The 54,089-nt window shown below is 64.6% G+C and carries 46 protein-coding genes, 1 tRNA gene and 1 pseudogene; 24 read left to right on the top strand and 24 right to left on the bottom strand.

Annotated features, from left to right (window positions below; genetic code table 11):
- Positions 1 to 221 precede the first annotated feature (221 nt).
- The 4 genes from HNR60_RS20445 to HNR60_RS20460 are packed head-to-tail and all read left to right on the top strand — an operon-like array spanning position 222 to position 3,518.
- Positions 222 to 1,094, top strand: a complete 873-nt coding sequence (locus HNR60_RS20445; protein WP_184261525.1) for a branched-chain amino acid ABC transporter permease — start codon at positions 222 to 224, stop codon at positions 1,092 to 1,094.
- A 3-nt stretch (positions 1,095 to 1,097) separates the two neighbouring features.
- Positions 1,098 to 2,039 (top strand): branched-chain amino acid ABC transporter permease, encoded by a 942-nt coding sequence (locus HNR60_RS20450; RefSeq protein ID WP_184261527.1) that lies wholly within the window; start codon positions 1,098 to 1,100, stop codon positions 2,037 to 2,039.
- Complete coding sequence (locus tag HNR60_RS20455; protein ID WP_184261529.1) at positions 2,036 to 2,818, top strand: ABC transporter ATP-binding protein; 783 nt, start codon at positions 2,036 to 2,038, stop codon at positions 2,816 to 2,818. The genes HNR60_RS20450 and HNR60_RS20455 overlap by 4 nt, the downstream gene beginning before the upstream one ends.
- A complete protein-coding gene (locus HNR60_RS20460) occupies positions 2,811 to 3,518 on the top strand; it encodes an ATP-binding cassette domain-containing protein (RefSeq protein ID WP_184261531.1) in 708 nt (235 codons plus the stop codon). The genes HNR60_RS20455 and HNR60_RS20460 overlap by 8 nt, the downstream gene beginning before the upstream one ends.
- A 202-nt stretch (positions 3,519 to 3,720) precedes the next feature.
- Here HNR60_RS20460 and HNR60_RS20465 read toward each other — a convergent pair whose 3' ends face one another.
- The 3 genes from HNR60_RS20465 to HNR60_RS20475 are packed head-to-tail and all read right to left on the bottom strand — an operon-like array spanning position 3,721 to position 8,284.
- On the bottom strand, positions 3,721 to 5,907 hold the full coding sequence (locus HNR60_RS20465) for a glycoside hydrolase (protein ID WP_184261599.1): 2,187 nt from the start codon (positions 5,905 to 5,907) through the stop codon (positions 3,721 to 3,723).
- A 2-nt stretch (positions 5,908 to 5,909) separates the two neighbouring features.
- Positions 5,910 to 6,905, bottom strand: coding sequence for a glycosyltransferase family 2 protein (locus HNR60_RS20470; protein ID WP_184261533.1), 996 nt, complete (start codon positions 6,903 to 6,905; stop codon positions 5,910 to 5,912).
- 29 nt (positions 6,906 to 6,934) lie between these two features.
- Positions 6,935 to 8,284 carry a lipopolysaccharide biosynthesis protein gene (locus tag HNR60_RS20475; protein ID WP_246433035.1) on the bottom strand — a complete coding sequence of 450 codons (1,350 nt, stop codon included), beginning with the start codon at positions 8,282 to 8,284 and terminating at the stop codon, positions 6,935 to 6,937.
- Between the two features lie 239 nt (positions 8,285 to 8,523).
- Here HNR60_RS20475 and HNR60_RS20480 point away from each other — a divergent pair, with 239 nt between their 5' ends.
- Both HNR60_RS20480 and HNR60_RS20485 read left to right on the top strand, forming a co-directional pair.
- Positions 8,524 to 9,192 (top strand): N5-glutamine methyltransferase family protein, encoded by a 669-nt coding sequence (locus tag HNR60_RS20480; RefSeq protein WP_184261603.1) that lies wholly within the window; start codon positions 8,524 to 8,526, stop codon positions 9,190 to 9,192.
- Positions 9,189 to 10,301 (top strand): hypothetical protein, encoded by a 1,113-nt coding sequence (locus tag HNR60_RS20485; RefSeq protein ID WP_184261535.1) that lies wholly within the window; start codon positions 9,189 to 9,191, stop codon positions 10,299 to 10,301. The genes HNR60_RS20480 and HNR60_RS20485 overlap by 4 nt, the downstream gene beginning before the upstream one ends.
- A gap of 215 nt (positions 10,302 to 10,516) precedes the next feature.
- On the opposite strand, the gene nadE is transcribed toward HNR60_RS20485, so the two are convergent.
- Genes nadE through asnB form a run of 4 tightly spaced genes read right to left on the bottom strand, consistent with a single transcriptional unit; the run spans position 10,517 to position 15,318 of the window.
- Positions 10,517 to 11,524: an NAD(+) synthase gene (nadE, locus tag HNR60_RS20490; protein WP_184261537.1), complete on the bottom strand. Its 1,008-nt coding sequence runs from the start codon at positions 11,522 to 11,524 to the stop codon at positions 10,517 to 10,519.
- Complete coding sequence (locus HNR60_RS20495; protein ID WP_184261539.1) at positions 11,521 to 13,068, bottom strand: class I adenylate-forming enzyme family protein; 1,548 nt, start codon at positions 13,066 to 13,068, stop codon at positions 11,521 to 11,523. Before HNR60_RS20495 ends, nadE begins: the two co-directional genes overlap by 4 nt.
- 19 nt (positions 13,069 to 13,087) lie before the next feature.
- The gene (locus HNR60_RS20500; RefSeq protein WP_184261541.1) at positions 13,088 to 13,354 is read right to left on the bottom strand and encodes an acyl carrier protein; all 267 of its coding nucleotides are present in this window, start codon (positions 13,352 to 13,354) and stop codon (positions 13,088 to 13,090) included.
- Between the two features lie 23 nt (positions 13,355 to 13,377).
- Positions 13,378 to 15,318, bottom strand: coding sequence for an asparagine synthase (glutamine-hydrolyzing) (gene asnB, locus HNR60_RS20505; RefSeq protein WP_184261543.1), 1,941 nt, complete (start codon positions 15,316 to 15,318; stop codon positions 13,378 to 13,380).
- A 257-nt stretch (positions 15,319 to 15,575) separates the two neighbouring features.
- Between asnB and HNR60_RS20510 the strand changes: the two genes are divergently transcribed.
- The 5 genes from HNR60_RS20510 to HNR60_RS20530 all read left to right on the top strand — a co-directional run bounded on the left by HNR60_RS20510 (position 15,576) and on the right by HNR60_RS20530 (position 22,003).
- Complete coding sequence (locus HNR60_RS20510) at positions 15,576 to 17,183, top strand: GumC family protein (protein WP_184261545.1); 1,608 nt, start codon at positions 15,576 to 15,578, stop codon at positions 17,181 to 17,183.
- A gap of 5 nt (positions 17,184 to 17,188) precedes the next feature.
- Entirely contained in the window at positions 17,189 to 18,571 is a 1,383-nt protein-coding gene (locus tag HNR60_RS20515) for an O-antigen ligase family protein (protein WP_184261546.1), read from the top strand.
- A complete protein-coding gene (locus HNR60_RS20520; protein ID WP_347339364.1) occupies positions 18,555 to 19,292 on the top strand; it encodes a polysaccharide deacetylase family protein in 738 nt (245 codons plus the stop codon). Before HNR60_RS20515 ends, HNR60_RS20520 begins: the two co-directional genes overlap by 17 nt.
- Positions 19,292 to 20,548 carry a glycosyltransferase family 4 protein gene (locus tag HNR60_RS20525; RefSeq protein WP_184261550.1) on the top strand — a complete coding sequence of 419 codons (1,257 nt, stop codon included), beginning with the start codon at positions 19,292 to 19,294 and terminating at the stop codon, positions 20,546 to 20,548. Before HNR60_RS20520 ends, HNR60_RS20525 begins: the two co-directional genes overlap by 1 nt.
- A gap of 261 nt (positions 20,549 to 20,809) precedes the next feature.
- Positions 20,810 to 22,003, top strand: a complete 1,194-nt coding sequence (locus HNR60_RS20530) for a glycosyltransferase family 4 protein (protein WP_184261605.1) — start codon at positions 20,810 to 20,812, stop codon at positions 22,001 to 22,003.
- Positions 22,004 to 22,051: 48 nt separating this feature from the next.
- On the opposite strand, the gene HNR60_RS20535 is transcribed toward HNR60_RS20530, so the two are convergent.
- The 3 genes from HNR60_RS20535 to traA all read right to left on the bottom strand — a co-directional run bounded on the left by HNR60_RS20535 (position 22,052) and on the right by traA (position 26,242).
- Complete coding sequence (locus tag HNR60_RS20535; protein WP_184261552.1) at positions 22,052 to 22,393, bottom strand: VanZ family protein; 342 nt, start codon at positions 22,391 to 22,393, stop codon at positions 22,052 to 22,054.
- Between the two features lie 465 nt (positions 22,394 to 22,858).
- Positions 22,859 to 23,074 carry a helix-turn-helix transcriptional regulator gene (locus HNR60_RS20540; protein WP_184261554.1) on the bottom strand — a complete coding sequence of 72 codons (216 nt, stop codon included), beginning with the start codon at positions 23,072 to 23,074 and terminating at the stop codon, positions 22,859 to 22,861.
- A 183-nt stretch (positions 23,075 to 23,257) separates the two neighbouring features.
- Positions 23,258 to 26,242 carry a Ti-type conjugative transfer relaxase TraA gene (gene traA, locus HNR60_RS20545; protein ID WP_184261556.1) on the bottom strand — a complete coding sequence of 995 codons (2,985 nt, stop codon included), beginning with the start codon at positions 26,240 to 26,242 and terminating at the stop codon, positions 23,258 to 23,260.
- A 171-nt stretch (positions 26,243 to 26,413) separates the two neighbouring features.
- Between traA and HNR60_RS20550 the strand changes: the two genes are divergently transcribed.
- Positions 26,414 to 26,740, top strand: a complete 327-nt coding sequence (locus tag HNR60_RS20550) for a conjugal transfer protein TraD (RefSeq protein WP_184261558.1) — start codon at positions 26,414 to 26,416, stop codon at positions 26,738 to 26,740.
- A gap of 1 nt (position 26,741) precedes the next feature.
- Positions 26,742 to 27,008: a conjugal transfer protein TraD gene (locus tag HNR60_RS20555; protein ID WP_184261560.1), complete on the top strand. Its 267-nt coding sequence runs from the start codon at positions 26,742 to 26,744 to the stop codon at positions 27,006 to 27,008.
- Between the two features lie 1,253 nt (positions 27,009 to 28,261).
- Here the strand turns inward: HNR60_RS20555 and HNR60_RS24510 are convergent.
- Positions 28,262 to 28,508: pseudogene (locus tag HNR60_RS24510) on the bottom strand (IS3 family transposase); the annotation flags it as partial.
- A gap of 219 nt (positions 28,509 to 28,727) precedes the next feature.
- Here HNR60_RS24510 and HNR60_RS20560 point away from each other — a divergent pair.
- Positions 28,728 to 29,897, top strand: a complete 1,170-nt coding sequence (locus HNR60_RS20560) for a dCTP deaminase domain-containing protein (protein ID WP_184261562.1) — start codon at positions 28,728 to 28,730, stop codon at positions 29,895 to 29,897.
- 12 nt (positions 29,898 to 29,909) lie between these two features.
- On the opposite strand, the gene HNR60_RS20565 is transcribed toward HNR60_RS20560, so the two are convergent.
- Complete coding sequence (locus HNR60_RS20565) at positions 29,910 to 31,007, bottom strand: dCTP deaminase/dUTPase family protein (protein ID WP_184261564.1); 1,098 nt, start codon at positions 31,005 to 31,007, stop codon at positions 29,910 to 29,912.
- A gap of 134 nt (positions 31,008 to 31,141) precedes the next feature.
- On the opposite strand from HNR60_RS20565, the gene HNR60_RS20570 reads away from it, so the two are divergent.
- The gene (locus tag HNR60_RS20570) at positions 31,142 to 31,789 is read left to right on the top strand and encodes a hypothetical protein (protein ID WP_210313704.1); all 648 of its coding nucleotides are present in this window, start codon (positions 31,142 to 31,144) and stop codon (positions 31,787 to 31,789) included.
- Here HNR60_RS20570 and HNR60_RS20575 read toward each other — a convergent pair.
- Together HNR60_RS20575 and HNR60_RS20580 are read right to left on the bottom strand one after the other, a co-directional pair.
- Positions 31,753 to 32,823, bottom strand: a complete 1,071-nt coding sequence (locus HNR60_RS20575; protein ID WP_184261568.1) for an adenylosuccinate synthetase — start codon at positions 32,821 to 32,823, stop codon at positions 31,753 to 31,755. The two genes, HNR60_RS20570 and HNR60_RS20575, sit on opposite strands and share 37 nt — an antisense overlap.
- Positions 32,808 to 34,718 (bottom strand): ribonuclease H-like domain-containing protein, encoded by a 1,911-nt coding sequence (locus HNR60_RS20580; RefSeq protein ID WP_184261571.1) that lies wholly within the window; start codon positions 34,716 to 34,718, stop codon positions 32,808 to 32,810. Before HNR60_RS20580 ends, HNR60_RS20575 begins: the two co-directional genes overlap by 16 nt.
- A 655-nt stretch (positions 34,719 to 35,373) precedes the next feature.
- Between HNR60_RS20580 and HNR60_RS20585 the strand changes: the two genes are divergently transcribed.
- The gene (locus HNR60_RS20585) at positions 35,374 to 35,628 is read left to right on the top strand and encodes a hypothetical protein (protein ID WP_210313705.1); all 255 of its coding nucleotides are present in this window, start codon (positions 35,374 to 35,376) and stop codon (positions 35,626 to 35,628) included.
- Positions 35,629 to 36,003: 375 nt separating this feature from the next.
- Positions 36,004 to 36,255, top strand: coding sequence for a helix-turn-helix domain-containing protein (locus HNR60_RS24515; protein ID WP_184261572.1), 252 nt, complete (start codon positions 36,004 to 36,006; stop codon positions 36,253 to 36,255).
- A gap of 288 nt (positions 36,256 to 36,543) precedes the next feature.
- On the opposite strand, the gene HNR60_RS20595 is transcribed toward HNR60_RS24515, so the two are convergent.
- The 3 genes from HNR60_RS20595 to HNR60_RS20605 form a co-directional block, all read right to left on the bottom strand.
- Positions 36,544 to 38,910, bottom strand: coding sequence for a hypothetical protein (locus tag HNR60_RS20595; protein WP_184261575.1), 2,367 nt, complete (start codon positions 38,908 to 38,910; stop codon positions 36,544 to 36,546).
- Between the two features lie 370 nt (positions 38,911 to 39,280).
- The gene (locus HNR60_RS20600; RefSeq protein WP_184261577.1) at positions 39,281 to 40,498 is read right to left on the bottom strand and encodes a tyrosine-type recombinase/integrase; all 1,218 of its coding nucleotides are present in this window, start codon (positions 40,496 to 40,498) and stop codon (positions 39,281 to 39,283) included.
- A gap of 169 nt (positions 40,499 to 40,667) precedes the next feature.
- Positions 40,668 to 40,752 (bottom strand) — tRNA-Leu (locus tag HNR60_RS20605).
- Between the two features lie 286 nt (positions 40,753 to 41,038).
- Between HNR60_RS20605 and HNR60_RS20610 the strand changes: the two genes are divergently transcribed.
- Complete coding sequence (locus HNR60_RS20610) at positions 41,039 to 41,590, top strand: disulfide bond formation protein B (RefSeq protein ID WP_184261579.1); 552 nt, start codon at positions 41,039 to 41,041, stop codon at positions 41,588 to 41,590.
- 1 nt (position 41,591) lies between these two features.
- Here the strand turns inward: HNR60_RS20610 and HNR60_RS20615 are convergent, their stop codons facing one another.
- Complete coding sequence (locus HNR60_RS20615; RefSeq protein ID WP_184261608.1) at positions 41,592 to 42,656, bottom strand: AbrB family transcriptional regulator; 1,065 nt, start codon at positions 42,654 to 42,656, stop codon at positions 41,592 to 41,594.
- Between the two features lie 253 nt (positions 42,657 to 42,909).
- Here HNR60_RS20615 and HNR60_RS20620 point away from each other — a divergent pair, with 253 nt between their 5' ends.
- The 4 genes from HNR60_RS20620 (at position 42,910) to HNR60_RS20635 (ending at position 45,393) form a co-directional block, all read left to right on the top strand.
- Positions 42,910 to 43,443, top strand: a complete 534-nt coding sequence (locus tag HNR60_RS20620; RefSeq protein WP_184261581.1) for a hypothetical protein — start codon at positions 42,910 to 42,912, stop codon at positions 43,441 to 43,443.
- A gap of 58 nt (positions 43,444 to 43,501) precedes the next feature.
- On the top strand, positions 43,502 to 43,888 hold the full coding sequence (locus HNR60_RS20625) for a CidA/LrgA family protein (protein ID WP_184261583.1): 387 nt from the start codon (positions 43,502 to 43,504) through the stop codon (positions 43,886 to 43,888).
- On the top strand, positions 43,885 to 44,610 hold the full coding sequence (locus HNR60_RS20630; protein ID WP_184261585.1) for an LrgB family protein: 726 nt from the start codon (positions 43,885 to 43,887) through the stop codon (positions 44,608 to 44,610). The genes HNR60_RS20625 and HNR60_RS20630 overlap by 4 nt, the downstream gene beginning before the upstream one ends.
- A gap of 87 nt (positions 44,611 to 44,697) precedes the next feature.
- On the top strand, positions 44,698 to 45,393 hold the full coding sequence (locus tag HNR60_RS20635; protein WP_184261587.1) for a DsbA family protein: 696 nt from the start codon (positions 44,698 to 44,700) through the stop codon (positions 45,391 to 45,393).
- 7 nt (positions 45,394 to 45,400) lie between these two features.
- Here HNR60_RS20635 and HNR60_RS20640 read toward each other — a convergent pair whose 3' ends face one another.
- Positions 45,401 to 45,607: a hypothetical protein gene (locus HNR60_RS20640; protein WP_011471102.1), complete on the bottom strand. Its 207-nt coding sequence runs from the start codon at positions 45,605 to 45,607 to the stop codon at positions 45,401 to 45,403.
- A gap of 435 nt (positions 45,608 to 46,042) precedes the next feature.
- Between HNR60_RS20640 and HNR60_RS20645 the strand changes: the two genes are divergently transcribed.
- Positions 46,043 to 46,825, top strand: a complete 783-nt coding sequence (locus HNR60_RS20645) for a sensor histidine kinase (protein ID WP_184261589.1) — start codon at positions 46,043 to 46,045, stop codon at positions 46,823 to 46,825.
- Between the two features lie 135 nt (positions 46,826 to 46,960).
- Here the strand turns inward: HNR60_RS20645 and HNR60_RS20650 are convergent, their stop codons facing one another.
- From HNR60_RS20650 to HNR60_RS20670, 5 genes are all read right to left on the bottom strand, one after another.
- A complete protein-coding gene (locus tag HNR60_RS20650; protein ID WP_246433037.1) occupies positions 46,961 to 47,584 on the bottom strand; it encodes a Uma2 family endonuclease in 624 nt (207 codons plus the stop codon).
- 54 nt (positions 47,585 to 47,638) lie between these two features.
- Positions 47,639 to 48,196 (bottom strand): HNH endonuclease, encoded by a 558-nt coding sequence (locus HNR60_RS20655; protein WP_184261591.1) that lies wholly within the window; start codon positions 48,194 to 48,196, stop codon positions 47,639 to 47,641.
- A gap of 154 nt (positions 48,197 to 48,350) precedes the next feature.
- Positions 48,351 to 49,817, bottom strand: coding sequence for a glycogen synthase GlgA (gene glgA, locus HNR60_RS20660; RefSeq protein ID WP_184261593.1), 1,467 nt, complete (start codon positions 49,815 to 49,817; stop codon positions 48,351 to 48,353).
- Entirely contained in the window at positions 49,814 to 51,076 is a 1,263-nt protein-coding gene (glgC, locus tag HNR60_RS20665) for a glucose-1-phosphate adenylyltransferase (protein WP_184261595.1), read from the bottom strand. Before glgC ends, glgA begins: the two co-directional genes overlap by 4 nt.
- 217 nt (positions 51,077 to 51,293) lie before the next feature.
- Positions 51,294 to 52,271: a CBS domain-containing protein gene (locus HNR60_RS20670; protein ID WP_246433040.1), complete on the bottom strand. Its 978-nt coding sequence runs from the start codon at positions 52,269 to 52,271 to the stop codon at positions 51,294 to 51,296.
- Between the two features lie 413 nt (positions 52,272 to 52,684).
- On the opposite strand from HNR60_RS20670, the gene HNR60_RS20675 reads away from it, so the two are divergent.
- On the top strand, positions 52,685 to 53,896 hold the full coding sequence (locus HNR60_RS20675) for an Lpg1974 family pore-forming outer membrane protein (protein WP_184261597.1): 1,212 nt from the start codon (positions 52,685 to 52,687) through the stop codon (positions 53,894 to 53,896).
- Positions 53,897 to 54,089: the final 193 nt, after the last annotated feature.

A 54,089-nucleotide genomic window follows, 5' to 3' on the forward strand; every position in this document is an offset into this window, starting at 1 on the left:
CGGGGGGGGGCTGTCTGGTGCGGGCGCGGGCCCCGCCGGCGCGCGGCGGCGGGGGGGGGGGGGCGGGGCCGGGGGGGGCGGGCCCCCCCCCCCCCCCCCCCGTCTCGCCAAGGGCGGCCTCGCGGAGGCGCCCCCTCACCCCGACCCTCTCCCCGCAAGCGGGGAGAGGGAGACGCCGCCGCCGCGGCTTTGTGACACGACATCAATCACCCCCGGGCATCATGGCTGAATTCCTGCAATTCCTGGTGTCCGGACTGACGGTCGGCGCGGTCTATGCGCTGGTCGCGCTCGGTTTCACGCTGATCTACAACGCCTCCGACGTGGTGAATTTCGCGCAGGGCGAGTTCGTCATGCTGGGCGGCATGGTGACGGTGTTCGCCTCGGCCGCCGGCGTGCCGTTGCCGCTGGCGGCGCTGATCGCGATCGGCGTCGCCGTGGCGGTCGGGCTATTGCTGTATTGGTGCGCGATCGCGCCGGCGCGCGGCGCTTCCGCGGTGTCGCTGATCATCATCACCATCGGCGCCTCGATCCTGCTGCGCGGCGCGGCGCAGATCGTGTTCGACAAGCAATTCCACAAGCTGCCGGCGTTCTCCGGCGATGCGCCGGTCGATCTGTTCGGCGCCGCGGTGCAGCCGCAGAGCTTCTGGGTGCTCGGCGGCACCGCGGTGATCGTGCTCTTGCTGTATCTGTTCATGGAGCGCACGCTGCTCGGCAAGGCGGTGGTGGCGACCGCGGCCAACCGGCTCGCCGCCAGACTGGTCGGCATCAACACTTCCACGGTCATGGCGCTGGCGTTCGGCGGCTCGGCGGCGATCGGCGCCGTCGCCGGCATTTTGATTACGCCGATCACGCTGACCAGCTATGACGTCGGCACGCTGTTGGCGTTGAAGGGCTTTGCCGCGGCGATGCTCGGCGGCATGGGCAATCCGCTCGGCGCGGTGGCCGGCGGGTTGCTGCTCGGCCTGCTCGAAGCGTTCGGCGCCGGCTATCTCAGCTCGACCTACAAGGACGCCTTCGCCTTCCTGGTCATCCTCGGCGTGTTGTTCGCCGCGCCGCAGGGCCTGTTCGGCCGCCGCGGCGTCGACCGGGTCTGAGCGATGGCCCGGCTCAACCACCGTTACGTCATCCTGGTCGTGCTCGCCGCGGTGATCGCGCTGCTGCCGCTAGTGTTTCCCTCGAGCTATTACTTGCGCGTCGCCGCATTGGTCTGGGTCTCGGCGTTCGCCGCGATCGGGTTGAACATCCTGATGGGCAAGGCCGGCCAGGTCAGCCTCGGCCATGCCGGCTTCTTCGGCATCGGCGCCTATGCGGTGGCGATTCTGCCGGCGCGCTTCGGCCTGCCGTCGTTGGTGGCACTCGCGATCGGCGCGGCGCTGTCGGCGCTGTTGGCGTTTCTGGTCGGCCGGCCGATCCTGCGGCTGAAGGGCCACTACCTCGCCATCGCCACGCTCGGCTTCGGCGTGCTGGTGGCGATGGTGATCACCACCGAAAGCCGCTGGACCGGCGGGCCGGACGGCATGGCGGTGGCGAAATTATCGCTGTTCGGCTGGCGCGCCTCGGGCTCGGCCACCTGGTACTGGATCACGGGCGGGCTGCTGCTGATCGGCGCCTGGATCGCGCTCAATCTCGACGACACCCCGACCGGCCGGGCGTTTCGCGCGCTGCACGACAGCGAGATCGCAGCAAGAGTCACCGGCGTCGACGTCAACCGCTTCAAGCTGCAGGCCTTCGTCATCGCGGCGGTGTATGGCTCGATCGCCGGCTCGGCTTTGGCGATGATGAACGGCTTCATCAATCCCGATCAGGCCGGCTTCCTGCATTCGGTCGAACTGGTCACCATGGTGGTGCTCGGCGGGCTCGGCTCCGTCGTCGGCTCGATCGTCGGCGCCGCGGTGCTGATCGTGCTGCCGCAGCTGCTCACCGTGTTTCAGGACTACGAGAACCTGATGCTCGGGGCGATCATCATCCTGTCGATGATCTTCATGCGCGACGGCATGGTGCCGATGGCGTGGAAGCTGCTCACGAGGACAGGCCGATGACGATCCTCGAGGTCAGCGACATCGGCATTGCGTTCGGCGGCGTCAAGGCGATCGACGGCGTCGGCTTTGCGGTCGCGCAAGGCCAGATCTTCTCCATCATCGGCCCGAACGGCGCCGGCAAGACCACGCTGTTCAACGTAATTTCCGGGATGTATCGGCCAAGCCACGGCCGCGTCGCGCTCGATGGCCGCGACGTCACCGATCTTGCCCCGGACGCGCTGGCGGCGCGCGGGCTGTCGCGCACCTTTCAGAACCTGCAGATCTTCCAGCGCATGACCGCGGCCGAGAACGTCATGGTCGGCCGGCATCTGCAGGAGCGCTGCAACCTGTTCGCCGACCTGTTGCGATTGCCGTCGGTGACGCGGCAAAACCGGGCGACGCGCGAGGCCGCGTTGGGCTTTCTCGATCAGGTCGGATTGCGCGACGGCGCCGATGTGCTCGCCGGCTCATTGTCCTATGGCGCCTGCAAGCGGCTAGAGATCGCGCGTGCGCTCGCCGCCGAGCCGCGGGTGCTGCTACTCGACGAGCCCGCCGCCGGCTGCAACGCCGTGGAGACCGAGGAGATCGACAAGCTGATCTGCCGCGTCGCCGCGAAGGGCATCGCGGTGGTGCTGGTCGAGCACGACATGAAGCTGGTGATGAAGATCTCGCATCGCATCCTGGTGCTGGTGCAAGGCCGGATGCTGATCGAAGGCAATCCGCAGGAGGTGCGCGACAACCCCGCGGTGCTGGAAGCCTATCTCGGCAAGCACGGCGCGCGGGAGGCGGCGCGTGCTTGAGGTCGCAGCCCTGCACTCCGGTTACGGCCGCATCGCGGTGCTGCACGGCATCGACCTCACCGTGCGCGCCGGCGAAGTGGTGGCGCTGATCGGCTCCAACGGCGCCGGCAAGACCACGCTGCTACGCGCATTGAGCGGCGTGCAGCCCGTGACCGGCGGCGCGATCCGGTTTCTCGGCGAGCGGATCGACAAATTGCCGCCGCACAAAAGGGTGGCGCGCGGCATCCTGCAATCGCCGGAGGGCCGCCAGGTGTTCGGCCCGCTCAGCGTGCAGGACAATTTGCGGCTCGGCGGCTATCTGCGCCGCGATGCCGACATCGAGGCCGACCGCGAGAAAATCTTCACGATGTTTCCGGTGCTGAAGGACAAACGCCACCAGGCCGCCGGTGGGCTCTCGGGCGGCCAGCAGCAGATGCTGGCGATCGGCCGCGCGCTGATGGGCAAGCCGAAGCTGCTGCTGCTCGACGAGCCGTCGCTCGGGCTGTCGCCGCTGTTGGTCGATCAGATTCTCGCCGCGGTAGTGGCGCTGCGCAACGACGGCATCACCGTGCTCTTGGTCGAGCAGAACGCCGCCGCCGCGCTGGAAATCGCCGACCGCGGCTATGTGATCGAGACCGGGCGGATCGTGCATAGCGGGCAGGCCGCGGATCTGTTGTCCGACCCGAAGGTGAAATCGGCGTATCTGGGGTTTGATAAGTAGGCTCGTGCGGCGCTTCGCAACTACGAGGCCGTCATTCCGGGGCACGAGCAGCGTCAGCTGCGAGTGAACCCGGAATCTCGCTACGAATTGGCGTCCGCGCTTGCCGCGAGATTCCGGGTTCGCTCGTTCTTCGAACTCGCGCCCCGGAATGACGACGTTATGTGATTTGCTGAATGAGCCTTACCAAAGCGATCGCGCGACATCACGGCCTGGCGCCATCATCCAGCTCGAGCAGAAAATACGTCGTCGGCCCGCTCGCGACGTCGTTGGACAGGTGAAACGCAATCGCTCCCTCGCCCGAAGCAAGCATCGGCTTCACCGCGCCGTTGAGGCCGATCGGCGAGAGCTTCCAGCGCGCCGCGGTCCGCGCCAGCTTCAGATCGACCGAGCCCTTGCGGATCAGCACCGGCAGCCGGCCGTAATCGGCGATCACCTTGTCCTGCCAGTCGCGAAACTTCATCTCGCTGTTGCCGGCGTCGGTGGCGAAGATCAGCAACAGCCGCCGGCCGTTCTGCAGCGACGCCGGCGTATCGAGCGACGACAGCGCGATCAGCCCGTCGCCCTCCGCGGCGTCGACGCTGAGCAGGCCAAGTTGCACCGGCAGGTTTTGCGCGGCGAACGCCAGCGCCTCGGTGGCTGGCGTCACCAGCCGCAACTGCCGGCGCGGGCGATTCAGCACGAGTTCGCCGGTGTCGCTCTGATACACGCCGGCCGCGACATCGGTGAGGTTGTCCCGCGGCAGCGCGCCGCTCGCTTTGAGCCGCGCGATGATGGTCGCGGCGCTGTTTGCGCTGCGCGGCTGCAGCACGGCGATCTCATCGCCGAGCTGTGCCGCGTCCTGCAGACCGATCCGACCGACCAGCGCCAAATCAGTCAAGCTCTCCGGCTCGCGCGCCTGCATGTCGTTGCTCAAATCCTGCTCGCCGCGCACCGCGAAGGGAATCGTCACGCGCGAGCGCGCCACGTCGCCGCGGCGGAACAACAGCGCCGACAGCGTCTCGCCGGCGCGTGCCACCGGATCGAGCGCGATCGCGTAGGGCAGCATCTTCTGCTTGTGCGGATAGGGCTCGCCATAACGCAGCACGATCGGGCCATGACCGTGGCGGCACAGCACGTCCCAACCCTGCAGCGCCGCATAGGCCGGCATCACCAGCCCGGCTTCATAGCGCGTGCGGTTCCAGAACAGATGGTCGTATTCGGTCATCACCAACGGCTTGCCGAGCCAGCGCGACGCCGCCGCCATCCGCATGTAGTTGGCGCCGTCGACGAGCGAGCTGGTTTGCAGGATCTTGCGGCCGGGCTCGTAGCCGCCGATCCAGTCGTGATAGGTGTTCATCGTCACCGCGTCGAGCCCGCGGCGGCTCAGCGCGGTCTGCACCGTCGGCCAGTTGTTGTAGGTGCTGATCAACCCGGTATAGCCGAAGCCACGAATCACAGCGCTCATCCGCGCGGCGGACGAAATCTCCACCTCGGTAAAGAACGCCTGCAGATCGCGCATCCGGGGGCTGTCGGCGTAGCGGTCGTTCGGCAGACGGATCGAAGCGTCTTCCAGCGTCTCGCTCCCGCCGAGCCCGCCCCAGGCTTTCGAAAGCTCCGCCGTGGAGCCGTAGCGCTGCTTCAGCCAGCGATTGAACGGCGCGGCCAGCATCGCGTCGTAGGGCGGCTTGCCGGGCGCGTCGCGGGTCACGCCGTCGAACTCGATGGCGTTCTCGTTGGTCAGCACCACCAGCGCCAAGGCGTCGTCACGGATCGGCGCCGTGCCGGTGTAGGGATTGACGGTGGTGAAGATCTTTTGCACCAGCGCGGCCCAATGCGCGAAGGCCGCGTCGTCGAAGTGCACCGCGAGCTTGAGATTGCTGACCGGATCCCAGCCGTCGTCATGGCCGCCATAGCCGCCGCGCCACGAGGTCAGCCCGTCGATCATCCAGGCGATGCCGTTGTTCTTCAGCGCCGCCATCATGTAGTGCACGCGGTCGAGCGTCTGCGGATCGAAATCGAAATCGCGGGCGCGACCGGCCATCAGGCTGGCGTCGACGAAATGCAGCCGCGCGATGTTGTAGCCGTGCATCGCCAGTTGCCTTGCGTAGCGGTCGGCGCCGTCGTGATCGGGATAGCCGCCGGACGCCGGGCCCCAGGCCAGCGACGCGCAGGCGAACCGCAGCGGCGTCTGCGGCGCGCCTGCATAGACCAGTTGTCCGGTCGGCCCCGCGATCAGTCGATGCCCCGGATCGATCGCGCGATTCGGCAAGATCGCGGAAAAATCCAGCGGACTGCCGGGCTTCAGTTCAAGCGAGGTCTCGCGGACCGGCAGCCATTGCTCGGCGGCCGTCGCGCTGCCGCCGGCGCAGCTCAGTGCGACCAGCGCCAACGCCAGCGTGAGCCGCCGGATCATCAGGCGCTTCCGACGATGCGGCTCTCGATCGGAGCGTCAGGCTGCAGGCGTGCGCGAAAGAATCCGATCGGCAAAGCCGCGGCGTGAAAGAACCACGCCACCACGGTGTAGAGCCCCATCCGCACGCTGCCCTTGCGCCGGCTGACGATCGCCACCAATCCGGCGAACAGCGCGACAACTAACAGCAGCGCCGCGGCCTTGTTCGGCAATGCGACGATCAGCAGCAGGCACAGCGCCCAGAGCAGATAGACCGCGGCCCATAATCTCAGTTCCGGCAATTCGCGCAGCACCTGGATGAAATACGGCCGGCCCAGCGCGGCGCGCAGCACCTCGCCGGTGCCCTGCAGATATTTGCTGGTCCAGCGGCGCAGCAGCAGCCGATAGGAATTGATGGTGTGGCCGAAATGCCGGACGAACCGCCGATCGATCCGGCGCAGCTGCCAGCCGCGGCTGCGCAGCCTGATGCCGAGCTCGAACTCCTCGTGGCCATGCAGGTTGCGGTCGGTCAGGTAGCCGGCATCGGCAATCGCACTGCGCCGATACAGCCCGCCGCCGTTCATCCGGTCGATCGATCCGACGCGGAACTCGGCGCCGCCGCGCTGCACCCGGCGGGCGAATTCCAGGCTCGAGACCTGCATCTCCTCGACATGGCCGGTGACGCCGGCGAGCTTGGGGTCGCTCTCGAGTTCGCGGATCGCGGCGGCGAGAAAATCCTGATCGAGCTGCATGTCGCCGTCGATCAGGCAGAGATAGTCGCCGCGGGAATGCTGGAAGCCGAGCTGCGGGCCGATGCCGCAGCTCGGCCGCGCCGGCGCCACGAGCTGCGCAATCACCACCGGGTAACGTGAGGCGATCGCGATGGTGTCGTCGGTCGAGCCGCTGTCGGCGATGATGACTTCGCCCGGCACAGTGCCGAGCGCAGCCAGCGCGCTCTCGATCGCGGCGGCGATCCGCGCCTGCTCGTTCAGCGTCTTGATGATGATGGAAACGGCCAAGCGACCTCCAGGATGGGTCCGAACGCTGGTCACTCGTTGCGGAACGCGGGGGCGATGGCGACCGCGGGCGGGAGGACGCCGCCGCCCTCGCGCGACGCCTCACGCAGTTGGTCGCGACGCACGATGTGCCACAGCGTGCCCCAGGCCACCACCACCGTGGCGGTCTCGATGACGTAGAACGACACGAAGGTGCCGATCGGCGGCGCGTACCAGGTGGCGGCGGCGGCCACCGCGGCGCCGGCCACGCTGCCGAGCCCCATCACCGCGGCGCGGGCGCCCTGGTTGCCGGAGGCGCCGAGCGCTTCCACCGCCACCGACCAGATCGCCAGCGGCACCACGACCCAGCACAGGATCCGCACGAAGGAAACCAGCGAGACGTAATCCTTGCCGAACAGATAGGGCAGCACCGGCGCCAGCACGAACACCGTCAGCGCGGTGGCGATGCTGATCGGCACCGCGGCGAACAGCACCATACGGATGCGCGGCATTGCATGCTGCAGCCCGGCGCTGGAGATCTTGGCCGAGCCCGGATAGACCAGCCGATTGAGCGCCTCGACCGACAGATAGCTGCTTTCCAGCATGCGGCGCGCCACGCTGTAGCTGGCCATGATCTCGGCGGAGGTCACCAGGCTGAGTACCAAAAGGTCGGCGTTCTGCCGCAACGCGCGCAGGATGCAGGGAATGCTGAAATAGAACCCGAGCGGCAGCTCTTCCCGCACCAGCCGGTAGTGCGGCCGGCCGAGCTGTCTGATCGCCGCCCAGCAGCCCAGCGCCACCAGCACATGGCAGGCGAATTGCCAGATCGACCACGAGACGATGCTGCTGACGCCGAACACCAGGCAGCACAGCGCGGCGGCGATGGTGCGCGCCACCGCGAAGCCGACCACCACCATATTGGCGCGGCCGAAATCCGAATGCGCGAGGAAGATCTGCTCGGACAGCACGATGACGCGGACGAATACGATGTTGGTGATCAGCAACAGCGCTATCACCGCGATGTTGGTGGCAGGATCGGGCGACAGCGTAAAGTAGTAAGGCAGAACCACGACGCCGAGCAGCACCAGCAGGGTGCCGGTGATCGCGGTAAGGATGATGTTGTGGCCGAGCATGTCGGGATAGATCGCGCGATCGCGCGCGACGCGGCGCACCAGGCACTCCATCGCGCCAAGCCCGCAGACATGAACCGCAATATTGGCGACCGCGGTGATGGCGACGAACAGGCTGAATTCGTGGACGCCGAGGAAACGCGCCAGAATCGCGAAGGTCAGCAGCTGCGCCGCCGAGCTGACGACCAGGCTACCGCCGGACGCCGCATACGACATCACCATCGGCAGAAACGCTCTGCGACCGCCCGATCCTTTGACGTGATCCGAAGCCATCCAGTGGTATCCTCGACAGCTTTCGAGATAGTGCGACGGCGTGCATTACACCATCGGTTCGAGCCCGGTTAGCAGTCAGAAATGATCGTAGGGTTAATATCGAATGCGACGTAGTTCGAGGTCTGTTTACCGGAACTCCATAGGTCTCGTGCGACAACAGCGTGGTCAACACCGGAACCCGATCCGTGCCGCACACACCACAACGTGATCAGAACGACGCGCCGCGCCGCCACCGCTTCATGGCGATCGATCTCGAGCTCGGCCCCGGCGTGCTGGTGCCGCGCCAGGAGACCGAATTGCTCGGCACCCAGGCCGCCGGCATTCTGCGGCAGCAGCCGCCCGGCGCACGGGTGATCGACATGTGCTGCGGCTCCGGCAATCTGGCGCTGGGGATCGCCTCGCAGATCTCGTCCGCGCAGATCTGGGCCGCCGACCTCACCGACAGCGCCGTGGCGTTCGCGCGGCGCAACGCCGAGCGGCTCGGCTTCCAGCACCGCGTGCAGATCCGCCAGGGCGACCTGTTCGGCGCGCTGGCGGCCGACCAACTCGAAGGCACGGTCGACATGGTGGTGTGCAATCCGCCCTACATCTCGGCGGCGCGGCTCGAAGGCGAGAGCGCGCATCTGCTCGCGGCCGAGCCGCGCGAAGCCTTCGACGGCGGCCCCTACGGCATTTCGATCCATCAGCGGGTGGTCCGCGATGCGGTGGCGTTTCTCAAGCCCGGCGGCTGGCTGCTGTTCGAATTCGGTGAAGGCCAGCATCGCCAGGCCGCGGCGCTGATCGCCCGCACCAAGGCCTACGAAAGCGCGAGCTTCGCGCGCGATCACACCGCGACGCCGCGGGTCGCGGTGGTGCGCAAGCGCGCCGACGCGGCGGCCCACCCGCCCACGACGGACCAGCCGGCATGAGCCAGATCCGACCCTTGGCGGACGCGGATATTGCCGCGGTCGCCGGGCTGTTCCAACGAATCTTCCGGGATGGCCGCAAGCCGCCGTCGCCGGCGCTCACCGCCTATCTGCGGCAGTATTACCTCGCCTCCCCGCTGTGCGAGAGCGACATCCCCTCGCTGGTTCACGTCAATGACGGGGGGGTCTCCGGCTTCATCGGCGTCAACGTGGTGCCGATGAGCTATCACGGCCGAAAATTGCGTGCCGCGATCTGCAGCACGATGATGGTGGAGCACCACGGCAGCGACCCGATGGCCGGCGCGCGGCTGCTGAAATCGCTGCTGGCCGGACCGCAGGACCTGTCGATCAGCGAAACCGCGAGCGCGGTGTCGGTGCAGATGTGGACCCGGCTGCGCGGCATCGCGCTGACGCAATACAGCCTCGACTGGTTCCGGATGATCCGGCCGGCGTCGTTCCTGCTCGACTTCGCGGCGACACGGATCGGCGCGCAGCGGCTGCTGGCGCCGCTCGCCCGCGGCATCGACGCCCTGTATCTACGGCGGATCACCGGCGATGAACCGCGCTGGTCGGGCGTGCCGGCGGGCTGGCAGCCGAAGCGCGGCCTGCAGGTGTCGGAGATCGATGCCGCCGGCTTTGCCGCGCTGGTCGAACCGTTGACCGCGCAATTTGCGTTGCGACCGGATTGGCGCGGCGACCAGCTCGGCTACATCCTGAGCGAAGCCGCCAACAAGGCCGACCAGGGCGACGCCGTGTTCGCCGCGGTGACCACGTCGAGCGGCGCGCCGGTCGGCGCCTTCCTGTATCACGTCCGTTCAGGCCAGATCGCCCGGGTGATCCAGGTGCTGGCGAAGCCGGGACAGGCCGGCGTGGTGCTGGACTGCCTGATCGGTGATGCCACAGCGCGCGGTGCGGCGGGGCTGCGCGGCCGCACCCAGCCGGCGCTGCTCGACGAGATGCTGAGCCGGCGCATCGCCTTCGCGCACGGCGGCGCCACCGTGGTGCATTCGCGCGACGACGCGTTGGTCGAAGCGTTCCGCCGCTCGCAAGGTTTCGCCAACGGTCTGGTTGGCGAACATTGGAGCCGGCTGATCGGCGGCCGCTTCGACTGAGCGAGGCCACCATCCACGCCATCAAAGCCAGCAATCAGCATCGTGTCCCGGACGCGGTGCAGCGCTCTTGCGCTGCGCCGTGAGCCGGGACCGTGACGACGGCAGTCTCCGTAACGGCCCCGGCTCTGCAGCGCCGTGCGCCGCAAGGGCGTCGCGCGGCGCTGCAGTCCGGGGCACGGTCTACTGCAAGCTGTTCGTCGATTTGGTCGATCGCCTCAGTGCGCGACCTCGTCGACCGGCGCGACCAGCTGCGGGCCGAGATGCAGATAGCGCGTCGCCTTGCGCTTGGCGGCGATATCCGCCCACACCCGCTCGACCTCGACCGCGCTGAGCTTGGCCGCGGCGCCGACTTCGTCGGCGGAGATGCCGTTGTTGAGACCGTACAGGCACAAATCCATCCGGTCATAGGGCAGCGAGAAGTAGAACTCCTCCTGGGTCTGCGCCAGGCTGTACGTATCCGTGGTCGGCGGCCGGCGGCAGATCTCCTCGGGAATCCCGAGATGAGCGGCGAGCGCATAGACCTGGGTCTTGTAGAGATGCGCCAGCGGCTTGACGTCGGCGGCGCCGTCGCCGTTTTTCACGAAAAACCCCTGATCGTATTCCAGCCGGTTCGGGGTGCCGAGCACCGCGTAGTTCAGCCGGTCGGCGTGATAATATTCGATCTGCTTGCGGGTGCGCTGCTTCATGTTGGTGGCGGCGACGATGCCGAGATAGACCTGCGGCGACATCCGCAGCCTGGTTTGCTGGCCGTTCGGATCCTGCACCACCAGATAGGAGATGTTGTAGCCGCCCTCTTGCAGCGAATTGGCGATCACGATCTTCGACGACCAGCCCTCGCCATAATCCGGCACCAGTTGGCGGATGAAGCCGTCGCGGCGCTGGTAGCAGCCGATCGCCTGCAGTGTCGGGCCGATGTCCTCCAGTGCCGATTCCACCCCGAAGGTCTCGGCGACCAGGCGGCCGAGCCGCAGGCTGTCCGGATCGGAATCGTTTTCCGGCATGAACAGGCAGAACACGTTCTTCGGCCCGAGCGCGCGCACCGCCAGCGCCACCGAGACGCTGGAATCGATGCCGCCGGAGAGGCCGAGCACCAAGCCGCGCTTGCGCAACCCGCGCACCTGCTCGCGCAAGGCTGTGACGATGCGGTCGGTCTCGGCGGCGTTGTCGAGCAACAGGGTATTCGCCGAAAAGGCGAAGTTGTGCGGAGGCAATGCAGCGTTCATTCGGCTGATCCCAATGTTTCGACCGCGAGCCTGCGGCTGACTTTGCCGGTGTCGGTCTTCGGCAAGGCGCGACGGAATTCGATGATTTTCGGCACCATGAAGTCTTCCAGATGCAGCGCGCAATGCCGGATGATCTCACGCTCGGTGAGGCTTTCATCCGCCAGCACGATCAGCGCCGCGATGGCGTGGCCGAGCACCGGGTCAGGCACCCCGGTGACCACCGCCTCGGCGATGCCGGGGTGGGCGTGCAGCACGGTCTCGATTTCCTTCGGCGCCACCTTTTCGCCGCGGGTCTTGATGATGTCGTCCTTGCGGCCGACGAAGTACAAAAAGCCCTCGTCGTCGGTGCGGAACAGGTCGCCGGTGTGCAGCCGCTTCTCCCACGGCAGCGGGCCGGGGCGCAGCATCTGCGCGGTGGCGGCGTCATTGCGCCAATAGCCCTGCATCACATGCGGGCCGCGGATCACCAATTCGCCGACTACACCGGGCGGCACGGTGTTGCCGTCGTCATCGACCACGAAGGCTTCAGTATTGGGAATCGCGATGCCGACCGAGCCGGGCCGGCGATCGAGCTCATCCGGCGGCAGATAAGTGCAGCGCTTGCACTCGGTCAGCCCATACATCGAATAGAGCTCGACGCCGGGGAAGATTTCACGCAGCCGGGCGATATGCACCGGCGGCAACGCGGCGGCGGTGTTGGTGATGTAGCGCAGGCTCGGCAAAAAGCCCGGCTGCAAGTCGCGCATCTGCAGGATCAGCGCCGCCATGGTCGGCACCAGCGGAAAGCCGGTGACCCTCTCGGCGCGAATCTTCTCGAAGATGGCTTGCGGAAATGCGAAGGATTTTTCCAACACCAGCGTGGCGCCGAGCTTGATCGCCATCAATAGCTGATAGAGGCCGTAGTCGAACGCCAGCGGCAACACGTTGAGGATGATATCGTCGGGCGTGTTGCGCAAGTAAGTGGTGATCGAACTCGCCGCCGCCTCGATGTTGCGATGGGTCATCATCACGCCCTTGGGGCGGCCGGTGGAGCCCGAGGTGTAGATCAGCATCGCCAGATCGACGTCGATGCCGCCATGGCGCACCGGCTCGGGCTCGGCTTGCAGACACGCCTCGAACGCCACCACACCATCCGACGCGGCGGTTTTCGGCGGCTGCGTTGAGGCCACGAACAGCGGCCGCGCGGCCATCGTGGCGCGGGCCTGCGTCACGATCGGCAAGAGCCGCGCCTGGGTCAGGATCGCGGCGGCCTCGCAGTCGGCGATCATGTAGCCGAGTTTGTCGGCCTTGGTGGAGGCGTTGACCGGGCTGAACACCGCGCCGGCCTTCAGCACCGCGAAGATCGCAACAGCTGCTTCCCAGCAATTGTCCATGAACACCAGCACGCGATCGCCGCGCGCCACGCCGGCAGCGGCTAGGCGCGACGCCAGCCGGCTGGAGAGATCGTCCAATTCGTCATAGCGCAGCCGCCTGCGCTCGGTGACCAGCGCGGTCTTGTCGCCGCGCAGTGCGGCGTTGCCGATCAGGAATTGCTCGATCCGCATCGCTCGATGCTCCGTTGCTTTATGCGGCCGCCTTCGTCGCGGTCTTCGCGGCGATGAAGGCGGCGATGCGGTCCAGCGAATCCAGATTGGCCGGCACGATATCGGCATCCGCCACGGTGACGCCGTAGCGGTCCTCGATGAACGCCACCAGTTCCAGCACGCCGGTGGAATCGATCACGCCGTTCTCGATCAGCGAGTCGATGTCGGCGAGATTCTGGCTGGTGTCGCCGAACAGAAAGTTCTCGATCACGAAGGCCTTCACGCTGTCCTTGATGCTCTCGGTCATGTCGTTCCTCTCGTCGTTGAAAATCAGGCGGCGTCAGATTGCCGGCGGCGCGCGCCGGTGAAACTCTGCAGCCACAGCTGCGTCGACAGGATGCCGACGAACGCGGCGTTGTCGCGGAACCCGCCGGTCGGCCGCGCGCTGCATTTCTGGTGCAGCTTCGACACCGCACGCGGATCGAACAGCCCGCCGGCGCGGAGCTGTTGTTCGCCCATCGCCGCCTCGACGTAGTCCGCGGCATTGCGGCCGACAAAGGACTGGCTGTCCGGCGCCCGATACGGCTGCTTGGTGCGCCGGCCGATCGCGCGCGGCAGGATGTCCTTGGTCGCCTCGCGCAGGATGTGCTTCTCCACCAGCCCCTTCAGCTTCATCTCCGGCGGCAGGCTGGCGGCGAATTCAACCAGACCATGATCGAGGAACGGGAAGCGGCCCTCGATGCCGTGCGCCATCGCCATGCGGTCGCCCTGGCTGGACAGGATGTAGCCCGGCAGCAGGAAGCGGGCTTCGAGATATTGCGCCTGATGCAGCGGATGCCACCGCGCAAAGGCCGCGGGGAGCCTTGAGGCCAATTCCTCTGCGGCATCAAAGCCGGCGAGTTGTTCGCGCAGCTCGGCGGAGAAGAACAGCTTGGTGGCCGCGGTGCCGTTGAGGCGCGGCCGGTGCGAGAACAACGGATCGTCGAGCGGAACATTGCCGGCGCCGAAGAACGACGCCAGATATTCCGCCGACTGCTGCTGCAGCCCCGGCAGATAGGGATAGAGCTTGCGGAACAGGTGCGGCCGGATTCGCGAGCCGGGCTGCCGGCCGCAGAACCGGCGCACCCGCGACTCTTTGAAAATATCGTAGCCGGCGAACACCTCGTCGGCGCCCTCGCCGGTCAGCACGACCTTCAGCCCCTGCTGCCGCACCAGCCCGGAGAGTTTGTAGAGCGGCGCCGGCGCGGTGCGCAGGATCGGCCGTTCGGTGAAGCGGATCACCTCGGGGAACACCGCGGCGATATCGCCGTCGCCGCAGTTGACCGTGCTGTGCCGCGTGCCGAGCGCCTGCGCCATTTCGTTCTGAAACGCGCTCTCGTCGTGCTCGGCGCTGTCGAACGTCACCGAAAAGGTGCGCAAGCCCTCCGGCGCCATCGGCGCTGCGAGCGCGGAAATCACCGAGGAGTCCAACCCGCCCGACAGATAGCTGCCGACCGGCACGTCGGCGCGCATCCGCAGCCGCGTCGCCTCGGTCAACAACGCGCGCAGCTGCTCGGCGGCTTCGCGCTCGTCGGTGTAACGCGGCGGAGCATCGCGATCCGGATAGGTGAGGCTCCAATACGACCGCGTCGTGGTGGCGCCGCCGTCCTTGACGATCATCAGGCTCGCGGGCTCGAGCTCATAGATGTCGCGAAACGCAGTGCGCGGCGCGATCGGCGCCCACAGCGTAAAGATCTGATCGAGCGCGCGCGGATCGAGTTCCGCCTCGACGCCGGGCACCTCGAGCAGCGCCTTGACCTCGGAGGCGAAGTACAACGCGCCGCCGTGCCTCACATAGAACAGCGGCCGCACCCCCATGCGGTCGCGCGCCAGCATCAGCTGGCGGCGGCGGCCGTCGTAGATCGCAAACGCAAAGTCACCGTTGAGCAGCGAGACGCAATCCTCGCCCATCTCGTCGTAGAGATGCAGGATCACTTCGGTGTCGCTGCTGGTGCGGAAGCGGCGGCCCTTGGCGCGCAGCTGCTCGCGCAGTTCCACGTAGTTGAAGATCTCGCCGTTGAACGCGATGGTCAGCGTGCCGCTTTGGTCCGACATCGGCTGCTGGCCGTCGCCGAGACCGACGATCGACAGCCGCGCATGGCCGAGCCCGATGCCCTTAGCGGTGAACACGCCGTGCTCGTCCGGACCGCGATGCGCGATCGCGGCCGTCATGCGCTCCAGGAGCGCCCGCCCGTGGCGAACATCGCCGAAGTATCCGTCAAAACCGCACATGCCGAGATGCCTGCGTCTGATCAACTTCTCGGCGAAATATAGTGGGCCGCGCTCCCAACAAGCGTTAACGCGTTCGGCAAATCCTTATGAATGGTAAACATAACAGTTACAGCATGCCCGAGATTTCGGGGTTTTTTTGCCGCGGCCGCCACGGCGCCGATTAACTCAAAATTCAGCATGTGGGCCTAGCTGTGGGGAGAGTCACGGAGGACAAGCACGCCCCTTCCATCTTTGCTGCGTGCTGAGGGCGAACACGGATGTTTAGGCCGAAGCAGTCGGAGCCGCGCCAAACGCCTCGACCGACAGGCCGTCACTGGTTGCTCGGCAATGCGGCGCTCGCCGCCGAACCGGCGATCGCCGACGCCGCCGTCACGCCCACGGCCACCGCCGCCACCTCCGCGGCGCCGCTGCGGCCGCAGCCCGAGCCGGTCCCGTCGCCCCGCCCGGCGCCGAGTTCCACGCCGCCCGCGTCCGTTCCCCACGATCCATGGTCCCGATTGCAGCTGCTGCGCGACGTCGAGACCGCCGATGTCGTCGGCTGGCTGCGCGGCGGCCGCGGCGCGATCGTCACCGCGGTGCTGCTCTGCGTCGCCGCGGCCTTGATGGTCGCGCTCACCACGCCGCCGCGCTACACGGTGTTCACCGATATTCTGGTCGACCCCGCCAATCTCAACGTCGTGCGCGACGACGTCTTCACCAGCAATCCGCAGCGCGACGCGCAATTGCTCGACGTCGAGAGCAAGCTGCGCATTCTGACCTCGCGCAACGTGCTGACGCGGGTGATCGACCGGCTCGATCTCACCAACGACCCCGAATTCGTCAAACCCGGCGGGCTGTCGTTTCTGCGCAACCTGATCTCCGCCAAGGACGCCACTCAGGACCGCCGGCTCGAGGTGATGCGCGCGCTGTCCGAACAGGTCGAAGCGCGCCGCGAGGAGCGCTCCTTCGTCGTGGTGATGAAGCTGTGGTCGCAGGATCCCGAGAAGGCGGTGACGATCTCCAACGCCATCGTCGATGCGTTCGAGGCCGAGCTGTTCCAATCGTCCTCGGAAAGCGCCGGGCGGGTGGTGAAGAACCTCAACGAGCGGCTCGACGAGCTGCGCCGCAACGTCAACGAGGCGGAGCGCAAGGTGGAGGATTTCCGCCGCGCCAAAGGGCTGCAGTCGAGCAACGGCGAACTGGTCAGCACCCGGATTTCCAGCGAGCTCAACACCCAGGTGCTGGATGCCCAGCAGCGCTTCATCCAGGCGGACTCCCGCTACAAGCAGATGAGTGCTGCGATCGCCGAGCGCCGCACCGCCAGCGCCTCGATCTTCGATTCCGCGGCGATGACCAACCTGCGCCAGCAGTACAACACGTTGCAGCAGCAGGTCGGCTCGATCGCGGCGATCTTCGGCGCCAAGCATCCGCAGATGGTGACAGCGCTGTCCGAACAGCAGGCGGTGGACGCCGCGATCGTGCGCGAGGCGCGCCGCATCCTCGACCTCGCCAAGGCCGATCTCGACCGCGAACAGGCGACGCTGAAGATGCTGCAAAGCAAAGCCGGCGTCGAAAAATCCAACGTCTTCACCGACAACGACGCTTTGGTGCAATTGCACGATCTGGAGCGCGACGCCCGCGCCAAGGCGGCGATCTATGAAAGCCATCTGGCGCGCGCCCAGCAGATCGGCGAACGGCAGCAGATCGACACCAGCAACGTGCGGGTGATCTCGCGGCCGATGCCGCCGAAGGCGCGCAGCTGGCCGCCGCGCACGCTGTACTTGCTGATCGGCGGCGCGATCCTCGGCCTGCTGCTCGGCATCGCCGCGGCGCTGATGCGCGGCGCCTGGTTCTATCTGCGCGATCCACGACCGACCCACGGCTGAGCTCGATGACGGAGATCGCGGGCAGCGCTGCGCCGGGGCTCGCCGATCAAACGGACCGGCTGCGCCGGGCGTTCGGCGGCTTTCTGTTCGTCGCGATCTTCCTGCATCTGTGGATCTCGCTGACGCCGTTCGTCGATCTCACCGGCGAGGCGGTGCTCGATCCCAGCGCCGGCAAATCCAACGCGCTGAACCAGATCGTCGCGCTGTTGCTGTTCGCCTGCACGCTCGGCTACGGCCTCGGCCACCCGATGCGCAGCGCCATCCTGCAGCCGCGGGCGTTTCTCGCCGTGCTGTTTCTGTGGTTCTTTGTGGTATCGCTGATTTCCGCGCATCCGATGCTCGGCATCAAGGGCGTGGTGCTGGCGGTGATGGCGACCGCCAATGCCAGTATCTATCTGCTGTTGCCGAACTCCGAGCGGCAGTTCGCCAAATTGCTCGGCATCGCCACGCTGATCGTGCTCGCGGTGAGCTACTACGGCATCGTGTTCAAGCCGACGCTGGCGATCCATCAGGCCTCCGAACTGCGCGAGCCGATGAATGCCGGGCTGTGGCGCGGGCACTTTCCGCACAAGAACAGCGCCGCGGCGGCGATGGTGATCGCGTCGTTCTTCGGCTTCTACGTCCTGCACGCCTGGTCGAAGCTCGCAGGCCTGGCGATCATCGGGCTGTCGTTCGTGTTCCTGGTGCACACCGGCGGCAAGACCTCGACCGCGATGCTGCCGGCGATCCTGCTGCTGGCCTGGGTGTTCGAGCGGGTTCGCTTCTTGCGGATTCCGATCGTGGTCGGCGGCATCGGGCTGTTCAATCTGCTCGCGGTCGGGTCGGCGGTGTTCCGGCCGCTCGGCGATTTCGTCACCCAGCTCGGGGTGGATGCGACGTTTACCAATCGCGCAGACATCTGGCGCTTCGCATTCTCCGCGCTCGCCGACCGGCCGCTGACCGGATATGGATTCAAGAGTTTCTGGCAGACTTCGGAACTGGTCTATAGCGGCGGTTCCGTCGAGACCTGGGCGGTGGCCGCGGCGAACGGCCATAATTCCTATCTCGATATCGCGTTGATGACCGGACTACCCGGATTAGTTCTGACGCTGATTTGGATCATCGTGCTGCCGCTGCGCAGCATCTCGCGGCTCGGACCCGCGGTCGAACATTCCCACCTGACGCGGCTGTTCATCCGCGTCTGGCTCTACACCATCCTGAACGCCGTTCTGGAAAGCTTGTTTTTCGAAGGCGGCGACCTGTTGTGGTTTACCTTCCTGGTCGCCGTCTACGGACTGTCCCTACAATCATCGGCCGCATTGACAGAAGTCGCGCGGCCCAAGACACGGAGGACCCCGGCCCATGCCTCGCGCGCAGAAGCGTCTCGATTGGATGGCGAACCGTTTTGACCGTTTGATGAACCGCGCGATCTGGACACTGGGGGGCCCGAAGCGGGCCTTGCAGACCGACACCGCGCTGGTGTCCTTCACCTTCGACGACGTGCCGGACAGCGCCCGCAGCCCGGGCGCCGATATCCTGGAACATTACGGCGCGCGCGGCACCTTCTACATCGCCGGCGGCCTCGCCGGCACCGTCGAAGCCGACCGCAGCATCATCACGCCGCCGGATTGCCGCGACCTCGCCGAGCGCGGTCACGAGCTCGGCTGCCACACCTTTTCACACCGCAAGGTGCGCAGTTTTTCCGGCGCCGAGTTCGCCCGCGATCTCGATCGCAACGCGGACTATCTCGCCGGCCTTGGCCTCGCGGCGCCGCCGCGGAACTTCGCGTTTCCTTACAATTCGGCGTGGCCGCCGGCGCGCAGCGAATTCCGCAGCCGGTTCCGCAGCTGCCGCGGCGCCGGCGAAAGCGTCAACCGCGGCATGGTCGATCCCTTGATGCTGAAGAGCGTGGCGATCGGCCCGGAGGCCGAGGCGCGCGCGCTGACGCGCTGGATCGACGACGTGGTGGCGGATCCCGGCTGGCTGATCTTCTTCGGCCACGACGTCGCCGCGAACCCGACGCCCTATGGCTGCACGCCGCAGACCTTCGACCATCTGGTCCGCTACGCCGCCGAACGCGGCTGCGCCATCCTGCCGGTCGACCGCGCGCTGGATCGGATCGGCTGGTGATGACCGCCTTGGCGCAGCACCAACCGGATGCGCCGAAGCGGCTGTTGGCGATCAACAACTACTTCTATCGCCGCGGCGGCGCCGAGACGGTGTTCTTCGACCAGATGGCGATGTTCGCCGAAATCGGCTGGGACGTCGTGCCGTTCGCCATGCAGCACGAGGCCAACCAGCCCTCGCCGTGGTCGAAATATTTCGTCTCCGAGATCGAATATGGCCGCGCCTCGAGCCCGCTGCGCAAGCTGACGCAGGCCGCCAGCATCCTTTACTCGTTCGAAGCGCAGCGCAACATCGCCCGGCTGATCGCGCAGGCGCGGCCTTCGGTGGCGCACGCCCACAACGTCTATCATCACCTGTCGCCGGCGATCTTCGCGACGCTGAAGGACGCCGGGATTCCGGTGGTGATGACGGCACACGATCTCAAGCTCGCCTGCCCGGCCTACAAGATGCTGCGCGACGCCAAGCCCTGCGAGGATTGCAAGGGCGGCCACGTCTACAACGTGCTGCGGCATCGCTGCATCAAGGACTCCATCCCGCTGTCCGGCCTGGTGCTGGCGGAGACGCTGCTGCACCGGGGCCTCGGGCTCTATCGCAACAAGATCGATCGTATCGTGGTGCCGAGCCGGTTCTATGTGGAGAAGCTCGTCGAATGGAACTGGCCGCGCGAGCAGCTGCGCTACATTCCGAATTTCGTCGACGTCGCGGCGTTCCAATCCGCCTGGGACGAGGGCGATTACTTCGTCTTCGCCGGCCGGCTCGCGCCCGAGAAAGGGCTTGCGACCTTGATCCGCGCCGTGGCCCGCGCCAAGCAACGGCTGATCGTCGCCGGCACCGGGCCCGAGGAAACAGCACTGCGTCAACTCGTCAGCGAACGCGACGCCGACGTGAGCTTCGTCGGGCATCTCGCCGGCGCGGATCTGCATCGCCTGATCGGGCAATCGCGCGCGTTGGTGCTGCCGTCGGAGTGGTACGAGAACGCGCCGCTCAGCATTCTCGAAGCCTACGCGCTCGGCCGCCCGGTGATCGGCGCCGCGATCGGCGGCATTCCGGAGATGGTCCGCGACGGCGAGACCGGATTGCTGGCGCGCCCCGGCGACGTCGACGATCTCGCCGACAAGCTTGGTCAGCTTGCCGCTCTGAGCGTCGCGCAACGCGCGCAGATGGGCGACAGCGGCCGGCAATGGATCGCGCAGGAATTTTCCGCGCAGGCCTATCGCGACCGCACGCTCGCGCTCTACGCCGAACTCGGCGCGGCCTGAGCGGCGTTCATCATCGGCCCGCCTATCAAGGTTAACAGCCAATAGCTCGTCGCCGCATCGCGCGACGGCTTATGATCGATAAAATTCGAATTAGTTTGATGCGAGAATTTTTCCGATTGTCGTGGCTTGTTCTGCGGCAGCGACCACGAGCGCTCTTGCGGAACGAGATGCAGCACTAGCCGTACATCACAAGGGTGTCGTCGTCGGCGCTGGTCGCCAACAATCGAACAGAGGCGGCAATTGACCAGTTTTCCTTTTGAAATGCCCCCGGGCCATTCGTTGGTGGTCGCCGAAACGACGGCGCGGCCGCGGGTGCTGTTTCTCGGGCTGCGCGGCATTCCGCACGTCCAGGGCGGCATCGAGAAACACGTCGAGATGCTGGCCAAGGAACTCGCGGCTTCCGGCTGGGAGGTCGAGGTGATCGGTCGCAGCCGCTATCTGCCGAAGCGGGCGTCGCGGTCATGGAACGGCATCCGCATCGTCGCGCTGTGGGCGCCGCGCCGCATGGCCTTCGAGGCGGTGGTTCACACCTTCATCGGCGTGTGTCTGGCGGCCTGGCGCCGCCCGGACATTTTGCATATCCACGCCGTCGGCCCGGCGTTGCTGGTGCCGCTCGCCCGGCTGTTCGGGCTCAAGGTGGTGGTCACGCATCACGGCTACGACTACGACCGGCAGAAGTGGGGCGCGCTGGCGCGCCGCGCCTTGAAGCTCGGCGAATTTCTCGGCATGCATCTGGCGCATCGGCGCATTGCGGTCTCCAACGACGTCGCCAAAACCATGACCGCGCGCTACGGCGCCGCTGTCTCGTTCGTTCCCAACGGCGTCGCGCTGACCCGCGCGACTGCCGACACCAGCATCGTGGCGGAATTCGGCCTTACCCCAAAGCGCTACGTTCTGCTCGCCGCGCGATTAGTTCCGGAAAAGCGCCAGACCGATCTGATCGAGGCGTTTGCGAAATGCTATGCGCCGGGCTTTCAGCTGGTGCTCGCCGGCGGCGCCGAGTTCGAAACGCCGTATGCGCGGCGGGTCCGGGCGATGGCGTCGGACGTTCCGGGCGTGGTGCTGACCGGATTTCAATCCGGCGACCGACTCGCCGACCTGTTCAACCATGCCGCGCTGTTCGTGCTGCCGTCGAGCCACGAGGGCATGCCGATCGCGCTGCTGGAAGCCATGGCGGCCGGGCTTCCGGTGCTGGCCTCCGACATCGTCGCCAACCGTGAACTCGGGCTGCCGGCGGACGATTACTTTCCGCTCGGCGATATCGACGCTTTGGCCACCGCGATGGCGCACAAGCTTGCCAATCCGCTCAGCGCCGAACAGGTCCGCGCGCAGGTCGCCCAGGTCGAGCACGCTTATAGCTGGTCCGGCGTCGCGCAGAAGACGGAGGACGTGTATCGCGACCTGCTGCGCAGCCCGCGGCCCCAGCCGCGCGAAGCGCCGCGCGGGTCGGCATAGCGTTTTCGCGCGAGGTCGCGCGAACCGTCTAGCCGGCCGGCGTGCCGCTCAGGCCCGCAAGCGCAGCAACTGGCTCTTGGCGAGCCGCCCGGCCACGATGCCGATGCACATCGCAAGGCTGTCGACCAGCGCGTCCTCGAGCCGGGCGTGACGGGTCGACAGCGGGATCTGGATCGCTTCGAGCGCGAGACAGAACCACACCGCGCCGATCAGCAGCAGCGAGGTCTTCTTCTCGAAGGCGAAGCCGAGCAGCAGGCCCGGCAGCAGAAACGCCCCGAAATGCTCAACGTCGTGCTGCAGCCCGGTGACTGGCCGGTCGTCCGCCGGCACGATGGTCAGCAGCACCAGCGCGGCGACGCCGACGCAGGCCAGGATCCGCAAATATTTCATGCCGTCTTGTAGGCGAACGCGGCTGTCGTGAGAAGCCATCGGCCGGCGCCGCGGGGCCGGCTCACGCCTTGCAAGGAACTGCCGGAGATGGCGTGCGATCATCGCCGGTCCAGCTCGGCCAAGCAGCCAAGCGCCATCCCGTTTAGCGGAGCGGTCGGGAATGGTGCCCTGGCCGGCACCGAATAGAGGCTATAACCGATTAATAAATCGGCGGTTTGTAGCTCCGAAAAAACAGCGATACCAGCACGGATACCAAGCCGAATTTAGCCAATTTGGGTTCGATTCCGGGGGGCTTGTGCGGGCGCGATCATACGTCATGATCTACTATATTTCCCTACGGGGCGCAAAACCGTAAAAGCAGGGCGTCAGATACAACGCGGCGACGGAAGATCGTCTGCGTCGGCCACACGGCGCTGGCTGCCGTGTCTGAAGGACCCGCGTGAGAAAATAGTACAACCACCGACCTCACCGGGCCTCATCGAACTCGTGTTTCGGACGCCATGAGACGGGATCTGCGACCCAGCGGTTGATGTCGGATTCGCGCCAGCCTGCGCCGTTGACGCTGATTCTGATCTGGGCCGGGAATGTCCCCTCCGTAATCTTGCGGTAGATGGTGGAACGGGACAGTCCGGTCCGAGACAGAACGGTTTTCAGGCGGATGATTCGGTCTGGTTCTGGCATCTTTACGCCGCTTCCTGCTGACTGCTCTTGATCCAGTCAGAGCAAGCAGTGACGCGCGCGCAAGAGCATTTTTCGTGCCGTCCTAGCGGGGTGTACAATCGGCGGCAAATACTTGTGATCGGCGGGATCGATCAATGTCGCCCAAAAGTGTGGTGAGGTTTTGGGAAAACGACAAGCATCAGATCAGAGCCCGATCCCTCGTCCTCTGCCAAGGCCAATGCCATGATTGAAGGCGAGTTCTGCGCCGAGGCGGCGGCCTGTCTCGAACTGGATGCCGAGTTGCTGCTTGCGGCCCGCGAGAATGGATTCAAGCTGCGGATCGCGCTCTAAGCTCTTGGCCATGGAGCCCATGGCCGCCCGCGTGGATTTGTAGCCCGACATGTCGCCCGCCTGATACTGGTGCTGGCTGGTCCGGTCGAGCTTCTGCCAACGCTCCACGAAACGGTCGGCGCGACGGCTGGGATCGGTGCGCATTTCGGTCTCTAACTGGAGGGCACGGACGGCGCGGTTGACCCGGCCTGATCCCGCTTCGCGAGCGAGGTTCGGGTCTTTGGCATAAGCCGCTTCGGCGTCGCGCCAGCCATGCGGACGCACGTCCTCAAAGGCTTTCCGGGCGTCGGTCAGTTCGCGCATCTGATCCGGGCCGGCCTTGCCGTCGGCATTCTCGGCGCTGAATATCGCGTCCACCGCGCGGGCATGACGCTTGAGAGCTTCGGTCCGGGCTATGCGTGATGCCGCCTCCGGGTCTTCGGCAATTTCTCTGCTTGGAGCTACAGAGTCGCGCCGCGCCTCCACACTCGCGCTTTCCCTTTCCGGTCGCTGGACGGCGTCGTGGCCAGGCGCGCCGTCTGCAGGCAGGCGCAGGCCGTCAAAAATAGCGCGCAGCTTCTCCGGCACGAGTTTCTGGACAATTTCGGCGACACGCTCGCGGAAGGTGATGCCGCGACGTTCGGCGTAGTCTTGCACCGGATCGGCGCGCTTGTAATCCGACGCCATGTCCTTGGCCCGATCGCGCGACAGGGTGCGGACCAGCCGGTCCTGACCGGCAAAGTCGTCACGGCCAAAATGCAGGTCCATGCCGTCGCGATGTCGCGACAGCGCGACATAGCTGCCGTGGGCATCCATGCCCGGCGTTGCCAGCACATGGGTCCGGTCCACCGTCATGCCCTGCGCCTTGTGAATGGTCGCGGCATAGCCGTGGTCGATGCGGTTGTAATCCTTGAGGTCGAACGAGACGTTGCGCCCGTCATCGGTGCGCACCGACATGGATTGCTGGCTGACATGCTCGATGGTGCCGAGCGTGCCGTTCTTCACGCCGAGACTGCGTTCGTTTTGTAGGAACATGACGCGATCCCCACTGGCGAAGCTGCGCGCGCCGCGTTCGACCGTGACACGCATATCCTCGCCGAGATCGCCCGCTACCCGCATCCGGTCCCGCGCCCCCTCGTTGAGCGCGCGAACCTCGTCGTTGGTATGGGTGAGGATGATGCGGCTGCGGTCCGGTGATGCCTGCCGGTCGCGGTCCCAGCGGTCGATCAGATTTTTGCGCGCGTCCTCTCGTGTCGGGGCGGCATGGACCATGCCGTTTTCGTCATAGGCATGGATCGCTGCGCCAGTCGTACCGGTCGCCAGGTCGCGCGTGGCGTCGCGCTGCCAGTTCTCCAGCTGGCGGCGCACCTCGCCGATCTCGACGCCGCCGTGGCGCTCATGAATCGACCGGAACGCCGCGCCGGCTTCTATTGCTTGCAGCTGTTGCGGATCTCCGACCAGCACCACCTTGGAACCGGCCTCGGCGGCATGGGACAGCACGCGCTCCAACTGGCACGTGCCGACCATGCCGGCCTCGTCGATCACCAGGACATCGCGCGCGCTGAGCAGGTCGCGGCCCTGGCCCCAGCCATGTTCCATGCTGGCGATGGTGCGTGACGCAATGCCCGATCCGCTTTCCAGATTCTCGGCGGCGATGCCGGACAGCGCCACGCCCCGGACCTCGTAACCCGCGGCTTCCCATGCCTCCCGCGCCACGCCCAGCATCGCGCTCTTCCCCGTTCCGGCATGGCCGACCACGATCCCGAGATCGCGCCCGTCCGTGACATGCGCCAGCGCGTCGGCCTGCTCGCCGGACAGGGCAAGGCCGCGCTGTTCGGCGCGAGCCAAAGCAACTTCGCGGTCAGCGTCCTCCACCGCATGGCGTTCCCGCTCGGCCATGAGTTCGGCAGCGCGGTGCAGGCGCTGTTCGGTCTCGATCATGTCGCGGGTAGTGAAGCGGTCTTCGCCGCGTCCGTCCTGTCCGAGTTCGACCAGATCGGGTGCGCCGCGCATCGCGCCCATCACTGCGTTGAACTGGTCGATCCCGTCGCTGTGCCGATGTGCAAACTTTGCCATGTCGCGCGGCGTGAAGGTCGATTGCTGATGCGTGATCGCGTCCAGCGCGATGGAGGGATCGGCAATAATGCGCTCGCCGTTGCCGCGCGCGATCTCGCGGTGCATCTCCGCACGGTCGGCGGCCTCGAGCCCTTCGCGTTCGATCCGCTGCGCGGATGCGCCGATCTGGCTTTGCGGCTCCAGGGCGATGCCCTGCGCCTCAAGACTGCGATGGTCGATGCGCGCGTCGATGTCGAGTTCGGCCAGACGTTCGTTGGCGAGCTCGGCCCAACGTTCGCGCCAGCGTTCGACCATCTGCGTGCGGTTCCAATCCCGCACCTTCGGGCCGAAGCCGTTTTCGTTCACCGCTCGCATGGTCAGCATGACATGGGCGTGGGGTTTGGGCATGCCGTCCTCGGCGATGTCCCAATGCACATTGAGATCGGCGATCATGCCGCGGTCCACGAACTCCGACTGCGCGAAGTCGCGGGCGAGTTCGATGCCCTGCGCCTGCGTCATCTCGCGCGGAATGGCGAACTCGACCTCGCGGGCAAGCTGCGCATCCTTGCGGATCTCGAACGCTTCGACATCGTTCCAGAGCCGTTCACGGTCGCTCCATGCCGCCGGCGCATTCTCCGGCAGCATCACCTCAGAATGGACGACGCCGCGCTTTGCGGAAAAGTCGTGGCTGCGGTCCAGGCGCTCGTCGCGCAACCGCGAGCCCGAGCGGTAGGCGGCCGACGCCACCGCGCTGGAGCCAGACTTGCGGCCAATGACCTTGACGTGAAGATGATAGATCGCCATCGCGATCGGATCATTGCCACGGCGAAGCGAACGTCGGAACGACGTATAAGCGCGCCCTCCCTCGAAAAATTCTCGGACGGGACTACGCCGTCTCAAACCGTCCCGGCGACCTTACAGCCTTCCGCAAGCTGCTCAACTATCATCGCTCCATCAACATTGCAGGAGGACGTGATGCGCAAGCCGCGGGATTTCGACGGGGAGCTAAAAGCGCTTCAGGACAAGGCGCGAGAACTGAAGACTCGCAAGGTGCAGCAACTCGGTGAGCTGGTCATCGCCACCGGGGCTGACGCACTCAGCACCAACGAACTGGCGGGCGCGCTAATCGTGCTGGGCGAAACCAGGGATGCCGGAAGGAGGGAGGCATGGGCGAAGCGCGGGGCCGCGTTCTTTCAGAGCCGGGCGCGGCGAAATGCACCGGCATCTGACGGCGACGCGGGCGGCGCTGCGGCGCAACCGGGCGGCGCGCCATCGGCATCAGGCCGCAAGGGCGCGGCATGACATGCGTTCGTGGCAAGTCGAGCGCCGCAAGCGTACGCGGCATCTGATCGAACTCGGCGGCCTTATCGCCAAGGCCGGGATTGTGGAGCGGACCGGCGACGACCGCGCCATGATTTACGGCGCGCTGCTCTGGATGGCCGACAAGCTTCGAAGTGATCAGCGTGAACTTGCACGGGGGCTCTGGGCCGCGAAGGGAAAGCAAGCTTTCGAGGCAGAGCGCAATGGAGAGAAGCTCACCGTCTCGCAGAAACAGGAAGATCGGACATGACCTATGGCGGACAGCGCGGAGATTCCAGATATCGCAGCGCTGCCCGCCATCGCGCGGCTTGGCGCCGACCGAATGGCACCGTACAATATCTGCGGCCCCCTGCGCTCTGAGCGAGGCGCAAACAGCCCGATTGTAGATCGGCTCGGGTTTCCGACGCCGACCGGCACGTTAAGCTATTGATCCAATTTGCAGTGGAATTTGCAGTGGAACGATCACTCTCGGGCGCTTGTTCACATGCCGACCGCCGAACTATGCTGACCGGCTCCGGAGTGGCGCGTTGTTGTCGCGCTGGCATCGCCGATCGCGTACACGGCAAAGCGCCTCACGATGATATCCGGATCGGGTGCCTCATCGTATGGGGCGGACGCGGACTGCGATCCGCGCCTGCTCCAGATGAAGCCCGACCAGGTCGCACATCACGTCGGCTTGCTCCAGCACTTTCGCCCCGCCCGCGCTGACGCCTCATTGATGAGAACCGAAAGCGGCATATTGATCATGTGCGCGGGATTGCTGACATGGGTGAGGGGGGCGCTCGACGATCTTTTGGTTGGCATCGAACGGCACGTGGTCTCGCACGTCAGAACCGCAATCTCCAACGGGATTCACCCTTCAGCATTTCCGCAGGCTCGTGAATACTGATCGAAAATTGACCCACATCGGATTTGGCCTGCCCCCCTTTGATTCCGTTCGCTCGGTTTACCGATTCGCGCTGACAGCCGCCTGTAGAATGCAGCAACGTACTGGATAACGCGACTTCGGGATGATCCTCGACAAGCAAGACAGTTCCGACTCCGTCCGCGACGGCTCTGGCTTCTTTCATCGCTGAACGAGCTTCGCAACCGGCGGCCAAAGCCGAAGATGGGCATCCCGTGCGCTAATGGCGGAACGGCTTGCATGCGCTCCGTAATGTCCCGGGTCCCAGCCAACTTTTTGATATTGACCGAACCGCCCGCTTGATGGCAAAGCCGTGCACCTGCGAGTCCAGTGCCCTTACTGTTGATCGGCACCGTGTCTCGCACGCTATCGGCATGGGGTCCCGAGAAGGCCAAGGCGGTCACGGCCGCGGCGCGCAAGATCGCAGTCCTGTTTTAGAACGCCGTACGTCACGGAATGGAGTACGTCGATCCCGGCGCGTCATTCTATGAGACACGGCACCGAAAGTGCGTGATCGACAATCTACAGTGGCGCGCCAAGCTGTTCGGATTTCTCCTGCAGCCAATGGAGGCTTCGCCTGCCAGCGCGGTTTCTTAGGAATCGTTCTCCAGTGTCAGCTCTCTGATCTTGGCGTGCAGCAATTTCACATCGACGGCGGGGACTGCCAGAGCCTCCCGGCCCGAAAACTCCCGAGACTACCCCACTCAAGCTGCACCTTGCGGGTCGTGATCCGGTTGGGTGGGCATCGAAATGCTCGGCCAGCTGAACCAGCGTTCGATCGCCCTTGACGGCGGCAAGCGCCACCTTGAAGCCCGCTGTGTGGTTTCGGGGCGGTCGTCTGAGCATGGTATCTCCTGTTACGGCGACTATCGCCGCTGTCAGGCAGAAACTCCAATTATCGTCCTGCAGATTTTCGGGGCCGGCTCTCAATGCGGGACCCTCTCCGAATCGATCAATCGGCAATTCGTACAACCGTCGTTAGGCCGGCGATAGACATCAGTATTCGACGGATAGTCATTCCACAGTTATACCCTTTCGCGCCGATTGCATAAAACGGGGGACACCTTGACGGATCTTAAGAAAAAGAAGGCCAAGGAGCTCGCTGAAATCTCAAGAATTCCACCGCTCGAAGTCGACCCGTCGCCGGGCGGTGCGGGTATCCTGCTGAGCGATGAGATCACGCTGTTCGCCGAGGAGCACAATTTGATTGCGCCTTTTAAAAAGGCGAATCTAAAGCCAGCAGGATACGAACTAACGGTCGGCGACGAATATTTCATGTCGGGACAGTATATGACGCTGGACAGCCATGTGACCATCCAGCCATTCGAAGTGGCCGTCATCAAAACCGGGGAAAGGGTGCGGCTTCCCCGGTTCATGATTGCTCGGTGGAACATCAGGGTCCGACATGCCTATGCGGGCCTATTATGGGTGGGCGGCCCTCAGGTTGATCCGGGCTACGCGGGCTACTTGTTCTGTCCGATTTACAATCTGTCCGACAAACCCGTCACCCTGTATAGGGGCGAAGAGCTCGCGCTGATGGACTTCTCACGGACCACGCCGTTCAACCCTGCAAAGGGAAAGGAATTGGTCCGGTACAAATTCCCGCCGACGCGCATCATCCTCGAGGAGTTCAATATCATCGACTTCCAAAGCGCGTTGTTCACGCGCGCGGGGCGAAAGATCGAGGAATTCGAGGAATCATTGAAGACCCTCGAGGGCCGCTTCATTCAGTTCACGCAGATCTCGTTTGCGGTTTTCGCGATGGCGCTGACGTTGCTCGCTATCTATTCGAAGGCGGGGTCGACCGCGCTTGATGAATATGCAGGTTATCTCGGTCCCTTGACGCTGGGGCTTTCGATAGCAGCTTTCGTCATGGCATTCTTCTCGCACTGGCAGTCCCGTCTCTCCAGAGTCTCGCTTGATCGCTACCCGGCCCCGTTGAGCCGGAGGATCCGTGAGGTCAGACGCTTTCTGAGCATAAGCTGGATCGCCTCCATGGCAGTCTGCCTATTCGTCGGCGTTGGCACCCTATTTGTCGTCCAATATCTGGCGCCACACAAAAGGTACGAGGAGCAGTCGGCGAAAATCAGCGTGTCTGACAAGAATGCCTCGGACGCGCTGGCGATTGCAAAAGCAATCGAGCAGAGAGTTCTCACTTTGCAACGAGAAAACGAGGAACTGAGGAGGGGTAGCCCGGCGCAGCCGCAACAGCAGAGCCCGCGCACCAACCCTTGAGGTGCTGCCCGCTCACCTGGCCCGGCCTTTTCTTCCCCGCTTCTTGCGTCTGACAGTCGGCTCGACAGGCTTTGGCTGTTGAATCGATGCGGTGAGCTCGTTCACGCGCGACGTGAGCTTCTCGAACTGGTCTCGATATTCCGCGGAAAGCTTGTCGATTTTTTCCTGGGTCTGAGCCGTCTTGTCGTTAGCCGCCTTGGTGTCGCTCCCTGCACCTTGCTGGATAGTAGCTATCAATGAATGGGAATTCTGGGCCATCGAAATGAACTGTTGCCCGATCTGATAGAGGCTGTAGCCGAGTCCGGCTAAGGTCAGGAGCGTGACGAAGAGCGCGAAGCCGGCGGCCCCGATTCCGAGACCCTGAAGCCGTCTATCGAGCCTTTCGGTAGTTTTCAGGGAGTCGGCGGCGCTGAGCGCCGCCTGCTTCGCTGCCTCGGCTGAGACCGCGATGGCGGCAGGGATAGAACTTTGAATCGGATTGGGGCCATTTGCCTTACGGAGATATTGATCCGGTTTGAAATTCCGTTTTCCCTTCGGAAACCCCCGAAAATCTCGCGGTCGAAGCGCCAACTCTTCGTCAGGCTCTATGCCGAAGGTCGTTTTGGTGAACTCAATCCAGATCAACGCCTCGCTCGTGTCGATGCTGTAGTCTGACGACGTGAGATTGTGCAGGGGAATCAGAAGCTTGCCATGAAAGCCGGGATCGACCAGCGGTCCTGTACCGAGCAACAATCCTCTGTGGACGTGCGTAATCCGAAGATTGAAGCGTATCGCGATATAGTTCGGCAGCCGGAAAATCGGCTCGACTTCGACGAACACGATGGAGTTCGCCTTGAGAGTTAGTGGGCTGCCTTTCTCGATTGTTGCGTCCATTCGGAGGCCCGATCCATCCCACGAGATGACCTGTCCGCCCATGAAAACTTCATATGATGCAGACTTCAGTTGCGCCATCGAGAACGGATGCAACATCCCGGTTACGCGAGCGTAGTCGGCGATTTCGGCTGATGACAGAAGGGCGCGAGGTATGCTTGGAAAGGGATCGAAGTTCTCGAATCGCTCGGCGCGGGCTAGAGCTTCTGTATCGTTCTCGGCGATTCGGTTGAGGTCCATTGAAAATACTCGGAAGCTGAAGAGCGAGAGTAATGCAAAATCGATATGTAGGCGATGTCGGCGATTTCGCAAAATACGCTCTGCTTAGAGCGCTCGCCCGCAGCACGAACTTCCGAATCGCAGTGATATGGTACTTGTACACGGACGAAGACCACAATGCGGACGGGCGGCACATCAGCTACCTCCGCGATCCGGTTCTTGCACAGCTTGATCCCGAATTGCATGCCGGGCTCGCCCGCATCGTTGAAAAGGGCCGCAGAAGCGTGCGGGCTATAGCGGCTTCAAAGCTACTGCCGGCGAACACGACTTTCTTCCCGGCCTCGATCTCGGACAAGGCCGAAGATGCGAAACTGGTGCGCTCCGAACGGGCACGTCATCGGGCGGTCTGGCTGAAGAAGGCTCTCACGACTGCCCGCGGGCATGAACTTGTCTTCCTGGACCCGGACAACGGAATCGAGACTATTTCGGTGCATCAACATTCGCCAAAGAGCGGAAAGTACGCGTATTGGAATGAGCTCGAGGCGTTCTGGGCACAAGGCCACTCGCTGATCGTCTATCATCATTTAAACCGCACGGCGACCGTTGCACGGCAGGCAGAAATCCTCCGCGAGAAATTCACGGAGAGATTCCCGGACGCGCCGCTGATCAAGCACTTCCTCGCTCGGCGGGGATCATGCCGTCATTTCTGGATCGTCTCGCAAGACCGCCACCTTCGATCACTCTCTGCGGCAATCGACAGGATTTCTCAGGACACCTTGCGGGCCTGCCTCGAGCTGGGCTGAGCGTCGGGCTTTTCTTCGAAATCCGACCTCGGAACGAGACTGTTAGGTCCGAGACCGATCCGATCGATCTTCCTCCCTAACGGCGCCTCGATCACACGCAGGAAGTCGCGTGCAAGCACGCTCTGCCTGCCGTCGCGCAGGGCACTATCCAGGTAGTCGACATGGTTTAGGACGATCGACGTTGGCTGGTTGGCCTGGATCGCACGGCGGACGACGTCCATTTCGAAGCGGCCGATGCGCCGCTCTTTGTGCGTGGCTGTGGTCAGTTCCCTGTAGTCCTCCGGCAGGCCGGCTTGGGCCGCCAAGTCCTTCCAGGTGATTTCGTCTTCCAGCGGCCCCGACGGGCCTGCGACCCTGATCGGATGGGCCCGCAGCACGAGGACAATCTCCTCGACGTCGCGCGGGCTCAACCCGGCTTCACTCACGAATGCCGCAGCAGTCGTGTCTCGGCTGGTCGCATGCGGATAGAAACCTCCGTGAAGGAGCGACAGCCCGAAGCCCTGGGAGCCCTCGATCACGATCCACTGGTCCTCCTGCAGGATTCCGCGCATCAGGTCGGCGGTGTCCCGCAGATACGGTCGCAAGCGGTCTTCGTGGGACGCCAACCGCACGGAAGGGGACCTGCTGGCACGACGTGTTAATGCTGCGCCGGTTCCGGATCCAGTGGAGCCGATCCGGTCAATGAGCCCGGACGAGCGTTCGGCTTCCCGATCCTCGGCCGTGATCAAGCCGGCGAAGGGACTTACGACCACGCGATCCGGCCCGAGCCCCAGCTCGGCGACTTCCCTCTCGAATATGTCAACGTCGATCAGGGCGCCCGGCGGAAGCAATGCAATCGTACCCTTCGCGAACACGGATGCCGGCAACTGACGCAGGGACCGTAGCATGCCGTTATCGTCGACGATGGTATGGCCGGAATTTGTCCCGCCGACACGGATGACGCATCGCGCATCGCGCTCACGCGCAACGGTGAGAGCCACCTTTCCCTTGCCCTCGGAGCCGTATTGGCCCCCGACAACTACTGAGACAGGCATCTATCGCTCTTCGACAGGTCCGATATTAGCCGCATCAGTGTTTGCTCCAAATCTGCCAAGCTGCCTTCGTTCTCCACGGTCACCTGCGCGAGTTCCGAAAGCAGGTCGATCCCCGCCTCCACCGGCTGACCGTCGGCGACTGCGAACGGGACGACCGTGTCTTTATACCGGTTCCTGCGTGTCTCATCGCTTGCGAAGATATGCAAATGGATGAATCGGCTTCCGAACCGCTCGACAAAAAATGCTCGATCTTCCGGAAAGCGCAAGCCGTCAACGACGATAATGCGCTCTTGGCCGATTCGGTCAAGAACGCGTTCACATAGCCAGCGCTGCCCCTTCTCGCGGTGAATCTCGTCGCCGACGAGCTGCCGGGTCGCCCGATCCAACGAGCCACCGGCTGCTGTGATTTCGTCGTCGATGACCAGGCTAAAACGGGTATAGGCAAAGCCCGCCTTTTCTAGCATGCGCGCGGCGGTCGTTTTGCCGGAGCAGATACGCCCGCTGATGCCGATGACAAGCGGCATGTCCTCCGTGGCGGTCAGCTTCGGCACAATCAGCGCTCCTTCCGTCGGTCCGCTCAGCCCCTCGTATTTACCCGCCAGAAAGAACGAGCCCACCAATGCAGCGGTGATCGCGTCCAACTCGTCATGCGTGACGTCTTCGGCAACGTATCGTCCGCGGATCCCAAACTCCGAAAGACCGCGCTTCAGATATTCGATCCCGGCTCCCTTGCGCGGAATTGCCATGATGTCCTGTGCGGCTCCGGGATAGCTTTCGATCACCGCGATTCCCTTGGCACGGATCCGGGTTGCAAGCAGCATTCCTCGGCGGGTAAGCCCCTGCATACTTGGCAGCAGTGCGGGATAGACGTTGACCCCTCGTCGCTTCAGTTCGCGCTCGCATTGACGCATGATTCCGTACTGCTGACGTCCCGGATCATTATCGGTAACGACGGTGCGTCCGAACGGAAGTGAAAGCGGAGAGTCGATGGACACCAGAGAGGGCTTGAGGGCGATGATCCGATCGATCATCTCCTGATCGGAGTGGACAGTGAACGTCTCCGCCATGTCGCCATCCAGCGTGCACCACCCCGAACCGCGCTGTTCGGAGCCGGTTAGATCGATGCCGACGATGCGGGCACGCTCGGCCGGCGTTCCAGTAAAGATCGAGCGGAAGATTCGAAATGGAACATTGGGCTCCAATGCGCGATCCTCGATCGGGGGAGCCGGCTGGACAAAGATACTGCGTGCGTCTTCGCTGAATGCCGGCTGGGTCAGCCAGAAGTCGTGCTGCACGTTCAGACGGGCCAGCACTACGTCGAGGATGACCGCCATCCCGAGAACGTCGCTTCGGTTGTAAAGCACCAGCCGCTTGAGCGATGCCAAATTGCCCCGCAGATACTCGTGCCACAGTAGGACCGCCGCAGCGCCATCGACGTCCTCAAGCTCCATCCGGAAATCGACGCCAAGTTCGCGCTCGATGTTCTTCTGTCCGCCTGCGAGACCTATCCGCCTAGCAAGATATCGCAGATCGACGTGGTTCGGCGGCAGCGTAATGTTGCCAAACGTCTTGCGGAGGAACCGGAGATCGAACAGCGTTCCGTTGAACGTAACCAGAACGGTTGCGGAGGCGAGATCCCGGAGAAGCGGCGCGGGATCTTCGCCTTTGACGATCACCTTGTATTCGCCGCCGATCGCCCAACCGACGATCGTTATCTCATCATAAAACCAGCTCAGCCCGGTTGTCTCAATGTCGAGAAACAGGACGCGCGCGTTCTGCGAAAGGACCGACGCCAAACGCGCCTCAATCGTGGGGGAACTTTTGCGAGCGGAGGCGGTCGCCCGCTGCCGCGACACCGGCGGCCTGATTCGTTCTGCGTCGAACAATGGAAACACGCTGTCGCTCCGCCCTCATGCGCTGCTGCGCGACTTCGCCGAGGTTAACTCCGATCCTGGCCGGGTGGAAAGCTGCTTTCCCGCAGCGGCTCGCCGAGCATGCATCGCTCCACAACACAATGAAGGCATTCGATCCCGCGCCTAAATCTCCGCCTCTACGCACGCCAAACGGCCTGGAAGACGGGTCTCGGGCCACGCCCTTCCGTCGGCGTTCTTTAACGGTTATGCACGTGCGTGCGACCCTGAAATTGCGTCTTTACGGGGATTTTGCACAACTTGAGGCCCGGCCACCGCATTTCTTCGGCCCGCGTTCGTGTAAGTCCGCGTGGCCTTTGATCCCCAATCCGCGTCCAAGACTGACTCCACCCCGCCGCAAGTTGCGTATTGCTCTAAATTCCGGCAAGCGCCGGGGTCAATGGAGACCGCCTATTGCGGACCCGAAACGCGGGGAAATGGAAAAAGGCGGGGCCAATCCACCGGACGATAGATAGGATTCCGAAGCAGAACCGGGGGCAAGGCGATTGGCCCGGGGTTCTCTCCGAAGTGCCAAGTCGTGGGCAGTTCCCTGATGCGCGTTATGCGCGAACCCGGACCAGGTTACAATTCACGGGCCAAAGTATACCGTCCGTTCCCGGCTGCGCCAGCAGGCGCGACAATGGCAGCCGCTCGCAAGACAAAGCTTTCCAGTTCCGCCGTAGCTAGCAATGTCGAACAATGGGCCGTCAACAAAGCGGTCCACTACAATGAATGGGCCAATTTTGGAAAAAATGACTTCACGCCGGTTGTTGACGCGTTCAAAGAACTGCTCGACTGCTTCCGATGCACCGACTGCCAGTCCTGGCTATACATCACGCCGCGCGGCGGAAGTCCGGAGTGCTCTGAGACCGAACTTTGGACCACCGGCGGTTAGAGTTTTCCGGCTGACATGTCCCGTTGAAGGCCCGCCAATTCCTGCAGACATCACTCACCAGTGGGGGGCTCCAGTCTCATCGCCGATATCTGAACGCGTCTAACGCATTTTCGCCACAGGAGCACGTCGCGGCGGCGGCGAGGGCCGCTACAGGCCGATGCTCAGCTATCGGCGGCATCGATGGCACCACGCAGGCTCCGTAAATCGCGACTGATGATATTTCAAAAAGAAATCAGTTTCGTCTTTTGTATCCGGCACCCCTCTACTATTCGCCGGCGTCGCCGAACGCACGCCAACGTAGCCGGCAGCATCAATTGACTCGCAAGCCAGTGCGATCAAATCTTACGCCGAGGTCTTGGTGAAAGTGGAGGATCCATGCGGCGCGGTCGGCAACAAGAGGGTGACGCTATTCAAGTTCCAACGGTTGCTGATAACGTGGGGGCTGGCATTCCATTCGCACAGCGGCTCAGCTGCACGATTGCCGAAGCGTGCGCGGTTACCGGCTTGGGGCGTACCAAACTTTACGAACTTATCGGAGATGGTCATCTCACAACGACGACGGTCGGTCGGCGACGTCTGGTGCTAGTGCGGTCGCTCCAGTCATTGTTGGAGTCCCGCTTGCCGTGAGCAGATGAAGCCTAATTGTGCGGTTATTTAGCTGTCGCTATGACTTTTACGGACCATCCGGTCTGCGGAGGTACGTTGACGAGCACCCCCGCCTGACAATGCGTGCAGCGAGGATGGCCGGCTGAAAACGCCGCGCCTAGGTCTTCATAATCGAGCCCGGAACGACTTTTATTCAATCCTGCGGCAAGCGCAGGTGCAGGACGCTCCGCGGCGCGCTTGATATTGCTGATCGACAGCGACCAGCGCCTCAGCCGGACGTAAGGCTCGACGCTCGCCGGTGGTAGCGATCTAGGCCGCCTCCCATACTTGATTCAAAATCCGGGCTGCTAGGGCGGCCTTGTCCTGCGGCAAGAAGCGACCGTAGTGATGCGCGACCATATCGGGCGTGTCCTGAATGGCGTAGCTCGCCTGTTCGTAAGAGCCAGTCTGCTTCAGGATGTGCGTGGCCAGAACGTCGCGGACGTTGTGAGGGCCGTGGGGCAGAAGGCCGCTAATTGCGCCGCGGCCGGTGTACGGGTTGTAGATGCCGTACCGCTGGATGGTCAGACGCCAGGCCTCATAGAAGGTGTTCTGATCGTATGAGGCATCCCTGCTGGTCGCCTTCACCGTCTTAATGAAGAAGGTGCCGGGGTCTGCCGCTCCTCTGAGAAGCGTCTCTCGATGTCGACCAATATACGCTTCGATGTGGTCGTAGAGACCGCCAAGGTTTGGTAGAATCAGACGAAAGGGCTTGCTGCCGAAAAACGACGAGTTGGCGTTCTTGAACGCGACGGCTGGAATTAGAACCTCCCAGCCGCAATCGCGCTCGCTCCAACGCAGCTCTCCCCGCTTCATATCCGCGAGTTGGCGCTCGGATCGAGCTAGCTTGCCACGCTCGCAGACCATCAGTTGACGCAGGTTCTTCTGACGCAATCCAAGATGCAACCCGAAGCGCAACATCAGGAACGATCGGACAGCCTCGGCTGCCGAGCGACGATAGAGGCGCTCATCCGGCATCAGCCGAAGGATCTCCTCGGTGATCTTTCGGTACTCGCCGACAGGACTGTCGGCTTCGAGCACCGGCATGATCGGCTCGAAGGGATCGCGATGGACGCGCGCAACACGCTGGATTTCCTTTGCTCGGGATGAGGCGTGCTTGAAGTAGATGTCGCAGGCGTCGTCCCAGTCGGCTTGGGCGCGCTCGATATCCTTCTGCGAAACCAGTCCTTCGATCGGACGTACGCGGGATGCGAGATGAGGATGCTGCCGCAGCCAACCGGTATCTTTGCGCGTCAGAGCGAGCGAAATGCGCAGCATGTCTACTTCCCATGCGGTGTAGAAACCGCGGCGCCGTTCGCGCCATTGTACATACCAGTCCCAGATCGACGGGAAGACGAGTAGACCGAAGGTCAAATGGTTAGACGGCACCCCATAGCCGCGCACCGGACCTTGCGGCTGCGCTGCCAGCGCACCGAACATCAATCCGAGATGCTCGACCTTTTGCGACGCAGTCTCTTCACCCCAAACTCCGTTACGTTGCAGGCCGAACGCGGTAAGCGTCGCGGTCTTGAATCGGATAAGCTCAGCCATCTCCATGGCGAGGGCGGGAGGGGCATCGATAACGCCGGACATCAGGTCGGGGTCAGTGAACGAAGCACCATCATCGTCATATCGCTCATACCGATCTCGACAGCTCTCTTTCGGGGTCTCGGACTGGCCGTAGGCATTGCCAGGAAAGCGGATTGCATAGCGCTGTTTCATCGCGGCTGCTTGATAACGCCTATAGTCCGTAGAGCCATTGATGATAACGCGCCGAACCCATTCCAGAATCTCTTCCTGCGATTCGCGTGACCGCATGTTGAAGTCGTCAGGCAGATGCCATGCAAGCCGTCGTCGTTCCGCAGCGCTTATATCTTCAAGCATATGTCCGGTAGTGGAGCGTGTCTGATGCGGCAGCTTTGCTTTGAAATATTCTGCTGGCAGGCGGTAGCGGCGCTCGATGCGCGCCAGCACCTCCATGCTCGCCGCGCTGCGTGGTGCCTTTGATCCCTGCAGCCAATGACGAATCGTCGAACGGTCGAGGTTTTCGTCATCTCGGACTACCGCGCGATGGAGGTGCCAATAGCTATCACCATGACGGCGCATGTGAAGCTCAAGCGCTTCTGGAAAGGACGTCGGTTCGATCCATTGCTGAAACAGAGGTTCAGGAAACTCCTCGATGGCGCGCGGTTTTTGGCCCGGTTTCTGTCGGTCCATTGCCGCTTTCCGCTTTGATGGGTCAGCCACTCCGCGGCGGCCCTCCGAGCGCTCATCCTTTGAGAGTTGCTTCGAGGGGCGCCCCCGGCGCGGCACAGACGTCGGATTTTTGCGCGACGGGGCAGCAATCGCAGGCCGCCCGGTGAGGGGCTTGGTATTGCGGGTGATGGCGTCGAGGGCAGGTTCGATCGTTGCCTTGGCGTTCCATAAGGCCTTCTCGTCGAGACCACACTGGAGTGCAATTTCTTCCCAATCGTATCCGCGCAGTTTGCGCGGTGGCGTTACAGAACCTGCGATCAGGTGCAGCAGAAACGTTCTGATCCGAGCGCTTTCCTGCGGAGGGAGCACCGGGTCGATACGCAGGCGGCAGAAGTCGGAGATCTTACGAGCGAATAGTTTGGTGTGTGAGGTGTCAGGCATGCGTATAGGGCTAGGCGGTTGTCCATAATGTGGGAGAACGGTCTCCATACCCGATTCTATTCTTCGTCTCTGAGTTTCCTGATCCCATTGGTTGACAGCGAGCTCGCAGGGCAAGCGCCCTTGCCGCTTCGGCGTGGAATAAGGACTCCGCTTTCGGGGTGATCGGCGTCCAATCCGGAGCTCCTCTGCTAGTCGAAGCACGCGAAATCATCACGCGCACGCATACGGGCAAACGCGAGGATAGTCTCTCAGCGGCCTCCCTCGCGTCACGTGATCGTTCGCCGAAAACCGGGGTCAGGTAGTGGGCGACGACCCGTGCTCATTCGCCGCGATGACAAGCATCAACCGGTCTACCATTGGTGCAATCGGTTCACGCGCGGATCTTAACGACCCGCCCATGGTCTCGCAGTCGATCCAGTTCGTCGGCCCACCAGCGCATCATCCGAACGCGCTCTTCCCAGAATTCGGCGGCATGAATATAGGCGCCCCGGACCTCATTCTGCTCTTGATGTGCAAGCTGACGTTCAATGGCGTCGGCATGCCATTTGCCGCTTTCGTTCAACAGCACTGATGCAGTCGATCGTAACCCATGGACAGTCAGCTCGGTCTTGTCGTAGCCGAGACGGCGCAAAGCGGCGTTGAGTGTGTTGTCACTGATCGGACGATGCCAGGATCGCACCGATGGAAAGAGATATTTCGATCCGCCGGTGATACCTTGAAGCTCGCGAAGGATGGACAGTGCCTGATGGGCGAGAGGCACCCGATGCGGGCGCCTCATTTTCATCTTCGCGGCAGGGATGCGCCATTCGGCGTTTTCAAGCTTAAACTCCGCCCATTCGGCCTTTCGGAGTTCTCCAGGTCGGACGAAGAAGAGTGGGGCGAGCCTCAGCGCATAGCGTATCGCGGCGTTTCCCTCGAAGCCATCAATGGCGCGGAGCAAGGCACCCACGGCGTCAGGCTCGACGATTGTTGCGCGGTGAGTGACAGTCGGGGTGATCAGAGCGCCGCGCAGGTCTGCGGCCGGATCTCGTTCGGCTCGTCCGGTCGCGATGCCATAGCGGAACACAGCGCCAACGGTGCTTCGCACGCGGGTCGCGGTCTCATGTCTTCCGCGCTTCTCGATCTTTCTCAGGGCGTCCAGGATTTCAGGCGCCTTGATTTCGGCGATCGGCCGCTTGCCAAACTCCTTGTTGGCAAAATCCAGCAGCCATTGCTTTTTCTTCAGGGTCGTTGGCGCATCTCCTTCGGCCTTGAACTTGTCCATGAGTTCTTTGGCCACGGCCTCAAATGTATGGCTTCGCGCGATGCGCGCATCTCGGCGTTCCGCCTTGCGCTCAATGGAGGGATCGATGCCCTCTGCCAACAACCTCTTGGCATCGTCGCGCTTGGTGCGGGCATCCGCGAGTGAGATGAGTGGATACTGGCCGAGCGCGAGCAGCTTCTGCTTGGCGTCAAAGTTGTAGCCATAGCGCCAGAGCTTTGATCCGGTCTTGGTGACGAGCATGAAGAGACCGCCACTATCGGAGCGCTTGTAATCCTTTTCGGCCGGCTTCAGGTGCCGAAAATAGGTGTCGTTCTTGACCGGCATGGGTTCGATTCCACCCAAAAATCACGATACCATGACCCCCGCAATCTACCATGAAGGATACCATGAATTCGTCCGGATACCAGGAAATCCGGGCGAACGACCGCGCACGAATAAATGCGACTTGTGCCCGACTTTATTGATGACCGGCGAACGAGGGCGAACGGTAGGATGGTGCCCCTGGCCGGAATCGAACCAGCACTCCTTGCGGAACTCGATTTTGAGTCGAGCGCGTCTACCAGTTCCGCCACAGGGGCCCTCGGACCGCGGCAAGCCGCGGTCGCGAAGCGGGCGGAATATAGCGGGCGCGCCCGCGCGGTCAACCCGCTGCCCTTGGCTCAGGGGAAACATCCACCGCGCGTCCAGCAACGACGTCGCCGGGGCACCGAGGCCAACCCCGCCCGACGGAGGCCGGCCATCGCCCTCTCCGGCAGCCCGCCCGCCCCCGTCAGGCGTGCCGGCGAACACCGCGCTTTGATCGCGGCCGGCTCGACAGCGCGCCTGCCCGGGGGTAGGCAGCGGTTGGAACCAGGAGACGATGCCGTGGCGCTGAACAATCTGGCGGACACCCGCAGCAAGGCAGGGCCGGCGGACGCCCGCCGGAACGCGGCGCGGTGGGCGGCGCTCAGCGTCGCCGTGATCGGCGGAGCGGCGCTCGGCGGCGCCTGGTTCTTCCAGCTGGCGCTGAACCTCGTGCCCTGCCCGCTCTGCCTGGAGCAGCGCTACGCCTATTATCTGGCGATCCCGCTGGCGCTCGCCATCGCGCTCCTCGCCCGCCGCGGCGTGCCGCGCGGCCTGCTGCTGGGCGGCCTCGCCGTGCTGGCGCTGGTGATGCTCGGCAATGCCGGGCTCGCCGCCTATCACGCCGGCGTCGAATGGGGGTTCTGGCCGGGGCCGAGCGACTGCAGCGGGCCGATCGTCGATTTCAGCCGCGGCGGGCTGCTCGATAAGCTGGATTCTGTGAAGGTGGTGCGCTGCGACGAGGTGCAGTGGCGCTTCCTCGGGCTGTCGCTGGCCGGCTACAACGTGCTGGTGTCGCTGGCGATGGCGGCGCTGGCCGGGCGCGGCGCGGCAGCGCTGGGGAGCAAGAAATAGCCTAATCGTCGAGATCGTCCGGCCCTTTGCCGAACAGATGGATGATGCCGGGCGTCACCAGCGAGACGAAGATGAAGCGCGACAGATGGTGCGCGCCGACGAACACCGGATCGACGTGCAGCGTCAGCGCCAGCGCCATCATGGCGTCCATCGCGCCCGGCGAAAACGCCACCACGACGTCGCCGATCCGCACCGGCATGGTGAAGGCGATTAACGCGACGAAGCCCGCCGAGAGCGTCATCGCCACCGCGAACGAGCCGAGCGCCGCGCCGATATGGCTGAGAATCGTGCGGGTGCGGATCGTGCTGAACCGCGCCCCGATCAGGGTGCCGATCCCGGTCAAGGCTGCGATATAGGCCCATTGCGGCAGGGTGCCGTCGATCCAGCCGCTGCCGTGCAGCACCGCGGAGCCGAGCATCGCGCCGAACATCCAGCTCGCCGGAAAATTCACCAGCCGCAGCAGCAACGCCACCGCGAACCCGACCGCGGCGAGTTCGGCCAGCGCCAGCGGCGTCGCGGCCAAGCCGCGCGACGGCAGCGGGCCGTGCGTCATCATTCCGGTCGCGGTGAGAAACAGCGGCACGCCGGCGGTGAGGATGATCACCCGCATAATCTGCACCACCGCGATGCCGGGGACGTCGGCCTTGCGCTCGGAGGCCAGCATGACGATCTGCGACAGCGCGCCGGGACTGCCCGCCAGCAGCGCCGAGACGCGGTCCCAGCCGTGGACGCGCTGCAGATACAGCGCGCTGCCGAAGGTCGACAACGCGGTGGCCAGCGCCAGCAGCGCGATGGTGGTGGGATAGGCACTGAGATTCTTGATCAGCTGCGGCGACACCATGGCGCCGAGCGACAGCCCGAGCGTCATCAGGATGGCGTGCCCGACCGGCTGCGGCAGCCCGAGCGGGCGGCCTGCCATGCCGACCGCGGCGACCGCGATCATCGCCCCGGTGATCAGCCCGCCCGGCAGCTCCGCCCAATAGAACAGCGCGCCGCCGGCGGCGCCGACCGCGATCGTCTCGAACGTTCGCAGCAGTTGCGCGCGGCTTTGCGGGGCGATCGACATCGAGATGGGGCGTGGCACGGCAAGACTTCAGGCTGGACCGGGGAGACTGCAACTTGACAGCGGCTTGCAGCAGGCCATTAGACTTATGGCAAATGCCGCCCCAGCCGACAATCGGACCGGACGCCACGCAGCATTGCGCGGGTGAGTCGAGGCCAATGGCGAACGTCGCGCGGCGCGGTTTTGCAGACCGGAGTCCACTTTTCGGTTTCATGCTCTTAGGATGCGGCTGTTCGCTAGGTGACAGGAGAGCCCAATGACGAAGCAAGCTCGTATCACTGCGCTGGTCGGCGCAGCCGCGATCTGCGGCGCCGCCATCGTCGCCGTCGCGCCGGCGCAGGCGCTGACCTCGCAGCAATGCAGCGCGAAATATCAGGCGGCCAAGACCGCCGGCACGCTGAACGGCCAGAGCTGGCAGGATTTCCGCAAGGCCGAGTGCGGCGCTGACGCTGCTACGACGCCAGCGGCCAGCCCGGCCGAGCCGAAGGAGGCCCAGGCCAAGCCTTCCGCCGACAAGCCTTCCGCCGACAAGCCGGTTGCCGACAAGCCGGTTGCCGACAAGCCCGCGAACAAGCCCGCAGCCACACCCGCTGCGCCGGCAACGGCCGCCGTATTCCCGTCAACGGTGGATGCGAAATACGCCAAGGAGACCGCGTCGCGCGCGCGGTTGCACACCTGCGCCGATCAATGGAAACTCAACAAGGCCAGCAACGCCACCGGCGGCTTGCGCTGGATTCAAAAAGGCGGCGGCTACTGGAGCGAATGCAACAAGAAACTGAAAGGCGCGTAACCGCGCCGCGATGCCGCCGCGGGCCGGCCGTGGGCCGTTGCCGCCGGCGGTGTGAGCGATGATCGCAAGTCTCGGACTGATCCTGCTGTGCCAATTGGCCGGCGAAGTGCTGGTGCGCGGTTTCGGCCTGGCGCTGCCCGGGCCGGTGGTCGGGCTGTTGCTGCTGCTGACGCTGCTGCTGGCGCGCGACAAGCTCTCGCTGCTCGAGGTCGGGCCGCTGCGCAATGACGGCGTCGAGAAAGCCGCCAAGGTGCTGCTCGCCAACATGTCGCTGATGTTCGTACCGGCCGGCGTCGGCGTGGTGCAGAAACTCGATCTGATCGCCGAGCACGGCGCGGCGATCGCCGGCGTGCTGATCGGCTCGGTGGTCATCACGCTGTTGGTGACGGTCGCGACCTTCCTGATCTCGGCGCGGCTGATGGCGCGCTGGCGAGGTCCGCGGTGATCGAAAATCCGTTCGCGCTCTGGGTCTATCTGTCGCAAAGCCCGCTATTGTGGCTGACCACGACGCTGGTGGTCTATGCGATCACCGACGCGGTGTCGCAGGCGACCCGCCGCAATCCCTTGGCCAACCCGGTGCTGCACGCGATGTGGGTGATCGGCATCTTCCTGTGGCTGACCGGCACCTCGTATCAGACCTATTTCGAAGGCGCGCAGTTCGTGCACTTCCTGCTCGGCCCGGTGACGGTGGCGCTGGCGGTGCCGCTCTACGAGAACCGCAACGCCGTGATGGCGGCGATCGTGCCGATGCTGCTGGCGCTCCTGGTCGGCAGCGTCACCGCGATCGGCTCGGTGGTGGTGCTGGCCAAGGCCGCCGGGCTGCCGGACCTGGTGATGCTGTCGATGACGCCGAAATCGGTCACCGCGCCGGTGGCGATGGGCATCGCCGCATCGATCCACGCCGATCCGTCGCTCGCCGCGGTGGCGGTGATCATCACCGGCATCATCGGCGCGATCATCGTCACGCCGCTGATGAACCTTGCGAAGATCACTGATTTTCGCGCCCGCGGCTTCGCCGTGGGGCTGGCCTCGCACGGCATCGGCACCGCGCAGGCATTCCAGGTCAATCCGGTGGCCGGCGCGTTCGCGGGCATCGCGATGAGCCTGAACGCGCTGCTGACCTCGCTGCTGGTGCCGCTGGCGGCGACGCTGCTGCGCCACGGCTGAGCCGGCTATCTTTGCTGCGGCCAGCGACTATATGTGGCGGCGCTCCTGCCGCCCGCTTTTGACCCGCCTGGCAGGTTGGAGAAGTCCATGACCGACACCGTCCCGTTGCAGCCGACCGCCGACACCCGCAGCACCCGCCGCCGCGCGCTGGCCGTGCTCGGCTCCGGCTCGTTGCTGCTGGGGCTTGGCCTGCTGCCGCGCGCCGCGCCTGCGGCGCCCGCGGCCGGCGGTGACCAGGCCAACGTGCTGTCGGAAGCCGCGGTGCTGCGCGATCCGGAGCTGCCGGTGGCGGGCAATGCCGATGGCGACATCAGCATCGTGGAGTTCTTCGACTTCCAGTGCCCGTATTGCCGCAAGGTCGCGCCCGAGCTGCGGGCGCTGGCGCAGGAGGACGGCAAGATCCGGCTGGTGTTCAAGGATTGGCCGGTGCTCGGCGCCGCGTCGATCTATGCCGCGCGGCTGACGCTGGCGACCAGGTCTCAGGACAAGTACATCGCGGCGCATGAGGCGCTGATCGGCCTCACCTCGCGGTTGAGCGAAGCCGGCGTGCGCGACGCCTTGAGCGCGGCCGGGATCGACGTCGCCCGCGCCACCGCGGATCTCGATAGCAAGGGCAAAGAGATCGATGCGATTCTGGCGCGCAACAATGCGCAGGCCAAAGCCTTCGGCTTCCAGGGCACGCCGTCGTTCATCGTCGGCAAATTCCGGGTGCCGGGCGTGCTGACCAAGGATCAGTTCAAGCTGGCGATCGCCGACGCGCGCAAGGCCGCGGCGCAGAAGTGAGCGGCGATTATTTCTCGGAGAGCTTGACCCAGTCGCGCTGCACCCGCGCCTTCAGCGCTTCCCAATCGGTCTGCGCGACGTCCCAATTGACGATGGTGCGATTGGCCTGCGCCACCTCGCCGTTGGCGACGCTGGAGGTCTGCATCGAATCGTAGATGTAGACCCCGGCCACCAGAAGCAGCGCGCCCAAAATCATTCCGACAAACATCCGCATCGCGCAAACTCCGGTGAATTTCGCCACCCCAACGCGGCGCGGGTCGCGAAAGTTCCGCGGCGCAGGCGCGTCCAAGCTTGCCGTGGTAAATTGCCGGTCGGCGCCGCGCTGTTTCATGCCGGCGTGGTGCTGTTGATCGTGGCGCTTTACGCCGACCGCGACAGCGTCCCGCGTCTGGTGCGCGGGCAGAAATCGCGACGGGCTTGACATAAACCCAATTGAAACGGCTCGATCCGCTGTCGCTCGGCAGCAAATTGCGCGAGATCGGGCAAACCGACGGCGCGTCGTCGCACCAGCCGTCTGAGCGGCGTCACCTTCAGCGAACCCAACGCGGCGTTTCGACGAGCGATCGATTCAGGCGAATTGGCGGCGGCGGCAGCGTTTCGTCACGTAAAAGATGTGAGCGGGACCGGACCGAGCGTGGTAGCGTTCACGATGTTTCAAACCGAACTTCGTGCCGAAGCGCGCGATCAGGGCCCGCCGGCTCAGCCACAGGATATTCTCGAGGCCGAGAATGTCAGCCTGCGGCTGCTGTTGGCGCAGGCCGAAATCGATGCCCAGCAATTGTTGGCGCAGGCCGGCATCGAGGCCAAGCAGCGCGAAGCCGGCCAAAAGCTGCAGAAGCTGATTCTGGAAGAGTTGCACCACCGCATCAAGAACACCCTGGCCACCGTGAGCGCGATCGCCTCGCAGAGCCTGCGCAACGCCGCCAGCACGGAACATGCCCAGCAGGCGATCGAAGGCCGGCTGTTGGCGCTCGGCCGCGCCCACGATCTGTTGCTGCAGGCGCAATGGACCAGCGCCGACCTCGGCAAGGTGGTCCGCGGCGCCACCGAAGCGTTCGACAATCGCGATGCGCCGAAGTTCTCCATCGACGGCCCCGACATCCGGATGAATTCCGCCGCGGTGATCGCCATCGCGATGACGCTCAACGAATTGTGCACCAACACCACCAAGTTCGGCGCGCTGTCGATGCCCGCCGGCCATGTCGACATTGCCTGGGCGCTGGACGACGCCGGACAGCGCCTGCATCTGACCTGGTCGGAGCGCGGCGGGCCGCCGGTGCAGCCGCCGACCCGCCGCAGCTTCGGCACACGGCTGATCGAAACGCTCGGCCGGCAACTCAGGGGCGAGGTCACGTTGAGCTACCCGCCGGAAGGCTTCGGCTACGTCATCGAGGTGCCGCTCGAGGCGCTGACCTCGCAGCCATCGGCATAAGCACCCACCGATCGCCGCGCGGGCCGCGACGATGCCAGTTTGTTCTTCTGGAACGAACAGGGCACAGCCTTTCGGCGCCGCGCAAGGATGAAGAAAACGCTAAGTTTGCGGCAAGACTTGCTGCGTTTGCGCCGATCAGGTTCGACGCGGCGCCAGCGGCGTCCTGGCATAGAGCGCCCCGACCAGGCTGCGCAGACCCAGCGTCGCAATCGACAGTTCGGTGCTTGGGCCTTCCAACACCGAAGAAACCCAGCCGCTCTCCGTCTTGAGGTCGAGGTCGACTTTCACGCGGTCCTGCGAGATGATCAAAACAGCCTGGCAATATGGATGGGCGCGGTAGAGCGCGCGCTTCACGTCGATCCAGCGATGCGTCGTGCCAGGCACAGCAATGTCGTCGGATGCGGAGATGATCTCCGCCAGCAGGTACGCCTTCTCGACAAATCGCTGGCCGAGGTCGAAGTCGGCGTCGATCACCGCGACGTCCGGCTCCGGCTTGTAGTCGCCGCTGGCAAGCTCCAGTCCGGGCCGCTGCGCCGCGAGCAACGACGGATCATGGCGCTCCAAGGCATCGTTGAGCAGCTGCTGCAGATTGCTGGCGATCTGATTGTGCACCAACGTCGGCGGCGTCATCATCATGGCAACGCCGCCGAGCAATTCCCAACGCTCATGATCCGGCCGCTTGTCCTGGAAGGCGCGAAATTCGGCTCCCGACATCCGGCCGGCGCGATCGTCAGCAATGACAGCGTCAATGGGCACCATTCCGCGGCTCCGCGAGAGGGGGGCTGAAGATGAGCCGCAGCCGGCAAGGCCGCGCTACGGATCGAGCTCGGTGTCCCAGTACAAATAATCCAGCCAGCTGTCGTGCAGGTAGTTCGGCGGAAACAGCCTTCCGTTGCGGTGCAGCTGATGCACCGTGGGGGCGAACGGCGCCTGCTTGGGGAACATCCGCGCCTGCTGCGGCGTCATGTTGCCCTTGCGCAGATTGCACGGCGAGCAGGCCGCGACGACGTTCTCCCAGGTGGTCTGGCCGCCCTTGGAGCGCGGCATGATGTGATCGAAGGTGAGGTCCTCCGGCGCGCCGCAATACTGACAGCTGAAGCGATCGCGCAGGAATACGTTGAACCGGGTGAAGGCCGGATGCGTCGACGGCTTGACGAAGGATTTCAGCGACACCACGCTCGGCAGCTGAATTTCGAACGACGGGCTGTGCACCGCGCGATCGTAGTGCTCGACGATGTTGACGCGGTCGAGGAACACCGCCTTGATCGCGTCCTGCCACGACCAAAGAGACAGCGGATAGTAACTGAGCGGCCGGAAGTCGGCGTTCAACACCAAGACCGGCCAACCGCCGTGCGAGACATGTGCGTTCAAGAAACGCTCCTGGCCCCCAATTGCTGCGAAGCAGCTTGAGTTCACATACTACAAGCAGCGTGACGGCATTGTGAAGGGCAATCGCACGCCAGCCGGGTTTCGGAACCCGGGTGCAATCGGAGCGCCTGCGGCCGGCGAGGCCGCGCGCGAGGCCTCAGGCGTTGCTGCGGGGCCGCGAGGCCAGCAGGCTGCGGTAGAGCTGCGCGTAATGCTGCGCCGGGTTGCGCCAGGAGACGTCGGCGCTCATGCCGTTGCGCTGCAGCGCCTGCCAGGCGGCGCGGTCGGCGAACAGCGCGCGGGTTTTGCCGAGCGCCGCCGACAGCATGTCGCCGGTCACCGGCGAGAACTGCACGCCGGTCGCGACACCGGCGGCGATCGCCATCTCGTTGGCGTCGACCACGGTATCCGACAACCCGCCGACCCGCGCCACCACCGGCACCGCGCCGTAGCGCAGCGCGCACAATTGCGTGAGCCCGCAGGGCTCGAACCGCGACGGCACCAACAGCGCGTCGGCGCCGGCCTGGATCAGATGCGCCAGATCCTCGTCATAGCCGATCATCACCCCGATCTCGCCGGGATAGGCCTCGGCCGCCGCCTTGAACCGCGCCTCGAGATCTGGATCGCCGGCGCCGAGCAGCGCCAGCTGGATGCGCTCGGCGCGCAGCACCGGCAGCGCCTCGAGCAACAGGTCGAGACCTTTTTGCCAGGACAGCCGGCTGATCACGCCGAGCAGCAGCCGGTCGGGATCGGGGCTGAGGTCGAACAATTCGCGCACCGAGCGGGTGTTGGCGGCGCGCGCCGACAGCGTGGCGAGGTCGTAGGTCGCGGTGATCCGCTTGTCGGTGGCCGGATTCCACACCGCTTCGTCGATGCCGTTGAGGATGCCGGTGAGTTGCGCCGAGCGCTGCCGCAACAGGCCGTCGAGCCCCATGCCGGCTTCCGGTCCCTGGATTTCCAGCGCATAGGCCGGCGACACCGTGGTGATGCGGTCGGACAATTGCAGCCCGGCCTTCATGTAGCCGATGCTGCCGTAATACTCGACGCCGTCGACGCTGAACGCGCCGGGCGGCAAGCCCAGCGTCGCCAGCAATTCGCGCGGAAACTGGCCCTGGAACGCGAGATTGTGCACGGTGAACACGGTCGCCGGCGATGGCTTGCCGCTGTAGCGCAAGTACGCCGCGGTGAGCCCGGCCTGCCAGTCATGGGCGTGGACAAGGTCCGGCACGAACGACGGCACCAGGCCCTGGCCGATCTCGGCGGCGGTGCGCGCCAAGGCGGCGAAGCGATAGGCGTTGTCCGGCCAATCCTTGCCGTCCGGCGCGCTATAGGGACTGCCGGGCCGGTTGTAGAGATGCGGCGCGTCGAGCACCAACAGTTCGAGGTTGCCCTTGTGGGCGGTCAACAGCCGCGCCGGGCCGCCGAACAGCATCGAAAACGAATGCACCGGCAGCGCGGATTCGATTCCCGCCATCACCGCCGGATAGCCCGGCACCAGCGTGCGCATGGTGATGCCGTGGCGCAGCAGCGCCGAGGGCAACGCGCCGGCGACGTCGGCGAGACCGCCGGTCTTGATCAGCGGATAGATTTCGGACGCGACCGAAAGCGCCGTAACCGGAGTCATGCCTCGAGCCTGTCTATCATCGGCTGGGTGATCAGGCAGATGCCGGCCTCGGTGCGCCGGAACCGGGCGGCGTCGAGTTCGGGATCTTCGCCGACCACCAGGCCTTCGGGAATCCGCACGCCGCGGTCGATCACCACATTGGTGAGCTGGCAGGACCGGGCGACGTCGACATAGGGCAGGATCACCGCCTGCTCGATGGTCGAGTAGGAGTGCACCCGTACCCCGGTGAACAGCAGTGTCTGTCGCAAGGTCGAGCCGGAGATGATGCAGCCGCCGGACACCAGCGAGGAAATCGCCTCGCCGCGGCGGCCGATCTTGTCGTGGACGAATTTCGCCGGCGGCACGATCTCGCCATAGGTCCAGATCGGCCAGTTGTGGTCGTACAGATCGAGCTCGGGGACGATGTCGCAGAGGTCGATATTGGCGGCCCAATAGGCGTCGACGGTGCCGACGTCGCGCCAGTAGCTGGCGGCTTCGGCGTGCGAGCGGATGCAGGAGCGGTCGAAGCGGTGCGCCACGGCTTTGCCGTGCTTGACGATGTAGGGGATGATGTCCTTGCCGAAATCGTGCGACGAATTCGGATCGGCGGCGTCGCGGCGCAGCTCTTCGAACAGGAATTTGGTGTCGAAGACGTAGATCCCCATGCTGGCGAGCGCCATCGCCGGCTTGCCGGGCATCGGCGGCGGATTGGCCGGCTTCTCGACGAAGGAATGGATCACGTCATTGACGTCGACCCCCATCACGCCGAAACCCGAGGCCTCTTTGCGCGACACTTCGAGGCAGCCGACGGTGACGTCGGCGCCCTGCTCGACGTGCTGCTGCAGCATCTGCTCGTAGTCCATCTTGTAGATGTGATCGCCCGCCAGCAGCACGATGAATTGCGGGTCGTAGCTCTCGATGATGTCGATGTTCTGATAGACCGCATCGGCTGTGCCGAGATACCACATTTCCTCGGAAACGCGCTGACTCGCCGGCAGGATGTCGAAGCTCTCGTTGCGTTCCGGGCGGAAGAAGTTCCAGCCGTGCTGCAGATGCCGGATCAGGCTGTGCGCCTTGTATTGGGTCGCCACTGCGATGCGGCGGATGCCGGAGTTCAGCGCGTTGGACAATGCGAAATCGATGATCCGCGATTTGCCGCCGAAATACACCGCCGGCTTGGCGCGCCGATCGGTCAGCTCCATCAATCGGCTGCCACGGCCTCCGGCCAGCACATAGGCCATCGCGTGACGGGCGAGCGGAGCATTAACACCGTTACTCATGAGGCCTCTCTTGTGCGCTCAAGCGGCCTCCTCGGCAGACCGGACGAATCCGAGCGCCACTTGCACCGCCCCATGTCTAGCGAAATTCGGATTCAAATGGACAGCGCAAATCGAATTTTTTTCGATTTGGCAAAGGCATTAGTCGCAGATCGGCGGTCGCGCCGCGGCGCCGGCGAGCCGCCGGCGGCCAAATGTCGCAAATCAATTGCCGCTGCGGCTACCAGGCCAGGAACAAGCCGATATCGCCGGGAACGCCGTCCGGGAATTCCACCACGCGGGCATGCAGCGAGAACCCATGGTCGCGTAGCTCGGTCTTCCAGCGCAGGAACACCTCGGCGGCCATGCCGCGCAGGGTTTCCGGCCAGCTCGGATCCGGGGCGTTCACCGCGCGGCCGTGATCGCTGCACACCTCGCAGGGAAACCGCAGCAGCAGGTGCTCCTGCTCGCCCTTCATCGCGGTGGCGCGGGCGCCGCTCAGCATCCGCTTCCAGGCCTCCTCGGTCAGATGCTGCGCCAGGAACTGATCGGCCTGGCGGTGATGCTTTTCCTCGGCGAGGTGCTTTTCGTCGTGGCGGCGGCGGTCCTCTTCCTCTTCGAAATGCGCGACCAGATTATGAAACGCCTTGGCGGAAAACCCGGTGTCGAGCTCCGGCGGATGCGAGGGAGCTGGCGGCGCCGCGTGCTGGCCGATTTCCTGCAGCCGTTCCGAGGCTACGGGCCAGCGCGAACCGTCGTCGAACACCGGGTCGGCCGCGTGCGCCGCGACCGGATGCGCGAACGCCCGCACCAGATCGGCGCGGCTGACGATGCCGACCAGCACGCCCTCGCGCAGCACCGGCACCCGCTTGATGCGTTTGGTCGACAGCAATTCGGCGACCTCGGCGAGATCGGCGTCCTCGCCGACCGACACCACCGGCGAGGTCATCACCTCGCGCGCGGTGCGCTCGGTGGAGTTGAGGAAATCCAGATAGTCCGAGCTCAGCTCCTGGCCCTGCGACAACATCCGCAGCCACCAGTCGCGGCCGGCCTGGCGGTCGGCATCGTTGCGCGGCATCAGGTCGCCTTCGCTGACGATGCCGATCGGCCGGCCGCTGCCGTCGACCACCGGCACCGCGCTGATGCCGTGGCGCAGCAGGGTCTGCGCCACCGCGCGGGCGCTCTCCTCCGGTTGCACCGTCACCACCTTGGTGGACATCACCTCCCGCACCTTCACAGCCAATCTTACGATCGCCGGCGCGGCGGCCGCGCCGTGTCCCAGTCCAGACGTCATTCGCTATGTCCCGTTTTTGAGCACCGGAGAATTTAGCCCGTGCAGCATCGATTCCAACGCTCGGTGCCGTTGGCTCGCGGCAAAATGATCGGCGGTTGTAAAGATTCTCTGCTCACCCCGATGACGGCGGCAAGAATCGCACCGCGCGCGCCAGCGACATTGCGCGCCGCGGCCGCCGTCGACGACCTGGTTGACCCCTGGTGATGCAAGGATGTCGCGATCGAGGTGCAAATACAATCCATGAGCGATTTTATACGGATTTTCGCCGGTGGCGTGCTCTGGTCGAGGGATTGCGTGCCGATTGATTCGGCCGCTTCGCCTGCCATGGAGCCCGGACGATGATGCGTTTCACCAAGCCTTTGCTGCTGGTCGGACTGGCGCTGACCGCGTCCACATTGCCGCAGATCGCCCAAGCCACCACGGCCGAAGACCAAATCACCGCCCGCCTCAACGCCCTGGAGAAGGAAAACGCCGGGCTGCGCGCCCGCCTCAACCGGCTCGAGGCGACCAAGACCGCAAGGCCGCTCGCGCCGGCGACAGGCGGCGCGACGATGGCGGCGATGCCGCGGCAGTCGGCCGAGCCGTTCAACAAGGCGCCGATTGCCATCATCCACCCCGCGCCGCCGCAGGCGTTCGAAATCTCCGGCTCGCTGTTGTTTCTGCAATCCGCCGCCGGCAATATGGAATACGCCACGCTGATCAATCCTTTGCCGGTGGTGTCGCCGCATTGGAACAATCAGTCGCTGGCCCCCGACTTCGCCGCGGCGTTCGACCTCGGCGCCCGCTACATGAACGGCGCCAACGACATCGCCGTGCAATGGACGCATCTCAAGGCCACCACCAATGCGTCGTTCGAAGGCACGCCTGACCAGATGGTCGGGCCTCCCTACCTGATCGGCCCGGAGTCGGCGCTGTACAAGGTCGGCCGCGGCTCGCTGCAGAGCGAATTCGACTCGGTGAAGATGGATGTCGGGCACACGTTCTGCGTCGACTGCGACTTCCAGATGCGCGCGTTCGGCGGCGTCGAGTTCGCCCGGATCGGCCAGGACCTCACCGGAACGGCGGAAAGCCGCGACGCCCAGGCTTCGAGCTCCTACACCAACCATTCGAAATTCACCGGCGCCGGCCCGCGGATCGGGGTGAAGAGCCAGTACTCACTCGGCAGCTTCGACTTCTCCGGCGAAATCGCCGGCGCGGCGCTGATCGGCACCACGCAGAGCCGGGTGGACTACCTCACGGTCAAGCCGGTGCTGGCGCAGCCGACCGTGCAATATCTGGCGTCGCCCAATGCGACGCGGGTGATCCCCAGCGTCAACGCGAGGCTCGCCACCGCCTATAATTTCGCACCGACCGCCTACGGCCTGTTCAAGGTCGAGGTCGGCTATCAGGCCGCGGTGTATTTCGACGCGGTCGGCGAATACGCCGTGACCCAGGTGCCGACCTCGCTGGTGCTGCCGCCGAACGGCGTCTATCTCGCCACCGCGCAGCATCTCACCAGCAACTTCACCACCCACGGCCCGTTCATGACCGCGAAGTGGCAGTTCCAGTAGCAGAGGGCGCTGCCTTCACCTCTCCCCGCTTGCGGGGAGAGGTCGACCCGGCGGAGCGCAGCGAAGCCGGGTCGGGTGAGGGGGCGCCTCGACGTAACGAGACGCCCCCTTGTATCTGCCCATTGAGCAAAATGTGCGATGGAAGCGGCTTAGCGCGTTGGCCGGTGGCCACCGGCCAACGCGCGCGGCGATG

Source organism: Rhodopseudomonas rhenobacensis, assembly GCF_014203125.1.
Taxonomy (GTDB): Bacteria; Pseudomonadota; Alphaproteobacteria; order Rhizobiales; family Xanthobacteraceae; genus Rhodopseudomonas_A; species Rhodopseudomonas_A rhenobacensis.

Coding starts and splice junctions, on each gene's coding strand:
- HNR60_RS20445 (WP_184261525.1), top strand. CDS start 222: ATGGCTGAATTCCTGCAATTCCTGGTGTCCGGACTGACGGTCGGCGCG.
- HNR60_RS20450 (WP_184261527.1), top strand. CDS start 1,098: ATGGCCCGGCTCAACCACCGTTACGTCATCCTGGTCGTGCTCGCCGCG.
- HNR60_RS20455 (WP_184261529.1), top strand. CDS start 2,036: ATGACGATCCTCGAGGTCAGCGACATCGGCATTGCGTTCGGCGGCGTC.
- HNR60_RS20475 (WP_246433035.1), bottom strand. CDS start 8,284: ATGGCTTCGGATCACGTCAAAGGATCGGGCGGTCGCAGAGCGTTTCTG.
- HNR60_RS20480 (WP_184261603.1), top strand. CDS start 8,524: ATGGCGATCGATCTCGAGCTCGGCCCCGGCGTGCTGGTGCCGCGCCAG.
- HNR60_RS20485 (WP_184261535.1), top strand. CDS start 9,189: ATGAGCCAGATCCGACCCTTGGCGGACGCGGATATTGCCGCGGTCGCC.
- nadE (WP_184261537.1), bottom strand. CDS start 11,524: ATGAACGCTGCATTGCCTCCGCACAACTTCGCCTTTTCGGCGAATACC.
- HNR60_RS20495 (WP_184261539.1), bottom strand. CDS start 13,068: ATGCGGATCGAGCAATTCCTGATCGGCAACGCCGCACTGCGCGGCGAC.
- HNR60_RS20500 (WP_184261541.1), bottom strand. CDS start 13,354: ATGACCGAGAGCATCAAGGACAGCGTGAAGGCCTTCGTGATCGAGAAC.
- asnB (WP_184261543.1), bottom strand. CDS start 15,318: ATGTGCGGTTTTGACGGATACTTCGGCGATGTTCGCCACGGGCGGGCG.
- HNR60_RS20510 (WP_184261545.1), top strand. CDS start 15,576: ATGTTTAGGCCGAAGCAGTCGGAGCCGCGCCAAACGCCTCGACCGACA.
- HNR60_RS20515 (WP_184261546.1), top strand. CDS start 17,189: ATGACGGAGATCGCGGGCAGCGCTGCGCCGGGGCTCGCCGATCAAACG.
- HNR60_RS20520 (WP_347339364.1), top strand. CDS start 18,555: ATGGCGAACCGTTTTGACCGTTTGATGAACCGCGCGATCTGGACACTG.
- HNR60_RS20525 (WP_184261550.1), top strand. CDS start 19,292: ATGACCGCCTTGGCGCAGCACCAACCGGATGCGCCGAAGCGGCTGTTG.
- HNR60_RS20530 (WP_184261605.1), top strand. CDS start 20,810: ATGCCCCCGGGCCATTCGTTGGTGGTCGCCGAAACGACGGCGCGGCCG.
- HNR60_RS20535 (WP_184261552.1), bottom strand. CDS start 22,393: ATGAAATATTTGCGGATCCTGGCCTGCGTCGGCGTCGCCGCGCTGGTG.
- HNR60_RS20540 (WP_184261554.1), bottom strand. CDS start 23,074: ATGCCAGAACCAGACCGAATCATCCGCCTGAAAACCGTTCTGTCTCGG.
- traA (WP_184261556.1), bottom strand. CDS start 26,242: ATGGCGATCTATCATCTTCACGTCAAGGTCATTGGCCGCAAGTCTGGC.
- HNR60_RS20550 (WP_184261558.1), top strand. CDS start 26,414: ATGCGCAAGCCGCGGGATTTCGACGGGGAGCTAAAAGCGCTTCAGGAC.
- HNR60_RS20555 (WP_184261560.1), top strand. CDS start 26,742: ATGCGTTCGTGGCAAGTCGAGCGCCGCAAGCGTACGCGGCATCTGATC.
- HNR60_RS20565 (WP_184261564.1), bottom strand. CDS start 31,007: ATGGACCTCAACCGAATCGCCGAGAACGATACAGAAGCTCTAGCCCGC.
- HNR60_RS20575 (WP_184261568.1), bottom strand. CDS start 32,823: ATGCCTGTCTCAGTAGTTGTCGGGGGCCAATACGGCTCCGAGGGCAAG.
- HNR60_RS20585 (WP_210313705.1), top strand. CDS start 35,374: ATGGCAGCCGCTCGCAAGACAAAGCTTTCCAGTTCCGCCGTAGCTAGC.
- HNR60_RS24515 (WP_184261572.1), top strand. CDS start 36,004: ATGCGGCGCGGTCGGCAACAAGAGGGTGACGCTATTCAAGTTCCAACG.
- HNR60_RS20595 (WP_184261575.1), bottom strand. CDS start 38,910: ATGCCTGACACCTCACACACCAAACTATTCGCTCGTAAGATCTCCGAC.
- HNR60_RS20600 (WP_184261577.1), bottom strand. CDS start 40,498: ATGCCGGTCAAGAACGACACCTATTTTCGGCACCTGAAGCCGGCCGAA.
- HNR60_RS20615 (WP_184261608.1), bottom strand. CDS start 42,656: ATGTCGATCGCCCCGCAAAGCCGCGCGCAACTGCTGCGAACGTTCGAG.
- HNR60_RS20620 (WP_184261581.1), top strand. CDS start 42,910: ATGACGAAGCAAGCTCGTATCACTGCGCTGGTCGGCGCAGCCGCGATC.
- HNR60_RS20625 (WP_184261583.1), top strand. CDS start 43,502: ATGATCGCAAGTCTCGGACTGATCCTGCTGTGCCAATTGGCCGGCGAA.
- HNR60_RS20635 (WP_184261587.1), top strand. CDS start 44,698: ATGACCGACACCGTCCCGTTGCAGCCGACCGCCGACACCCGCAGCACC.
- HNR60_RS20640 (WP_011471102.1), bottom strand. CDS start 45,607: ATGCGGATGTTTGTCGGAATGATTTTGGGCGCGCTGCTTCTGGTGGCC.
- HNR60_RS20645 (WP_184261589.1), top strand. CDS start 46,043: ATGTTTCAAACCGAACTTCGTGCCGAAGCGCGCGATCAGGGCCCGCCG.
- HNR60_RS20650 (WP_246433037.1), bottom strand. CDS start 47,584: ATGGTGCCCATTGACGCTGTCATTGCTGACGATCGCGCCGGCCGGATG.
- glgA (WP_184261593.1), bottom strand. CDS start 49,817: ATGACTCCGGTTACGGCGCTTTCGGTCGCGTCCGAAATCTATCCGCTG.
- glgC (WP_184261595.1), bottom strand. CDS start 51,076: ATGAGTAACGGTGTTAATGCTCCGCTCGCCCGTCACGCGATGGCCTAT.
- HNR60_RS20670 (WP_246433040.1), bottom strand. CDS start 52,271: ATGTCCACCAAGGTGGTGACGGTGCAACCGGAGGAGAGCGCCCGCGCG.
- HNR60_RS20675 (WP_184261597.1), top strand. CDS start 52,685: ATGATGCGTTTCACCAAGCCTTTGCTGCTGGTCGGACTGGCGCTGACC.